Annotated in this window: 49 protein-coding genes and 1 tRNA gene (2 of these 50 running past the window's edge); 21 read left to right on the top strand and 29 right to left on the bottom strand. The window is 66.6% G+C overall.

The features are described from left to right. Both GGR43_RS03170 and GGR43_RS03165 read right to left on the bottom strand, forming a co-directional pair. Positions 1 to 647, bottom strand: the 5' portion of a protein-coding gene (locus tag GGR43_RS03170) for a copper resistance protein B (RefSeq protein WP_188070502.1). The gene continues 238 nt to the left of window position 1, outside the view; the window shows 647 of its 885 coding nt (coding positions 1-647); it begins with the start codon at positions 645 to 647; the stop codon falls past the left edge of the window. Further along, positions 644 to 2,410: a copper resistance system multicopper oxidase gene (locus GGR43_RS03165; protein ID WP_188070501.1), complete on the bottom strand. Its 1,767-nt coding sequence runs from the start codon at positions 2,408 to 2,410 to the stop codon at positions 644 to 646. The genes GGR43_RS03170 and GGR43_RS03165 overlap by 4 nt, the downstream gene beginning before the upstream one ends. 239 nt (positions 2,411 to 2,649) lie before the next feature. Here GGR43_RS03165 and GGR43_RS03160 point away from each other — a divergent pair, with 239 nt between their 5' ends. Next, positions 2,650 to 4,119, top strand: coding sequence for a sulfatase-like hydrolase/transferase (locus GGR43_RS03160; protein ID WP_188070500.1), 1,470 nt, complete (start codon positions 2,650 to 2,652; stop codon positions 4,117 to 4,119). 119 nt (positions 4,120 to 4,238) lie between these two features. Here the strand turns inward: GGR43_RS03160 and GGR43_RS03155 are convergent. Then, positions 4,239 to 4,312: transfer RNA gene (locus GGR43_RS03155), tRNA-Gly, on the bottom strand. A gap of 137 nt (positions 4,313 to 4,449) precedes the next feature. Between GGR43_RS03155 and GGR43_RS03150 the strand changes: the two genes are divergently transcribed. The 3 genes from GGR43_RS03150 to GGR43_RS03140 all read left to right on the top strand — a co-directional run bounded on the left by GGR43_RS03150 (position 4,450) and on the right by GGR43_RS03140 (position 8,092). Further along, positions 4,450 to 5,592, top strand: coding sequence for a LysR family transcriptional regulator (locus tag GGR43_RS03150; protein WP_188070499.1), 1,143 nt, complete (start codon positions 4,450 to 4,452; stop codon positions 5,590 to 5,592). An 88-nt stretch (positions 5,593 to 5,680) separates the two neighbouring features. Continuing rightward, entirely contained in the window at positions 5,681 to 7,801 is a 2,121-nt protein-coding gene (locus tag GGR43_RS03145; RefSeq protein WP_188070498.1) for a TonB-dependent receptor, read from the top strand. A 105-nt stretch (positions 7,802 to 7,906) separates the two neighbouring features. After that, positions 7,907 to 8,092: a hypothetical protein gene (locus GGR43_RS03140; RefSeq protein WP_188070497.1), complete on the top strand. Its 186-nt coding sequence runs from the start codon at positions 7,907 to 7,909 to the stop codon at positions 8,090 to 8,092. Positions 8,093 to 8,585: 493 nt separating this feature from the next. On the opposite strand, the gene nadB is transcribed toward GGR43_RS03140, so the two are convergent. Next, the gene (gene nadB, locus GGR43_RS03135; RefSeq protein WP_188070496.1) at positions 8,586 to 10,190 is read right to left on the bottom strand and encodes an L-aspartate oxidase; all 1,605 of its coding nucleotides are present in this window, start codon (positions 10,188 to 10,190) and stop codon (positions 8,586 to 8,588) included. A gap of 32 nt (positions 10,191 to 10,222) precedes the next feature. Next, on the bottom strand, positions 10,223 to 11,155 hold the full coding sequence (locus GGR43_RS03130; RefSeq protein ID WP_188070495.1) for an ABC transporter ATP-binding protein: 933 nt from the start codon (positions 11,153 to 11,155) through the stop codon (positions 10,223 to 10,225). A gap of 123 nt (positions 11,156 to 11,278) precedes the next feature. Here GGR43_RS03130 and GGR43_RS03125 point away from each other — a divergent pair, with 123 nt between their 5' ends. The 5 genes from GGR43_RS03125 to GGR43_RS03105 all read left to right on the top strand — a co-directional run bounded on the left by GGR43_RS03125 (position 11,279) and on the right by GGR43_RS03105 (position 16,113). Next, a complete protein-coding gene (locus GGR43_RS03125) occupies positions 11,279 to 11,503 on the top strand; it encodes a zinc-finger domain-containing protein (protein ID WP_188070494.1) in 225 nt (74 codons plus the stop codon). A gap of 19 nt (positions 11,504 to 11,522) precedes the next feature. Then, positions 11,523 to 12,974, top strand: coding sequence for a metalloprotease TldD (gene tldD, locus GGR43_RS03120; protein WP_188070493.1), 1,452 nt, complete (start codon positions 11,523 to 11,525; stop codon positions 12,972 to 12,974). 39 nt (positions 12,975 to 13,013) lie between these two features. Next, positions 13,014 to 14,228 carry an FAD-dependent monooxygenase gene (locus GGR43_RS03115; RefSeq protein ID WP_188070492.1) on the top strand — a complete coding sequence of 405 codons (1,215 nt, stop codon included), beginning with the start codon at positions 13,014 to 13,016 and terminating at the stop codon, positions 14,226 to 14,228. A 113-nt stretch (positions 14,229 to 14,341) separates the two neighbouring features. Continuing rightward, complete coding sequence (locus GGR43_RS23485) at positions 14,342 to 15,505, top strand: DUF2279 domain-containing protein (protein WP_246343305.1); 1,164 nt, start codon at positions 14,342 to 14,344, stop codon at positions 15,503 to 15,505. Positions 15,506 to 15,642: 137 nt separating this feature from the next. Next, positions 15,643 to 16,113 (top strand): Hsp20 family protein, encoded by a 471-nt coding sequence (locus tag GGR43_RS03105; protein ID WP_188070491.1) that lies wholly within the window; start codon positions 15,643 to 15,645, stop codon positions 16,111 to 16,113. A 724-nt stretch (positions 16,114 to 16,837) separates the two neighbouring features. On the opposite strand, the gene pyrG is transcribed toward GGR43_RS03105, so the two are convergent. From pyrG to tpiA, 3 genes are all read right to left on the bottom strand, one after another. Beyond that, positions 16,838 to 18,472 carry a CTP synthase gene (gene pyrG, locus GGR43_RS03100; protein WP_188070490.1) on the bottom strand — a complete coding sequence of 545 codons (1,635 nt, stop codon included), beginning with the start codon at positions 18,470 to 18,472 and terminating at the stop codon, positions 16,838 to 16,840. Positions 18,473 to 18,562: 90 nt separating this feature from the next. Continuing rightward, positions 18,563 to 18,946, bottom strand: a complete 384-nt coding sequence (gene secG, locus GGR43_RS03095; protein ID WP_188070489.1) for a preprotein translocase subunit SecG — start codon at positions 18,944 to 18,946, stop codon at positions 18,563 to 18,565. Positions 18,947 to 19,080: 134 nt separating this feature from the next. Further along, the gene (tpiA, locus tag GGR43_RS03090; RefSeq protein WP_188070488.1) at positions 19,081 to 19,824 is read right to left on the bottom strand and encodes a triose-phosphate isomerase; all 744 of its coding nucleotides are present in this window, start codon (positions 19,822 to 19,824) and stop codon (positions 19,081 to 19,083) included. 167 nt (positions 19,825 to 19,991) lie between these two features. Between tpiA and GGR43_RS03085 the strand changes: the two genes are divergently transcribed. The 8 genes from GGR43_RS03085 (at position 19,992) to lexA (ending at position 28,282) form a co-directional block, all read left to right on the top strand. Further along, entirely contained in the window at positions 19,992 to 21,932 is a 1,941-nt protein-coding gene (locus GGR43_RS03085) for a SurA N-terminal domain-containing protein (RefSeq protein ID WP_188070487.1), read from the top strand. 6 nt (positions 21,933 to 21,938) lie between these two features. Further along, the gene (gene trpE, locus GGR43_RS03080; protein WP_188070486.1) at positions 21,939 to 23,456 is read left to right on the top strand and encodes an anthranilate synthase component I; all 1,518 of its coding nucleotides are present in this window, start codon (positions 21,939 to 21,941) and stop codon (positions 23,454 to 23,456) included. Position 23,457: 1 nt separating this feature from the next. Beyond that, entirely contained in the window at positions 23,458 to 24,057 is a 600-nt protein-coding gene (locus GGR43_RS03075; protein WP_188070485.1) for an anthranilate synthase component II, read from the top strand. Beyond that, the gene (gene trpD, locus GGR43_RS03070; RefSeq protein ID WP_188070484.1) at positions 24,054 to 25,043 is read left to right on the top strand and encodes an anthranilate phosphoribosyltransferase; all 990 of its coding nucleotides are present in this window, start codon (positions 24,054 to 24,056) and stop codon (positions 25,041 to 25,043) included. The genes GGR43_RS03075 and trpD overlap by 4 nt, the downstream gene beginning before the upstream one ends. Beyond that, positions 25,040 to 25,831 (top strand): indole-3-glycerol phosphate synthase TrpC, encoded by a 792-nt coding sequence (trpC, locus tag GGR43_RS03065; RefSeq protein ID WP_188070483.1) that lies wholly within the window; start codon positions 25,040 to 25,042, stop codon positions 25,829 to 25,831. Before trpD ends, trpC begins: the two co-directional genes overlap by 4 nt. 10 nt (positions 25,832 to 25,841) lie before the next feature. Beyond that, positions 25,842 to 26,321: a cyclic pyranopterin monophosphate synthase MoaC gene (gene moaC / locus GGR43_RS03060; protein ID WP_188070482.1), complete on the top strand. Its 480-nt coding sequence runs from the start codon at positions 25,842 to 25,844 to the stop codon at positions 26,319 to 26,321. A 7-nt stretch (positions 26,322 to 26,328) separates the two neighbouring features. Continuing rightward, on the top strand, positions 26,329 to 27,513 hold the full coding sequence (locus tag GGR43_RS03055) for a molybdopterin molybdotransferase MoeA (RefSeq protein ID WP_188070481.1): 1,185 nt from the start codon (positions 26,329 to 26,331) through the stop codon (positions 27,511 to 27,513). 79 nt (positions 27,514 to 27,592) lie between these two features. After that, positions 27,593 to 28,282, top strand: a complete 690-nt coding sequence (gene lexA, locus GGR43_RS03050; protein WP_188070480.1) for a transcriptional repressor LexA — start codon at positions 27,593 to 27,595, stop codon at positions 28,280 to 28,282. A gap of 561 nt (positions 28,283 to 28,843) precedes the next feature. Here the strand turns inward: lexA and GGR43_RS03045 are convergent. Then, entirely contained in the window at positions 28,844 to 30,949 is a 2,106-nt protein-coding gene (locus GGR43_RS03045) for a ComEC/Rec2 family competence protein (RefSeq protein ID WP_188070479.1), read from the bottom strand. A 97-nt stretch (positions 30,950 to 31,046) separates the two neighbouring features. On the opposite strand from GGR43_RS03045, the gene gltX reads away from it, so the two are divergent. From gltX to GGR43_RS03030, 3 genes are all read left to right on the top strand, one after another. Continuing rightward, positions 31,047 to 32,483: a glutamate--tRNA ligase gene (gltX, locus tag GGR43_RS03040; protein ID WP_188070478.1), complete on the top strand. Its 1,437-nt coding sequence runs from the start codon at positions 31,047 to 31,049 to the stop codon at positions 32,481 to 32,483. A 40-nt stretch (positions 32,484 to 32,523) separates the two neighbouring features. Continuing rightward, positions 32,524 to 33,810 carry a citrate synthase gene (locus tag GGR43_RS03035; protein ID WP_188070477.1) on the top strand — a complete coding sequence of 429 codons (1,287 nt, stop codon included), beginning with the start codon at positions 32,524 to 32,526 and terminating at the stop codon, positions 33,808 to 33,810. Positions 33,811 to 34,199: 389 nt separating this feature from the next. Next, positions 34,200 to 34,739 carry a TIGR00645 family protein gene (locus tag GGR43_RS03030; protein WP_188070476.1) on the top strand — a complete coding sequence of 180 codons (540 nt, stop codon included), beginning with the start codon at positions 34,200 to 34,202 and terminating at the stop codon, positions 34,737 to 34,739. 19 nt (positions 34,740 to 34,758) lie between these two features. Here GGR43_RS03030 and GGR43_RS03025 read toward each other — a convergent pair whose 3' ends face one another. From GGR43_RS03025 to GGR43_RS03010, 4 genes are all read right to left on the bottom strand, one after another. Then, entirely contained in the window at positions 34,759 to 36,174 is a 1,416-nt protein-coding gene (locus tag GGR43_RS03025) for a sensor histidine kinase (RefSeq protein WP_188070475.1), read from the bottom strand. Beyond that, positions 36,164 to 37,258, bottom strand: coding sequence for a hypothetical protein (locus GGR43_RS03020; RefSeq protein WP_188070474.1), 1,095 nt, complete (start codon positions 37,256 to 37,258; stop codon positions 36,164 to 36,166). The genes GGR43_RS03025 and GGR43_RS03020 overlap by 11 nt, the downstream gene beginning before the upstream one ends. Positions 37,259 to 37,547: 289 nt before the next feature. Beyond that, positions 37,548 to 38,699 (bottom strand): hypothetical protein, encoded by a 1,152-nt coding sequence (locus GGR43_RS03015; RefSeq protein WP_188070473.1) that lies wholly within the window; start codon positions 38,697 to 38,699, stop codon positions 37,548 to 37,550. 146 nt (positions 38,700 to 38,845) lie between these two features. Further along, the gene (locus tag GGR43_RS03010) at positions 38,846 to 39,148 is read right to left on the bottom strand and encodes an Hpt domain-containing protein (protein WP_188070472.1); all 303 of its coding nucleotides are present in this window, start codon (positions 39,146 to 39,148) and stop codon (positions 38,846 to 38,848) included. 83 nt (positions 39,149 to 39,231) lie between these two features. Here GGR43_RS03010 and GGR43_RS03005 point away from each other — a divergent pair, with 83 nt between their 5' ends. After that, a complete protein-coding gene (locus GGR43_RS03005) occupies positions 39,232 to 41,571 on the top strand; it encodes a coiled-coil domain-containing protein (protein WP_188070471.1) in 2,340 nt (779 codons plus the stop codon). A 123-nt stretch (positions 41,572 to 41,694) separates the two neighbouring features. Here GGR43_RS03005 and GGR43_RS03000 read toward each other — a convergent pair whose 3' ends face one another. The 16 genes in view from GGR43_RS03000 to GGR43_RS02925 are tightly spaced (at most 40 nt apart) and all read right to left on the bottom strand, a layout consistent with a single transcriptional unit that may run on beyond the window. After that, entirely contained in the window at positions 41,695 to 41,967 is a 273-nt protein-coding gene (locus GGR43_RS03000) for a DUF1467 family protein (RefSeq protein WP_188070470.1), read from the bottom strand. 25 nt (positions 41,968 to 41,992) lie between these two features. Continuing rightward, the gene (locus tag GGR43_RS02995) at positions 41,993 to 43,630 is read right to left on the bottom strand and encodes a ribonuclease J (RefSeq protein WP_188070469.1); all 1,638 of its coding nucleotides are present in this window, start codon (positions 43,628 to 43,630) and stop codon (positions 41,993 to 41,995) included. After that, entirely contained in the window at positions 43,630 to 44,427 is a 798-nt protein-coding gene (locus GGR43_RS02990) for a type III pantothenate kinase (protein WP_188070468.1), read from the bottom strand. Before GGR43_RS02990 ends, GGR43_RS02995 begins: the two co-directional genes overlap by 1 nt. A 23-nt stretch (positions 44,428 to 44,450) precedes the next feature. Then, a complete protein-coding gene (locus tag GGR43_RS02985) occupies positions 44,451 to 45,158 on the bottom strand; it encodes a biotin--[acetyl-CoA-carboxylase] ligase (protein WP_188070813.1) in 708 nt (235 codons plus the stop codon). Between the two features lie 40 nt (positions 45,159 to 45,198). Further along, entirely contained in the window at positions 45,199 to 46,635 is a 1,437-nt protein-coding gene (gene nuoN / locus GGR43_RS02980) for an NADH-quinone oxidoreductase subunit NuoN (RefSeq protein WP_188070467.1), read from the bottom strand. Then, positions 46,635 to 48,242, bottom strand: a complete 1,608-nt coding sequence (locus tag GGR43_RS02975; RefSeq protein ID WP_188070466.1) for an NADH-quinone oxidoreductase subunit M — start codon at positions 48,240 to 48,242, stop codon at positions 46,635 to 46,637. The genes nuoN and GGR43_RS02975 overlap by 1 nt, the downstream gene beginning before the upstream one ends. Next, positions 48,242 to 50,326 carry an NADH-quinone oxidoreductase subunit L gene (gene nuoL / locus GGR43_RS02970; RefSeq protein WP_188070465.1) on the bottom strand — a complete coding sequence of 695 codons (2,085 nt, stop codon included), beginning with the start codon at positions 50,324 to 50,326 and terminating at the stop codon, positions 48,242 to 48,244. The genes GGR43_RS02975 and nuoL overlap by 1 nt, the downstream gene beginning before the upstream one ends. An 8-nt stretch (positions 50,327 to 50,334) precedes the next feature. Beyond that, positions 50,335 to 50,640 (bottom strand): NADH-quinone oxidoreductase subunit NuoK, encoded by a 306-nt coding sequence (gene nuoK, locus GGR43_RS02965; protein WP_188070464.1) that lies wholly within the window; start codon positions 50,638 to 50,640, stop codon positions 50,335 to 50,337. Then, on the bottom strand, positions 50,637 to 51,248 hold the full coding sequence (locus tag GGR43_RS02960) for an NADH-quinone oxidoreductase subunit J (protein WP_188070463.1): 612 nt from the start codon (positions 51,246 to 51,248) through the stop codon (positions 50,637 to 50,639). Before GGR43_RS02960 ends, nuoK begins: the two co-directional genes overlap by 4 nt. A 29-nt stretch (positions 51,249 to 51,277) precedes the next feature. Then, entirely contained in the window at positions 51,278 to 51,760 is a 483-nt protein-coding gene (gene nuoI / locus GGR43_RS02955) for an NADH-quinone oxidoreductase subunit NuoI (protein ID WP_188070462.1), read from the bottom strand. Further along, a complete protein-coding gene (gene nuoH, locus GGR43_RS02950) occupies positions 51,757 to 52,806 on the bottom strand; it encodes an NADH-quinone oxidoreductase subunit NuoH (protein ID WP_188070461.1) in 1,050 nt (349 codons plus the stop codon). Before nuoH ends, nuoI begins: the two co-directional genes overlap by 4 nt. Then, a complete protein-coding gene (gene nuoG, locus GGR43_RS02945; protein WP_188070460.1) occupies positions 52,803 to 54,815 on the bottom strand; it encodes an NADH-quinone oxidoreductase subunit NuoG in 2,013 nt (670 codons plus the stop codon). The genes nuoH and nuoG overlap by 4 nt, the downstream gene beginning before the upstream one ends. A gap of 1 nt (position 54,816) precedes the next feature. Next, positions 54,817 to 56,157 carry an NADH-quinone oxidoreductase subunit NuoF gene (gene nuoF, locus GGR43_RS02940; RefSeq protein WP_188070459.1) on the bottom strand — a complete coding sequence of 447 codons (1,341 nt, stop codon included), beginning with the start codon at positions 56,155 to 56,157 and terminating at the stop codon, positions 54,817 to 54,819. Beyond that, the gene (nuoE, locus tag GGR43_RS02935; RefSeq protein WP_188070458.1) at positions 56,157 to 56,822 is read right to left on the bottom strand and encodes an NADH-quinone oxidoreductase subunit NuoE; all 666 of its coding nucleotides are present in this window, start codon (positions 56,820 to 56,822) and stop codon (positions 56,157 to 56,159) included. The genes nuoF and nuoE overlap by 1 nt, the downstream gene beginning before the upstream one ends. After that, positions 56,822 to 57,181, bottom strand: a complete 360-nt coding sequence (locus GGR43_RS02930; protein WP_246343304.1) for a nuclear transport factor 2 family protein — start codon at positions 57,179 to 57,181, stop codon at positions 56,822 to 56,824. Before GGR43_RS02930 ends, nuoE begins: the two co-directional genes overlap by 1 nt. Further along, on the bottom strand, positions 57,178 to 57,671 hold the 3' end of the coding sequence (locus GGR43_RS02925; RefSeq protein WP_246343303.1) for an NADH-quinone oxidoreductase subunit D. Its footprint extends 769 nt past the window's final position; only the last 494 of its 1,263 coding nucleotides appear in the window; the start codon falls outside the window, past its right edge — the gene reads right to left on this strand; its stop codon occupies positions 57,178 to 57,180. The genes GGR43_RS02930 and GGR43_RS02925 overlap by 4 nt, the downstream gene beginning before the upstream one ends.

The following is a 57,671-nucleotide window of genomic DNA, read 5'->3' as shown; positions in this document are numbered from 1 at the left end:
AGGATGAGGCTCTGCGTGATGCGCTGGTCGTAGCTCGCCTCGGCGCGCGCCGTCACCTCGCCCTTGTGCGAGACGAAGGCTTCCCCCTCGACCTCGAACCAATAGGGCGCCAGCCCCTCCACCGCCAGCACCGCCTGCGTGCGCATCGGCCGGGGACGCAGATCCTGCCGCACGCCCAGCCGCAGGTTGAACCACGGGTCGAGCGCATGGCTCCATCCCGCCTGCACTTCCGCCTGTTCCGGGCGGGCGCCGGACACGCCCTCGCCCTTCGACTTGAAGGCGAGGCGGTCGATATCGCCGCCCGCCCAGCCTTCCACTTCCCACGCATAGCCGTTCGCGCCCCTGGCCGGGCGCCATTCCAGCCGGTCGATCATCAGCATCGACGCGCCCATGCCGCCGCTTTCCTTGCGTAGCACCGCACGGGCGGCCGCCATCGCCGCCGGGTCGAACCAGGCGTCCGCCGCATGATCTGCGGGCGGCGACGGGGCGGGCGATGGCGCGGAGCCGAAGGGCTGCGCGGGGGCGCCGTGCCCGGCATGGCCATCATGGCTTTCATGCCCGCCATGGACGGAATGATCCTCCTGCGCCAATGCCGGGGGAGCGGCCGCCAGCAGCGGCGGCAGCGCGAGCATCCACGCCCTGCTCATGCCGGTGCCTCCCCATGTCCATGCCCATCATGCCTGACCGTCACGACACGGAACATGCCCGCATGCATGTGCAGCAGCATATGGCAATGAAACGCCCAGTCGCCCGGCGCATCGGCGGTGAAATCGAAGCTCAGCCTGCCGCCGGGCAGCACGTTGACGCTGTGCTTGCGCGGCTGCCTCTCGCCTGCGCCGTTCACCAGTTCGAAGAAATGGCCGTGCAGGTGAATCGGGTGCGGCATCATCGTGTCGTTGATCAGGGTGACACGCGCCCTTTCGCCATGGCGAAACGCCAGCGGCTCCGGATTCTCGCTCAGCTTCACGCCGTCGAAGGACCACATATAGCGCTCCATATTGGCGGTGAGGTGCACCTCCAGCTCCCGCTCCGGCGCACGCCTGCCGGGCACGGGCACCAGCGCGCGCAGATCGGCATAGGTCAGCACGCGATGCCCGGCCTGCTCCAGCCCGGTCGGCCGGTCGCCCACGCGGTCGGCGGGCGCGGGCGAGAGGGTCGCCACCCCCGGCCCCATCTTCACGCCCGGCGGGGCGAGCGCCTTGTCGCGCATCTTCATGCCGCCGTGACTGGCATCGGCGGAGGGAGCATGCCCCCCATGCGCGGCTCCATGGCCCTGCGCCACATGCGCGCCCATCCCCATGTCCCTCATGCCGAGCAGCGGCCGCTCCCGCAGCGGCACCATCGGCCCGGCCATGCCGAGGCGCGGCGCCAGCGTGGCGCGGCACAGGCCCGACCGGTCGATCGCCTCGGCGATGAAGGAATAGGCCCGCGCCTCCTCCGGCCGGACGATCACGTCATAGGTTTCCGCGACCGCGATCTGGAACTCGTCGGTCTCGACCGGCTCGACATCCTGCCCGTCGGCCTGCACCACCGTCATCGCGAGGCCGGGCAGGCGCACATTGAAATTGGTCATCGCCGACCCGTTGATGATGCGCAGCCGCACCCGCTCCCCCGGCTCGAACAGGCCGGTCCAGTTGCCTGCGCTGTCATGCCCGTTCACCAGATAGCGATAGGTCGCGCCGGTGACGTCGGAAATGTCGGTGGGGTCCATCCGCATGCCGCCCCACTGGATCCGCTCGCCAAGCGTCTGGTCCCGGCCCGCGAGCAGCCCCGCCAAGGTCTGCTTCTGCCGGTTGAAATAACCGCCCTGCTGCTTCAGCCGCCGCAGCAGCGCATGCGGGTGCAGGCTGCTCCAGTCGGACAGCAGGATCACATGCTCGCGGTCGAATGCGACGGGATCGGGCCCGGCCGGGTCGATGATGATCGGCCCGTAAAGGCCCATCCCCTCCTGCATGCCGCTATGGCTGTGATACCAGTAGGTGCCCGCCTGCCGCACCGGGAAATGATAATCGAACGCCTGCCCCGGCGCGATCCCCGGAAAGCTGATGCCCGGCACGCCGTCATATTGGAACGGGACGAGGAGGCCGTGCCAGTGGATCGACGTGTCCTCGTCCAGCGCGTTGGCGACGGTCAGGCGGACATGCTGCCCTTCCTTCAGGCGCAACAGCGGCCCCGGCACCGTGCCGTTGGCGGTGATCGCGTGGACCTGTCTGCCGCCCAAGCCGAAATGCCCATGGCCGATGTCGAGGCGGATATGGTCACCCGACAGCACCCCCGCCCCGGTCGCGGCCCCGGCGCTGCCGATCGCGGCCCAACCGGGGAACAGCGCGTCGAGCGCAACCAGCCCCGCGAGGCCGCCCGCGGCCTTCATCATCGACCGCCGGTCATGAAGCGCCGAAAGCCTGAACATTATGTCTCCTCCGCTATCCCGCTCCGGGGATGGCCCATCATCGCGACCATCGCCTATAGGGCAATGGAAGGGAGGACGCATCCCCGGCGAAGCGGGAAAAATGGGATGAAAAAACGGCGCTGCAAAAAGCCGTTCGACAAATCCGGCCGCGGCAATAGAGTACCGCCGGGCACGATTCCGCGTCATGTCCCCAAAAAATCATCCTCCCCATGGGATCAATAATTGGAGCCAGGAAGATCATGACCACCCTTTCCCGCCGTTCGCTCATCAAGACCTCGGCCCTGCTGACCGCCGCGACCCTGCTCGTTCCCGACAGGGTCACCGCACAAGTGACTGGGCGCGTGACGCGCGGTGGCAAGGGCAAGCGGCCCAATATCCTGTTCATCCTCGTCGACGACATGGGCTATGCGGACCTTTCCTGCTACGGGCGGACCGATTACCAGACGCCCGCGATCGACGGGCTGGCGCGGCAGGGGCTGCGCTTCACGCAGGCCTATGCCAATTCGGCGGTCTGCTCGGCGACGCGCACCGCGCTCATCACCGGCCGCTATCAGACCCGCCTGCCCGTCGGGCTGGAAGAGCCGCTGGGCGCGCGCGATCTCGGCCTGCCACCGGAGCACCCGACCCTGCCCTCGCTGCTGCGCAAGCAGGGGTACAGCACCACGCTGGTCGGCAAATGGCATCTGGGTTCGCTGCCCAAATATGGGCCGCAGCAAAGCGGCTATGATCATTTCTGGGGCATTCGCGGCGGCGGCGTCGATTATTTCACGCACAAGATAAGGGGACAGCTTGACCTGTGGGACGACGGCAACAAGGTCGAGCAGGAAGGCCATCTGACCGACCTCTTGGCCGACCGCGCGCTGCGGGTGATCGACGAACAGGCGAAGAGCAACCGCCCCTTCTTCCTCTCGCTGCATTTCAATGCGCCCCATTGGCCGTGGGAAGGCCCGAACGACCAGGCGGAGGCGCAGCGCCTGGACGCCAGGAAGGACCCATTCGCCATCGCGCATTTCGACGGCGGGTCGATGAAGACCTATGCGGAAATGGTGACGCATCTCGACCGGCGGATCGGCTCGATCCTGGCGCGGCTGGACGAACTGGGCCTGACCGACGACACCATCGTCGTGTTCACCAGCGACAATGGCGGCGAGCGCTTTTCCAACACCTGGCCGCTGACCGGGCGCAAGACCGAGTTGCTGGAAGGCGGCCTGCGCGTGCCGGCGATCGTCCGCTGGCCCGGCCATGCCCCGGCCGGTTCCACCAGCGACCAGCCGATCATGTCGATGGACTGGCTGCCGACCTTGCTCGCGGCGGCGGGCGGCGCGCCTGATCCGGCCTATCCTTCCGACGGCATCGACCTGACGCCGTTCGTCGCCAACCCGGCGTTGCAGCAGGAGCGCACGCTGTGCTGGCGGTACAAGAATCTGGATCAGCAGGCATGCCGCAAGGGGCAATGGAAATATCTGAAGATCCTGGAGAACAGCTTCCTGTTCAACCTGGCCGAGGATCCGACCGAGCGCGGCAACCTGAAGGATCGCTTCCCGGAGAAATTCGCCGAGCTGAAGGCCGCCTATGATGCATGGAACGCGACCATGCTGCCGCTCGACCCCGCATCCTTCAGCCATGGTTTCACCGGCGCGGAACTGGCCGATCATTATGGCGCGAAACTGCAAAGCAGCGTCGGCAACGCACCGGCCCGCACCCATTGAGGGGACGGCTCGCGGAAGGGGCGGCAGGCGTCGTCCCTTCCGGCGGCGGAAACCACCTGTCGGCGAACGGGGCGCGGCTCGGCCGTTACAGGCAATCCATTGGAAAATAAGGAAATTTCTGGAGCGGGTAGCGGGAATCGAACCCGCCTAACTAGCTTGGAAGGCTAGGGCTTTACCACTAAGCTATACCCGCTTGTGGAGCGGGGCTTTGCCATGGTCCGGGGGTTTTCGTCAACGGCAAATTCCCGCCGCCCGCATTTTGCCCGGCCCCGCCGCGATTTCCGCGCATGGCCTCTTACGCTCTTCTGCGCCTTGCCCTATCGTGCGCCCATGGTCGCGTCCGTCATCCAGCAATTCGACATATTCGCCCAGCTCGTCGCCTCGGGCAGCATCACCGCCAGCGCCAGGGCGCTGAACCTGCCCGCCGCCGATGTGGTGGAGGCGATGGACCAACTGGAGGAAAGATTGGGCTGCCGTCTGTTCGCGATGGAAGGCAGCGCGGTCGAGCTGACCGCGACCGGGCAGAAGCTGGTGCAGGCACTGGGCGCGCTGTCGCTGGACGCGCAGGAGCGATGGATCACCGGCCTGCTGGCTGGCGAGGCGCCGGGCGGCGACGGGGAAACGGGGGAAGAACAGGAGACGGAAGAAGCGCCGGACGAGGCGGAAGAGGCCGCCCCTCCCCCCGGCCTGCGGCAGGAGGACGCCGAAGAGCAGGCCCGGCCGCCGGAGAATGGAATCGAGGAAGAGGAACCGGAAGAGGCCAGCCCTCCGGCGCCTCCGCCCGCCGGCCGGTCCGAAGCCGAAACCGCGCCGGCGGAGAAGGACACGCACCCACCCCGGCCCTCCCGGCCGGAGCCGCTTCGCCATATCATGCTCGCTTCCCATCCCGCGATCTTCAGCCATTTTCAGGAAGCGCTCGTCGCCTTCGAGGAAGCCAGCCCGGATATCGGCATCACGCTGCACCTCGATGCGATGGATGAAGACCGCGTGCAGGATCTCTTCACCCGGAAAAAGGCCGACATCGCCTATTTCTATGCGCTGGAGGAGCCGGAAGGGTTGGCCAGCCGCTATGCGTGGAGCGAGCGCATCTCGCTCTTCGTCGGCAAGGACCATCCGCTTGCCCAGCAGGACGCCGCGCTGGCGGAGGATCTGACCACCGTCCCCTATATCGCGCTGGCTGGCGGCAACATGGCCCGCCTGCTCGCCGAAGAAGCGCTGGCCCGCTGCGGCCTCCGCGTCGGCCCGGCGGTGCTGGAAACCGACAATCTCTACGAGATCATGAAATATATGCAGAACCATCCCTGCTATTTCGCGACCTTCGGGTCGATGGCGCGGGATTTCGGCAAGATGCCGGGCATCACCCGCCTCGGCTTCGCACAGGGCCTGCCACAAGTGCAGGTGCGGCAGGCGGTCCGCCCGGACCTGCGCAACGATTCCGCGCTGCTGGCGCTGGCGGAGTTCCTCTTCCGCTGATGCCCCACCTGTCCGGTTGCATATTTTGCATTTGATATGTTGTATCATCTCCGCTAGGCGCCGGGCGATAATAAAGGGATCGCGCCTCATGAACTTCTCCCCCCGCCGGAAGCTTGTCCTCCTTTCCCTGCTTGCAGGCAGCGCCCTCGCCCCGGCCATCCCCGCGCACGCGCAGGACGGCGCAGACACCGGCGGCCATCATGATCATCTTTCCGACCAGATCGTCGTCACCGCCCTCATCCCGCGCACGCAGGACGATGTGCTGGCGGGCATTTCCGTCCTGTCGGGCGGCCGGTTGGAAAGGGAGCTGCGCGGCACGATCGGCGAGACGCTGGCGCGCCAGCCGGGCGTCTCCTCCACCTCCTTCGGCCCCAACGCCTCGCGCCCGATATTGCGCGGCCTTCAGGGCGAGCGGGTGCGCGTGCTGACCGACGGCATCGGCAGCTTCGACGTTTCCAACACCTCGGTCGATCATGCGGTCGCGATCAACCCGCTGACCGCCGAGCGGGTCGAGGTGCTGCGCGGTCCTGCCGCGTTGCTGTACGGATCGAGCGCGATCGGCGGCGTCGTCAACGTCATCGATTCCCGCATACCGCACCATGTCCCCGACGAGGCCGTGCATCTGGACGCGCTCGCGACCTATGGATCGGCTGCCGACGAGCGCACCGTTTCCGGCAAGGTGGAAGCCCCGCTGGGCGGCGGCTTCGTCGCCCATGCCGACGGCAGCTGGTCGAAGAGCGGCGACCTGCGCACCGGCGGGCACATCCTCGCCCCCGCGCTGCGCGCGGAAGCGGCGGCGAGCGGTGATGCGGATATCGCCGCGCTCGCGGACCTCAGGGGCAAATTGCCCAACAGCGCGGCGGAAAGCTGGGAAATCGCAGGCGCGCTCGCCTATGTGGGCGACGGCGGCGACATCGGCGTTTCGGTCAACCATATCGACAATCTCTACGGCGTGCCCGTCCGCTATGCGCTGGAACCGGGCGAGGAAGCCGAGCAGGTCCGCCTGCACATGAAGCAGACCCGCGCCGACCTGCGCGCCGAACTGCACCCCGATGGCGCCTTCGTGGACCGGGTCCGCTTCCGCGCCGGTTTCGCCGACTATCGGCATCAGGAAATCGAGGAAACCGGCGAGGTCGGGACGACCTTCTACAACAAGGGGATCGAGGCGCGCGCTGAACTGGTGCAGGCGAAGCGCGGCGGCTGGGACGGGGTGATCGGCGCGCAGTTCCTCGCCCGCGATTTCCATGTGATCGGCGAGGAGAAATTCCTGCCCGCCAACAGCACGACGCAATTCGGCCTGTTCACGCTTCAGGCGCTCGATCTGGGCGCGCTGCGGATGGAGGCGGGCGGCCGTTACGAGCATAGCCGGGTCGCCGCGAAGGCGGACGAGGATCTGGGCCTCGACGACCCGACGACGCGCAGCTTCGACGCCTTCTCCTTCTCCGCCGGGATGAGCTATGCGCTCGCGCCGCAATGGCGCATCGGCTTCAATGTCGCCCGCAGCGAACGCGCGCCTTCCGCCGAGGAGCTGTTCGCGCGCGGCCCCCATGCGGGCACGCAGGCCTATGAGCTGGGCGATCCCGCTTTCGGCAAGGAGAAGAACTGGGGCGTGGAGGCCAGCCTGCGCGGGTCGGGCGCGGATTACAATCTGTCGCTGAGCGCCTATCACAACTGGTTCAGCGGCTATATCTACAACGCGCCGGTGCCCGACGACGCCTGCCTCGCGGCGAGCGGCGAGAGCGAGCTGGAATTCCCCTGCTATCAATATGCGCAGGCGGATGCGCGCACCTACGGCTTCGAGGCGCAGGCGAGTGCCACCGTGGCGCGCCGGGGCGATGCCCGCCTGACGCTGGACGCCGCCGCCGATTATGTGCGCGCGCGCATCGTCGGCGCGGGGCCCGCCCCGTTCATCCCGCCGCTGCGCCTTCAGGGCGGGGCGGAGATCGCCGACAGCCGCTGGACCGGCCGCGCCGAGATCGAGCACGGCTTCGCGCAGAAGCGGGTGGCGGCGCTGGAAACGGAAACGCCGGCCTATACGCTGGTCAACGCCTCGCTCAGCTTCCGCCCGTTCGAGGACCGGGAGACGAGCCTGACCCTGTCGGCGAACAACATCTTCGACACCATGGTCCGCCGCGCGGCCAGCGTGATGAAAGATTATGCACCGCTCGCCGGACGCGACATTCGCCTGACGCTGCGGGTGGGGATCTAGGGGGGATCGTCATGCCGGCGCAAGCCGGCATCGCGGGCGGCGGCGCACGGCTCGGAACCTTTGCTCCGGGCATGCGCTTCTTCCGGTAACGAAGGAGCCTTGCCCATGGCCAGCCAACCCGAAATCCCGCCGCCCGACACGATCAATCCCCAGTCCCCGCCGGAAACGCCGCCGGTCGATCCGCCGGACGAAACCCCTTACCGGGAGCCGCCGGAGATCGTCCCTGATGCGCCGAACGTGGACGAACCGGGACGCGGGCCCGATGAATTGCCGCCCCGGCCGGAGGAGTGATCCCTACCCCACCGCCTGTAGTGACGGGTTGCGGCGATAAACGGACATAAAGAACCCGTTCGGGCTGAGCTTGTCGAAGCCCTGTCCTTCTTCTCTTTCTCCAACGCAGAAAGGAAGTACAGCCGTTGGGTTCCGCCCGCCCTACGGGTCGACAAGCCCAGGGCGAACGGATGCGAGGGCATTTTTCCCGTCATGCCAGCGCAGGCTGGCATCTCAAGGTACGGCGCGCAACCTGGCCTGCGACCCCAGCCTGCGCTGGGGTGACGGTAAGGGTCGAAGGTCAGCCCCCCCGCAACCGATATTCCACAAGCTCCATCACAGCCCGATCCTAGGGCCGATCGACATTCAGTTCAGGTGGAGCCGAAGCCGAAGGCGACCGTAGGTCAAAATCGTGGTTTTCGAGCATCGGAGCGCAGCGGACTTAAGGTCCATGAGCACCGAAGCGCAGAAAAGCGCGATTTGCAGGCCCGCATGGGCTGAATGTCGATCGACCCTAAGGCGCCAGCACCGTATCCTCCGCATTGGGCAGCATGTCGGGATAGTCCAGCGTATAGTGCAGCCCCCGGCTCTCCTTGCGCTTCAGTGCGGAGCGAATGATGAGGCGGGCCACGTCGACCAGGTTGCGTAGCTCGATCAGGTCAGGCGTCACGCGGAAATTGCCGTAATAATCGTCGACCTCCTGCGCCAGCAGGTCGATGCGATGCTGGGCGCGCTCCAGCCGCTTGGTGGTGCGGACGATGCCGACATAATCCCACATGAAGCGGCGGATTTCTTTCCAGTTGTGCTGGACGATCACCTCCTCGTCGCTGTCGGTGACGCGGCTTTCGTCCCAGGCGCGGATCGCGGGCGGGACGGGCAGATCCTGCCAATGCTCGCAAATGTGCCGCGCCGCCGCCTCACCGAAGACGAGGCATTCGAGCAGGCTGTTCGACGCCAGCCGATTGGCCCCGTGCAGGCCGCTTTCCGTCACCTCGCCCGCCGCATAGAGGCCCGGCAGGTCGGTGCGCCCGTCAAGGTCGATGATCACTCCGCCGCAGGTATAATGCTGCGCGGGCACGACCGGGATCGGCTCCTGCGTTATGTCGATGCCGAGGTCGAGCAGCCGCGCATGGATGGTCGGGAAATGCTCCCGCACGAAGGCCGGCCCCTTGTGGCTGATGTCGAGATGCACATAATCGAGGCCGAGGCGCTTGATCTCATGGTCGATCGCGCGGGCGACGATATCGCGCGGGGCCAGTTCGCCGCGCGCGTCGAAATGATCCATGAAGCGCTCGCCCCCGCCCGGCACGCCCGGCGGCAGCTTCAATAGGCCGCCCTCGCCGCGCACCGCCTCGGTGATGAGGAAGTTCTTCACCTCCAGATTGTAGAGGCAGGTCGGGTGGAACTGGTTCATCTCCATGTTGGAGACGCGGCAGCCCGCGCGCCACGCCATCGCGATGCCGTCGCCGGTCGCCCCGCGCGGCGCGGTGGAGAAGAGATAGGCGCGCCCCGCCCCGCCGGTCGCGAGGATGGTCGCCCGGCCGATATAGGCGTCCACATGCTTCGTCTGGCGGTTGAACGCATAGACGCCCCAGACATGGCCGTCGCCGGAATAGCGCTCCCCATGGCGGCTGGTGATGAGGTCGATCGCGACCATGTCGGGCAGCAGCGTGATATTGGGGTTGGCCTGCGCCGCCGCGACCAGCGCCTTCTGCACCGCCGCGCCGGTGGCGTCGTCCACATGCACGATGCGGCGGTGCGAATGGCCGCCCTCGCGCGTCAGGTGCCAGCGTTCGCCGAATTGCTCGCCCTCGTTGAACGGCACGCCGAGCCGAGCCAGTTCCTCTATCGCGGCGGGCGCGTTGGAGACGACGAATTCCACCGTCGCGCGGTCGTTCAATCCCGCGCCCGCGACCATCGTGTCCTCGACATGCTGCTCGAAGCTGTCGCCCGCGTCCAGCACCGCCGCGATGCCGCCCTGCGCCCAGGCGGTGGAGCCGCCGTCCAGCGCGCCCTTGGCGATGACCAGCACCTTCTTGTCCTGCGCCAGATGGATCGCCGCGGTCAGCCCGGCCGCGCCGGAGCCGATGATGACGACATCATATTCCTTGATGGGCATGGATAACGCCACTCCGTTTCAGCGGGCCGCCGTCATTCCGCAGGCGCCGTCAGATGGAGGAACACGTCCTCCAGATCCGGCTCCTGCGTGGCGACGTCGATGATGTGAAAGCCCAGGTCGTTGACCGCCTTCAGGACCTCGCCCGCATTGGTCCGGTCCTTGTGATAGGTGATCGACAGCATCTGGTCGCCTGTCCTTTCCACCCGGTCGAAGCAGGGATGGTCCGGCAGATCCTCGACCACCTGATCGATCGGGCGGTCGACGGTCACACGCACGATCTTCTCCTGCGCCATGTTCACCAGTTCGCGCGTCGGTTTGTTGGCGATCAGGCGGCCATGGTTGATGATGGCGATGCGGTCGCACAGCTCCTCGGCCTCTTCGAGATAATGGGTGGTGAGGACGATCGTCACCCCCTGTTCGTTGAGGCCGCGCACATAGTCCCACAATTGCTGGCGCAGCAGGATGTCGACGCCCGCCGTCGGCTCGTCGAGCACGAGAATGGGCGGCGAATGGACCATCGCCTTGGCGACCATCAGCCGCCGCTTCATGCCGCCCGACAGGGTGCGGGCATAGGCGTCGGCCTTGTCCTCCAGATGCACGGCGCGCAGCAGCTCCATCGTCCGCCGCTGCGCCTTGGGCACGCCGTAATAGCCCGCCTGATTCTCCAGCGTTTCGAACGGGGTGAAGAAGGGGTCGAACAATATTTCCTGATTGACGATGCCGATGCTGTTCTTCGCGTTGCGCGGATGCTCGTCTATGTCGAAGCCCCAGATCCGCGCAGAACCGGCGGTTTTCGTCACCAGTCCGGCGAGGATGTTGATCATCGTCGACTTGCCCGCGCCATTGGGGCCGAGCAGCCCGAAAATCTGCCCGCGCGGGATGGAAAGGCTCACAGTGTCGAGCGCCCGCTTGCCGCCTTCGTAAACCTTGGTCAGCCCTTCGATCTCTATGGCGGCGTCTGTCATGCTGTTCCCTGTCATCGGCGGCTTCATAGCGCCTAAAAAACAGCGCGCAAAGGAAGAAGCGGGGCCCTTCACCCCCATCTGCGATATTGCCCCGCCCGGTGGACGGTGATAGAGGCGCTGCCCATGATCCAGCCGCCTGAAATCATCCGCACGAGCAAGACCCGCGTTTCCTGTGACGGTTCGGGGGATATTCCCGCCGCGCTCGGCCATCCGCGCGTCTATCTGGAAATCGATGAAAAGGGCTATGTCGATTGCGGCTATTGCGACCGCCGTTTCGTGCTGATCGGCGGCCCGGCCGATGTCGCCCCGCCGCAGGGCGACGCAATCGGGGGTGGCGCGACGGCCTGAACCCACTATATCGGTGGGCATGACCGATCCGCTTTCCGCCTCCGCCTTCACCGACGCCCGTGGCCTGCTCTATCGCGACGGGCAGCTCGACCCGGACGGCGCGCGCCGCCTGACCGCCGCCGCCCTTTCCAATTGCGACGATGGCGAGCTGTTCCTGCAATATCGTGCGTCGGAAAGCTTCGGCTTCGATGACGGACGGCTGAAAACCGCCGATTATTCGACCGACAAGGGCTTTGGGCTGCGCGGCGTTTCGGGCGAGACGACCGGCTTTGCCCATGCGAACGAAATCAGCCAGGCCGCCATCGCCCGCGCGGCGCAGACGCTGGCGCTGCTCGATCCCGCGAAGCAGCCCCCCGCCCCGCCGCCGCAGCGCACCAACCGCCATCTCTATACCGACGCCAACCCGCTGGAACTGGTGCCCTTCGCCGAGAAGGTGAATCTGTGCGCGACCATCGACGCCGCCGCCCGCGCCCGCGACCCGCGTGTCGCGCAGGTGTCGGTCGGCCTGTCAGGCAGTTGGTCGGTGGTGGAGATCGTCCGCGCCGACGGCTTCATCGCCACCGACATCCGCCCGCTGGTGCGCCTCAACGTCTCGGTCATTCTGGAAGAGAATGGCCGCCGCGAAACCGGCAGCTTCGGCATTGGCGGGCGCTATCTCTACGAGCGGGTGATGGACGAGGCGGTGTGGAACCGCGCGACCGACGAGGCGCTGGCGCAGGCGCGCACCAATTTGCGCTCGGTCGCGGCGCCCGCAGGCGAGATGACCGTGCTGCTCGGCCCCGGCTGGCCCGGCGTGCTGCTGCACGAGGCGGTCGGCCACGGCCTCGAGGGCGATTTCAACCGCAAGGGCACCTCCGCCTTTTCCGGCCGCATCGGCCAGCAGGTCGCGGCCAGGGGCGTCACCGTAGTCGACGACGGGTCGATGGATCAGCGGCGCGGCTCCCTCTCCATCGACGACGAGGGCACGCCGACACGCGAGAATGTGCTGATCGAGGACGGCATCCTCCGCTCCTACATGCAGGACCGGATGAACGCGCGGCTGATGGGCGTCGAGCCGACCGGCAACGGCCGCCGCGAAAGCTACGCCCATGCGCCGATGCCGCGTATGACCAACACCTTCATGCGCGGCGGCGAGGACGATCCGGCGGAACTGCTTTCCCGCGTGAAGAACGGCATCTTCGCCAGGAGCTTCGGCGGCGGACAGGTCGATATCGTGTCCGGCAAGTTCGTCTTTTCCTGCACCGAGGCCTATCGGGTGAAGGACGGCAGGATCGGCGACCCGATCAAGGGCGCGACGCTGATCGGCGACGGCCCCACCGCGATGGGCAAGATCATCGGCATCGGCAACGACATGGCGCTCGACGAAGGCATCGGCATGTGCGGCAAGGCCGGGCAGAGCGTGCCCGCCGGCGTCGGCCAGCCCACGCTGCTGATCGACGGGCTGACCGTGGGCGGCACGGCGGCGGCATAGATCAGGCAAGCAGGCAAGGCGAACAGGGGCAGGCGAAGCATGGCACAGCATTTCGATGTCATCATCATGGGCGGCGGGCTGGTCGGGCTGACGCTCGGCATCGGGCTGTCGCGCCATGGCGTCGCCTGCGCGGTGGTCGACCCCGCCGACCCGGCCAGGACCCTCGCGCCGCAGTTCGACGGCCGCGTGTCCGCCATCGCCAGCGCCAGCTGGAAGCTGTTCCAGGCGATCGGCATCGCCGAGCGGCTGGAGGGCAAGGGCTGCCCGATCGACCGCATCTGGGTGTCGGACGGGCTGCAACCGGGCGCGCTCGATTTCGCCCCGCCGGAGGAGGAAGGCGGGCCGATGGGCATCATGTTCGAGAATCGCGAGACGCGCCTCGCGCTGCGCGACGCCTCGCTCGCCGCCGAAAATCTGACGCTGTTCCAGCCCGACAAGGCCGCGCGGGTGGAGCGCACGCTCGACGGCGTCAACGTGGTGCTGGAAAGCGGCGCGGAGCTGCGCGGCTCGCTGCTGGTCGGGGCGGAAGGCCGCGCCAGCCCGACGCGCGAAGCAGCCGGGATCACCGTCGCCAAGTGGAATTACAATCATGTCGCGATGGTCGGCGCGATCACCCATGAGGTGCCGCACGCCAACACCGCCTATGAGATTTTCTACCCCGGCGGCCCCTTCGCGCTGCTGCCGATGCTGCCGGGCAACCGCAGCGCCGTCGTCTGGACCGTGCCCAGGGATCAGGCCGAGGGCCTGCTGGCGCTGGGCGAGCGCGGCTGGGCGCATGAGGCGCAGAAGCGGATCGGCGGCTTTCTGGGCGAGATCGAGGTTGCCGCCGCGCGCTCCTCCTATCCGCTGGGCTATCATCGCGCGGCGCGGATCACCGACACCCGCCTCGCGCTGGTGGGCGATGCCGCCCATGCGATCCACCCGATCGCCGGACAAGGCGTCAACCTCGGCTTCCGCGATGTCGCAGCGCTGATCGAGGTGATCGTCGACGGCATGCGGCTGGGGCTGGAGCCGGGCGACGCCCAGCTTCTCACCCGCTATCAGCGCTGGCGCAGCCTCGACACGCTGTCCGTCACCATCGCGATGGACGGCCTCGTCCGCCTGTTCGACGTGCCGGGCAAGGCGGCCTCCGCCGTGCGGCGCTTCGGGCTGGCGGCGGTGCAGAGAATGGGGCCGCTCAAGGGCCGCTTCATGGCCGAGGCGCGGGGAGAGGCCGGGCCCCTGCCGCGCCTGCTCACCGGTGAACCGGTATAGGGAACCGTCCGCCGCGCCGGAAAATGGCGGGGCGACGGCCCGGATTGTGCCGTCCGCCGCGTTTCCCTATCCTTGCCGGCCGGTCTCGGCCTCTTGGCCTTTCGGGGAGGACAATGAAGAACAGATCCTGTAGCGCTGCCCCGCCGCGCCCTTTTCCCTTTCCCGGCCATCGGCTTCCCGTGATCGGCCTGCTGGCGCTCTGCATCGGGTTTTCCGGGAATTTGAAGGCGGAAGAAGCGCCCCTTCGGCTGCTGCCGGGGGTGGAAGACTATAGCCTCGCCGAGCCACAGGACGCGGCCTTCCACCTGCCTGTCTCCGCCGGGACTCAGCACCATGGCGACGCGCAGCACCAGCCGCTGTCTTCCATGCCTTCGGGCACGGCCTGCGCGCTGACCTCATCCTGCTTCGCCCCTCTCTCCTTCGCGCAAGAGGCCGGGCGCCACGATCCGCCGCCCGGCCATTCCGGCCCGCCGGACAGCGCCGCCCTCCCCGCCCCCGCCGAAAGCCGGTATCGATCCTTCGGCAGCCAGGCGGGCGCGGTCAAATGGGAAATGGCGGGTATCCTCGCCTATTATACCGCGATCAACGGGACGAAGCTGTTCAAGGATCCGCAATGGCCGCATTTCCATTCGGAAGGCTGGTTCGGCAAATCGACCAACAATGTCGGCATCGACAAGCTGGCGCACAGCTACAGCGCCTATGTGGTTTCGGAAATTCTCTATGCGCGGTTGAAGCGCAAGACGAACGACGCCCCCGGCATCCAGTTCACCGCCGCCGCGCTCGCCTCCGCGACGATGCTCTATACCGAATTGTGGGACAGCATCGAGCCGACCGCCGGATGGTCGTGGGAGGATGTGGCGTTCAACTCGCTGGGGGCAGGCTTTTCGGTGCTGCGCAACTCGGTGCCGAAGCTGGATGAAAAGCTCGATTTCCGGTTGATGATCGTCCCGCATTCCGGCTTCATCTCGACGGAAGGAAAGCGCCATTTCGAGCAGCAGCGCTATTTTTTCGCGCTCAAATTTTCGGGGTTCGAGGGGCTGAACAAGGGGCCGCTGCGGTTTCTGGAACTGCATGCGGGCTATTATGCGAAGGATTTCACGCTGCGCGACCGCGAGATGGGGATAGAGCCCAAGCGGCGGATCTTCGTGGGCGTTGGCATCAACCTGCGCGAACTGTTCTTCCGCGACAGCCGTAGCCGGGTCGGCCGCGCGATCGGCGAAGGGCTGGATTATCTGCAACCGCCCTATACCGCCATCCATCGCCACATCAGCAATTGAGGAAGAGCGCCTCCCCCTTGAAATAGAAAAACCCGCGCATACATCAATGCTGTCCGGTCCCGTTGGGACGGATGTAAAGACCGGATGCCGATATGGGTCCGGGGAGTATTCACTTCGCTCAAGATGAGGATTTGAAAATGCGTGGTTTTGATCTTACCCCTTATCGCCGCTCGACTGTCGGTTTCGATCGTCTGTTCGATCTTATCGAAAACAATGCCCGGCTCGCGCAGAGCGACAACTATCCCCCCTTCAATATCGAACGCCTTTCCGAGGACCGCTATCGCGTGACGCTGGCCGTCGCCGGTTTCCGTGAGGATGAGCTGGACATCGTCGCCCAGCAGAATCTCCTCCAGGTTTCCGGCCGCAAGGCGGAGATCAGCAACGACGATCGCGCCAAGTTCCTGCATGTCGGCATCGCCAGCCGCAGCTTCGAGCGCCGCTTCGAACTGGCGGATTTCGTCCGCGTGGACAATGCGAGCCTTGCCGACGGGCTGCTCGTGATCGAACTGGTCCGCGAAGTGCCCGAAGCGATGAAGCCGAAGAAGATCGCCATCAACGGCGGCACTCTCGTCGATATCAATGCGAGGGAAAACCGCGACGCCGCCTGAGCGCGGGATTGAGGACCGGCTGATCGAATAAGAAGGAGCGCGCCGCCTGGCATGGTGGCGCGCTTTTCCGTTTGCAGGCGGATGGCTGGCCAGGATGAAAGCGAACCTTGCCTTTACCGTCACCCCAACGCAGGCTGGGGTCGCAGACAAGGTTGCGCGTCACCTCCTGAGATGCCAGCCTTCGCTGGCATGACGTGAGAGGGAAAGCAAAAAATACCCCAAAATTGAGACGGGGGTGCGATCCATTGCTGGATCGCCCCCCGTTCTCCTCTCCTACCCCTTCACCTGGCCAGACACCCCGCCGTCGCAGCCCATGGGGCGCTGATACGGGACGTCACCCAGTCTCATCCGGCGAACGAAGGCGATGCCTGCGCCTGCCGGATGCAAAGACCTGAAATGGAAATGGATAATCGCACGTCAGCATGTGGTCATATGCGAACAACGCACAAAGCCGGCAGGTTCCCATCCGCCGGTCGACCATGAACTACTGCGTATGCTGCACCATTCCGCAGGCCTTCAAACCCTGGCTTTCAGGGGGTATAACTATTTTATCAGCGCCACGCAATCCATTCATGCAACATTAATTGCGTCGGATGCAATCGCCTGATCCGGGCAGGAAAGACCTGGTTTTCCAATCAGTTACCAACCGCGCGCACGCCCGCCGCCGCTGGCGGCGACAGGGAAAGCACCGCCAGACGACCGGCTTTTCGGATGAGGCGACTTGTCAGACGAGGCGGCTTTGGCGGACCGCGGCCTGTATGAAGCTGGCGAACAGCGGGTGCGGATCGAACGGCTTGGATTTCAGTTCCGGGTGGAACTGCACGCCGATGAACCACGGATGGTCCGGCCGCTCGACGATCTCCGGCAGGCGCCCGTCCGGCGACAGGCCGGAGAAGAGGAGCCCGCCCTTTTCCAGCGCGTCGCGATAGCCGATGTTCACCTCATAGCGGTGCCGGTGGCGTTCGCTGATGTCCTGCGCGCCGTAAATGCCCGCCACCTTGCTGCCCGGCGCGAGCTTTGCCGGATAGGCGCCCAGCCGCATCGTCCCGCCAAGATCGCCGTCGGCGCTGCGCTGCTGCAAGCCTTCCCTCGCCATCCATTCGGTGATGAGGCCGACGACCGGCTCGCTGGTTTCGCCGAATTCGGTGGTGGAGGCGTTGGCGATGCCCGCCGTGTTGCGCGCGCCCTCGATGCAGGCCATCTGCATGCCGAGGCAGATGCCGAAGAACGGCACATTGCGTTCCCGCGCGAAGCGCACCGCCGCGATCTTGCCTTCCGACCCGCGCACGCCGAAGCCTCCGGGCACAAGAATGCCATGCATCGATTCCAGCCGGGCGGCGATGTCGTTGTCGTCCTGTTCGAACAGTTCGGCGTCGATCCATTTGACATGGACCTTCACCCGATTCGCGAGGCCGCCATGGACCAGCGCCTCGTGCAGCGACTTATAGGCATCGGGCAGGCCGACATATTTGCCGACGACGCCGATCGTCACCTCCCCTTCGGGATTGGCGTAGCGGTCCATGATGTCGACCCAGCGGTCCATTTCCGGCTGCGGCGCGTCGGTGATGCCGAAGGCGTGCAGCACCTCGTCGTCCAGCCCCTCGGCGTGATATTGCTCCGGCACCGCATAGATGCTGGGCGCGTCGAGCGCGGGGATCACCGCCTCGGGCCGGACGTTGCAGAACAGCGCGATCTTCGCCCGCTCGCTGTCGGGCAGGCGCTGCTCGCAGCGGCAGAGCAATATGTCGGGCTGGATGCCGAGCGAGGTCAGCTCGCGCACGCTGTGCTGGGTCGGCTTGGTCTTCAACTCGCCCGCCGCCGCGATATAGGGCACCAAGGTCACATGGACGAAGATCGACTGGCCCCGCCCCAGATCGTTGTGGAGCTGGCGGATCGCCTCCATGAAGGGCAGGCTCTCGATATCGCCGACCGTGCCGCCGATCTCGCACAGCACGAAATCGAGGTCCTCGGTATCGGCCCTGGCGAACGCCTTGATCTCGTCGGTGACGTGCGGGATCACCTGCACCGTCGCGCCGAGATAGTCGCCGCGCCGTTCCTTGGTGATGATCGTCTGGTAGATGCGCCCCTGCGTCACATTGTCCGACTGGCGCGCCGAAACGCCGGTGAAGCGCTCATAATGCCCAAGGTCGAGGTCGGTTTCGGCCCCGTCGTCGGTCACATAGACCTCGCCATGCTGATAGGGCGACATCGTGCCGGGATCGACGTTGAGATAGGGATCGAACTTGCGAATGCGCACACGATATCCCCGCGCCTGCAACAGTGCTGCAAGCGAAGCGGCCATGAGGCCCTTTCCAAGCGAGGAGACCACGCCGCCGGTGATGAAAATATACCGCGCCATGGGAGAGGAGGCTTACCCTTATTTCATGAGGAAGGGCAAGCGCGCGTTGCGGCGCGCCTGCAAAAAATTATCGGAAGATGTCCGGTGCCCTTATTGGGCGAGCGGAACCGCGCCGTTGGCCGCGCCTTCCGCGCCGCCGCCGACCTGCTGCGCCGCGCCGGACAGCGGATCGCCAGAGGCCGGGGCCTGCGGCACGGGCGAGGTCGCCGGGGCCTGCTTCACCAGCGAGGTGTCGATATCGGTCGGCGCATGCTTCACCGAGGCGATGATCGCCAGCACGATGCTGAGGCCCACGAACAGCGTGGCCAGCACGGTGGTGGAGCGGGTGAGGAAATCCGCCGCCCCACGCGCCGACATGAAGCCCGAGGGGCTGCCGCCGACACCCAGCCCACCCCCTTCGGACCGCTGCATCAGAATGACGGTAACAAGGCAGGCGGCGATGATCGCCTGCACGACAAGAAGAAAGGTGAACATGGTTATGCTGTCCGCAAACTCGAAAATCCGTTGCCAAGGCCCTTAGCCGGGAAGGCGGCGCTATTCAACCATGGGCTCAACCATGGGCCGGGAATTTCCCTTGCCCCTCCATGTCCCGCGCCGCCGTCCGGGGTTCAGGCGGCCGCGGCGATGATGGGCGCGAAGCTTTCCGCCTTCAGGCTCGCCCCGCCGACAAGGCCGCCGTCTACATCGGGCAGCGCGAAGATATCCGCCGCATTGCCCGCGTTGACCGACCCGCCGTAGAGGATGCGCACGCCGTCCGCCGCGTCCGCGCCCAGCGCCTCGCGCAGCGCGCCGCGAATCGCGCCGTGCATTTCCTCGATCTGCTCCATGGTCGGGATACGGCCGGTGCCGATCGCCCAGATCGGCTCATAGGCGATGGAGAGCCAGTCCGCGCCCGCCCCTTCGGGCAGCGACCGCGCCAGTTGCTCCAGCACGAAGTCGAGCGCCTTGCCGCCGTCCCGCGTGTCGAGGCTTTCGCCAAGGCACAATATGACCTTGAGGCCCGCTTCCCGCGCCGCCAGCGCCTTGGCGGCGACGTCGGCGCTGCTTTCATGCTGGTCGGTGCGCCGCTCGCTATGGCCGACGATCACCCAGCCGGCGCCCGCTTCCCTCACCATCTCCGCCGACAGGCAGCCGGTATGCGCACCGCTGCGCGCGCCGTGGCAATCCTGCGCGCCGATGAAGGCCGCGCCCGCCACCGCGCGGGCTGGCTCGATCAGCGTCGCGGGCACGCACAGCCCGACCTCGACCGCCGGATGCTCGCCCGCCGCGCGGCCGATCGCCTCCACCTCGCCGAGCTGCGCGCGCAGCCCGTTCATCTTCCAATTGCCCACGACGAGCTTGCGCCGGCCCATATGCCTTACTCCTGCACCAAGGATGATCCGAATGCCGCCGGGCGATAGCGTCCCTGTTCCCAAAGTCCAGTCCCCGCTTGAAGGCAAGGCCGACTGCCCCTAAAGCAGCACATGATTTTTCGGCTGCCTTCCGGCCAGCTGCCATCCGGGATGTTCAGGACGCTTCCATGATCAGTTTCTTTCGCCGCCTCATCGGATCCAAAGTGGGCGCGGGCATCGGCATCGCCTTTCTGGCGCTGGTCGCCTTCGCCTTCGCGGCGGGCGACATCACGTCCAGCGGCAATTTCTCGTTCGGCGGCCTTGGCGGCGGCAACGCGACGAAGATCGGCGGCCGCAAGCTGACCGATTCGGAGGTGCAGGCCCGCGTCCAGCGCGTGTTCGAACAGCAGCGCCGGGACAATCCGGGCATGCAGATCGCCCAGTTCATAGAGCTTGGCGCAGTGCCGCAGATCTACGACCAGCTCGTCGCGGGCATCGCGCTCAATGAATTCGCCCACCGGCAGGGCATTCACGTCTCGAAACGGATGGTCGACGCGCAGATCGCGCAGATTCCCGCCTTTCATGACGCGACCGGCAAGTTCGACCAGAATATCTTCCGCCAGCTGCTGACCTCCCAACGGTTGAGCGAGAAGGAATTGCGCGCCGATATCGAGCAGGAAATGACCGGACGGCTGGTCGTCACCCCGGCGACGCTGGGCGCGCGGCTGACCGACAGCCTCGTGCTGCCTTATGCCTCGCTGCTGCTGGAAGCGCGCGAGGGGCGCATCGCCGCCATTCCCGCCGCCGCCTTCCCCAGCGCGGACAAGCCAACCGACGCGCAGCTCGCCGATTTCTACAAGAAGAACGCGGACCGTTACACCGTGCCGGAACAGCGCCGCCTGCGCTATGCGATCGTCGATGCGGAGCGTTTCGCGGCGGCGGCGGCCCCGACCGACAGCGACATCGCCAAATATTACGCCGCCAACAAGGACAGATATGGCGCGCGCGAAACCCGCACCATCGAACAGCTGATCCTGCCGAGCGAAAGCGCGGCGAAGGCCGCGCTGGGCGCGGGATCGCTGGCGGCGGCCGCGAAGAAGGACGGGCTTTCCGTCTCCACCGCCGCGCAGGTAAGCAAGGCGGATTTCGCGAAGCAGGCGTCGCCGGAGGCCGCCAACGCCGCCTTCGCCGCGCCGCAGGGCAAGATCGCCGGACCGGTGAAGGTCGCGCTCGGCTGGGCGGTGTTCCAGGTCACCGCCGTCCAGAAGATCGCCGAACGGCCGCTCGATGCGGTGAAGGGCGAGATCACCGCCGCGCTCAAGGCGGACAAGAGCAAGGCGCTGCTGTCCGACTTCACGTCGAAGGTGGAGGACGAGATCGCCAATGGCGCGACCTTCGACGAGGCGGTCAAGGACAACGGCCTGAAGGTCGAAACCACGCCGCTGCTGCTCGCCACCGGACAGAGCGTCGAAAAGGCCGATTATGCGGTCGCCGACGATGTGAAGCCGCTGCTCCAGCCCGCCTTCGGCATGGATGCGGACGACGACGCCCAGTTCGTGCCGATCGTCCAGGAGCAGCGCTATGCGCTGGTCGACGTGACGGATATCGTCGCGGCCGCTCCTCCCCCGCTGGAGAAGGTGAAGCCGGTGATCGTCCAGCACTATCTGCTGCATCAGGGCGCGCAGAAGGCGAAGGCGCTGGCCGACAAGCTGAAGGCGCAGATCGACAAGGGCACGCCGTTCGACAAGGCGCTGGCCGGTGCGGGCGTCGCCCTGCCGCCCGCGCAGAAGGTCTCCGGACGCCGGGCCGAGCTGCTGCGCGGCGACCGCCGCCCGCCCGCCGAAATCTCGATCCTGTTCGCGATGGCCAGCGGCACCGCGAAGATCCTGCCCATCCCGGAGGATCGCGGCTATTTCCTCGTCATGCTCGACAAGATCCAGCAGGGCGACGCCGCCAAGGTGCCGGGGCTGGTCGATCAGGTGCGCGCCGACCTCACCAATGTGGTCGCCAATGAATATGGCGACCAGTTCGAGCGCGCGATCGAGCGTTCGCTGGGCGTCAAGCGCAACCCGGCGACCCTTTCCCGCGTCACGCAGGAACTGCGCAAGATCAACGGCGCAGCCCAGTAAGCGATCATGACCAAGGCCAGAGCATCGGACATCGCCGCCATCAGGGCATCGCTGGACGCGGGGCGCTCCGCCCTGCTGTGGCGCAAGCAGATCGCGGACACCGAAACGCCCATTTCCGCCGCGCTCAAGCTGATGCAGCCGGAACGGGGCGATTTCCTGCTCGAATCGGTCGAGGGCGGATCGGTGCGCGGGCGGTTCAGCCTGCTCGGCATCGCGCCCGATCTCGTGTTCCGCGCCGAGGGCGACAAGGCGCAGCTCAACCGGCACTGGCAGACCGACCGCGCCGCCTTCACCGACGCGCCGGGCGACACGCTGGCCGCGCTGCGGGCGCTGGTGGAGGAATGCAAGGCCGATACCGATGTCGCGCTGCCCCCGGCCCTCGCCTGCCTCGTCGGCCATTTCGGCTATGAGACGATCGGCCTCGTCGAAAAGCTGCCCCGCCCGGCGCCCAATCCGCTGGACATGCCGGACATGCTGTTCGTGCGCCCGACGGTCATCCTCGTCTTCGACCGGCTGGAGGACGCGCTCTATCTCGTCGCGCCACTCTGGAAGGAAAAGAGCGCGGACATCGACCGCGCGCTGGACGAGGCGCGGGACAGGCTCGATGCCGCCGCCGCCCGCCTTGCCGGGCCGCTGCCCGAACAGCCCGTGCCCGACAGTCTTGAGGACGCGCAGTTCACGCCGGTCCTGCCCGCCGGCCGCTATGAGGAGATGGTCAATCGCGCGAAGGACTATATCTTCGCGGGCGACATCTTCCAGGTGGTGCTGGCGCAGCGCTTCACCGCGCCCTTCCCGCTGCCGCCGCTGGCGCTCTATCGCGCGCTGCGGCGGATCAACCCGTCGCCCTTCCTCTATTGCCTCGACATGCCGGGCTTCTCGCTGATCGGTTCCAGCCCGGAAATCCTCGTGCGCGTGCGCGACGGAGAGGTGACGATCCGCCCGATCGCGGGCACCCGGCCGCGCGGCAAGACCGCCGCCGAGGACGCCGCCAACCGCGATTCGCTGCTCGCCGATCCCAAGGAACGGGCCGAGCATCTGATGCTGCTCGACCTCGGCCGCAACGATGTGGGCCGGGTGGCGAGCGCGGGGACGGTCACCGTCACCGACAGCTATACGATCGAATATTACAGCCATGTGATGCACATCGTGTCCAATGTCGTCGGGCGGCTCGATGAAAAGAAGGACGCGCTCGACGCGCTGTTCGCGGGCTTTCCGGCGGGCACCGTCTCCGGCGCGCCCAAGGTCCGCGCCTGCGAGATCATCGCCGAGCTGGAGCCGGAGACGCGCGGCGCCTATGCCGGCGGGGTCGGCTATTTCTCGCCCGACGGGAATATGGACAGCTGCATCGTGCTGCGCACCGCCGTGCTCAAGGACGGGGTGATGCACGCGCAAGCGGGCGCGGGCATCGTCGCGGACAGCGACCCCGCCTATGAGCAGCGCGAATGCGAGGCGAAATCCGGCGCGCTGATGGCCGCCGCCAAGGAAGCGGTGGAACTCGCCCGCGAAGGGCGCTACGGGCAATAGCATGATCCTCGTCATCGACAATTATGACAGCTTCACCTGGAACCTCGTCCATTATCTGATGGAGCTGGGCGCGCAGGTGGAGGTCGTGCGCAACGACGCGCTCACCGCCGATCAGGCGATCGCCACCGGCGCGGAGGCGTTCCTCCTCTCCCCCGGCCCCTGCACCCCCAATGAGGCGGGCATCAGCCTCGACCTCGTCGCCGCCTGCGCGCGCGAAGGCAAGCCGTTGCTGGGCGTGTGCCTGGGCCATCAGTCGATCGGCCAGCATTTCGGCGGCAAGGTGGTGCGCGGCGGGCTGATGCACGGCAAGACCTCCCCGGTCAGCCATGACGGCACCGGCCTGTTCCAGGGCCTGCCCTCGCCCTTCATCGCGACCCGCTATCACTCGCTGATCGTCGAGGACATTCCCGACTGCCTGATCGTCAACGCGACCAGCGACGACGGCTCGGTCATGGGTTTCCGCCACCGGGAGCTGCCGATCCACAGCGTGCAGTTCCACCCGGAAAGCATCGCCACCGAGCATGGCCATGCGATGCTCGCCAATTTCATGACGCTGGCGGGCATGACGCCGCAGCCGATCGCGCAGCGGACAAGCGCATGACCGGCCTGCCCGATCCGGGCGCCCCGCTTTCCGAAACGGAGGCCGCCGGTGCCTTTGCCGCAATCCTCGACGGCGGCCCCTCGGATGACACCATTCGCGATTTCCTGACGCGGCTGAGCGAACGGGGCGAGACCGCGACGGAAATCGCCGCCGCCGCCGCCGCGATGCGGGAGCGGATGATCCGCGTGCAGGCGCCCGAAGGCGCGATCGACGTGTGCGGCACCGGGGGCGACGGCCTCCATACGCTCAACGTCTCCACCGCCGTCGCCATCGTCGTCGCGGCCTGCGGCGTGCCGGTCGCCAAGCATGGCAATCGCGCGGCCTCGTCCAAGGCGGGCGGCGCGGATACGCTGGAGGCGCTGGGCGTCCGGCTCGATATCTCGCAGGAAGAGGCCGAGCGGCAACTGGCCGACCTCGGCATCTGCTTCCTCTTCGCGCAGCGCCATCATCCGGCGCTCGGCCGCCTCGCGCCCATCCGCAAGGCGATCGGGCGGCGCACCATCTTCAACCTCACCGGCCCGCTCGCCAATCCGGCGCAGGTCCGCCGCCAGATCGTCGGCATCGCGCGGCCCGATTATGTGACCATCTGCGCCGAGGCGATGCAGAAGCTGGGCATGACCCATGCAATGCTGGTCGCGGGTGAGGACAATATGGACGAGTTGTCGCTGAGCACGCCCAATCGCGTGGCGGAACTGAAGGACGGCGCGATCCGCACCTATGCGCTCGACGCGCCCGATATCGGCCTGCCCCGCCATCCGCATGAGGCGATCAAGGGCGGCGATGCGGCCTATAATGCCGACGCGCTGCGCCGTCTGCTGCTGGGCGAGCAGGGCGCCTATCGCGACGCGGTGCTGTTCAACGCGGCGGGCGCGCTGATCGTCGCCGACCATGCCGCCGATTGGGGCGAGGCGATCGAGGAAGCGGCCGAAGCCATCGACAAGGGGCTGGCCAACGCCCTACTGGACTGCTGGATTGCGTGGAAATGACGAACAAGCTCATCGAAATTTGCGACACCAAGCGGAAGGAAGTCGCCGCGCGCAAGGCGGGCACCAGCATCGCCACGCTCCAGGACCGCGCCGCCGCGCAGACGCCGCCGCGCGGGTTCCGTCGCGCGCTCGACAAGGCGGCGGAAACGGGCTTCGGCCTGATCGCGGAAGTGAAGAAAGCAAGCCCATCCAAGGGATTGATAAGAGAGGATTTCGACCCCGCCGCCCATGCCGCCGCCTATCAGGCCGGGGGCGCAGCCTGCCTCTCGGTGCTGACCGACGCGCCTTATTTCCAGGGGCATGAGGATTATCTGATCGCCGCCCGCGCCGCCTGCCGTCTGCCGGTGCTGCGCAAGGATTTCATGGTCGATCCGTGGCAGGTGCTGGAGGCCCGCTCGATCGGCGCGGACGCGATCCTCATCATCGTCGCCGCGCTGGAGGACGGGCAGATGCAGGAGATCGAGCAGACCGCGCTCGACCTCGGCATGGACGTGCTGGTCGAGGTGCATGACGCGGCGGAGATGGAGCGGGCGAGCCGTCTCAAATCCCGGCTGATCGGCGTCAACAATCGCGACCTGCGCGACTTCACCGTCGATTTCGCGCGCACCTACGAACTGATCGGCCATGCGCCCGAAGGCTGCACCTTCGTCGCCGAAAGCGGCCTCTCCTCGCATGCCGACTTACAGGCGATGGCCGGGCATGGCGTGCGCTGCTTCCTCGTCGGCGAGGCGCTGATGCGCCATGCCGATGTCGAGGCGGCGACCCGCAGGCTGCTGACCGGCGCGTAAGGAGAAGCCGATGCCCCGCCTCACCCATATCGACGACAAGGGCGCGGCGCATATGGTCGATGTGTCGGGCAAGGCCGAAACCGTGCGGCAGGCGGTCGCCACCGGCCGCATCGTGATGAACGGCGAGGCCCTGCGCGCCATTGCCGGGGGCAGCGCGGCCAAGGGCGACGTGCTGGCCGTCGCGCGGATCGCCGGGATCATGGCGGCGAAGAAGACGTCGGAGTTGATCCCGCTCTGCCATCCCTTGCCGATCAACAAGATATCGCTCGATCTTGAGGTCGATGATGAAGGCCTCGTCGCCACAGCCACCGTCCGCACGCAGGGCCGGACAGGAGTGGAGATGGAGGCGATGACGGCGGTTTCGGTGGCGCTGCTGACCGTCTACGATATGGCAAAATCGCTCGACAAGGCGATGATCATTAAAGATATCCGTCTGCTGGAAAAGAGCGGCGGCAAGTCCGGCGACTGGCGCGCGGACGAACAGGAATGAGGCGCTGATGGCCCTCCTCCCCGTCGCGGAAGCGCAGGCCCGGCTGCTGGCCATGGCTGCCCCCCTGCCGCCGGAGGAAACGGCGCTGGCCGAAACGGCCGGGCGCTGGGTGACGCGAGAGGTCGGCGCGCTGCGCTCCCAGCCCGCGGCCGATCTTTCCGCGATGGACGGCTATGCGATCCGCCATGCCGACCTGCCCGGCCCCTGGACCGTGATCGGGGAAAGCGCGGCGGGCGCGGGCTTTGGCGGAGCGGTCGCGCCCGGCGAGGCGGTGCGCATCTATACCGGCGCGCCGATGCCCCCCGGCGCGGACTGCGTCGTCATTCAGGAAGAGGTGACGCGCGAGGGGCAGCGCCTCACCCTTTCCGGCGAGGAGCCAGGCTATCCCGGCCGCAATGTCCGCAAGGCCGGTTCGGATTTTTCCGAGGGATTTCCGATCCTTCCCACCGGAACCTTCCTCACCGCTCGCCATGTCGCGCTGACCGCGCTGGCGGGCCATGGCGCATTGAGGCTGCCCCGCCGTCCCCGCATCGCGCTGGTGTCCACCGGCTCAGAGTTGGTCCCGCCCGGCGCGCCGCTGCGGCCCGGCCAATTGCCCGCCTCCAACGCCGTGATGTTGCAGGCGATGCTCTCGGGCCTGCCCTGCGAAACCAGCGATTGCGGCATCATCGCCGACGATTTGGCAACACTGACCGGCTGTTTCCGCGATCTGGACGACCACGATATCATCGTGTCAACCGGCGGGGCCTCGGTCGGCGATCATGATCTGGTGAAACCGGCGCTGGAGGCGGCCGGGGGCAGCATCGACTTCTGGAAAATCCGCATGCGCCCCGGCAAGCCGTTGATATGCGGGATGAACGGCAAGGCGCTTTTCCTCGGCCTGCCGGGCAATCCGGTTTCGGCCTTCGTCACCGCGCATCTCTTCCTGCTGCCGCTGGTCCGCCACATGGCGGGATGCCCGGCCCCGCTGCCCGACCGGCGCGAGGCGGTGCTGGGCGCGGACATGCCCGCCGTCGGCGGCCGCGACGATTATGTCCGCGCCGCATGGGACGCGGAGGGCCGCATCCGCCCCCTGACGCAGCAGGACAGCGCCGCCACGCTCGGCCTTTCCATGGCCGAGGCGCTGATCCTGCGCCCGGCGGCCAGCCCCGCCGCCCGCGCCGGGGAAAGCGTCGCCGTACTTCCCATTTGAGGCGCGCGTCGGCGCGCTTGACTTGTTCCCAAACGTTTCCTATACGTTCCGCATTCGTTCCTTACAGACGGGATGGGCGATGCTGACGGCCAAACAACAGGAATTGCTGCTCTTCATTCACAAGCGGCTGGAGGAAGGCGGCGTATCCCCTTCCTTCGACGAAATGAAGGACGCGCTCGACCTCAAGTCGAAATCGGGCATCCACCGCCTTATCAGCGCGTTGGAAGAACGCGGCTTCATCCGCCGGTTGCCGAACCGGGCGCGGGCGCTGGAAATCGTCAAGCTGCCCGAAGGGCTCGGCAAAGCGTCGCCGTCTATCTCCGCCGTCACGCCGCTCCAGCCGCCGCGCGCCGCGCCGATCCGGGAAATTCCGGTCGCGGCCAACGACGTGATCGAAATCCCGCTGCACGGCCGCATCGCGGCGGGCGTGCCGATCGAGGCGATGGAGGGGCAGACCATGCTCTCCGTCCCCGCCGCATTGCTGGGTTCGGGCGATCATTATGCACTGGAGGTGTCCGGCGATTCGATGATCGAGGCGGGCATATTGGATGGCGACTATGCGCTGATCCAGCGCACCGAAAATGCGCGCGAAGGCCAGATCGTCGTCGCCCTGATCGACGAGGCCGAAGCGACGCTCAAATATTTCCGCCGCGAGGGCCCGCGCATCCGCCTCGACCCGGCCAACGCCGCCTATGAGCCGCAAATCTACGATCCGCGACAGGTGCGTATCCAGGGCAAGCTGGCCGGGCTGTTGCGACGCTATAATTGATCGGGAGAGGCGCGGCTGCGGTCGTGCCTCTCCTCCCCGGCGAGCATCGCTTGCAGCGGATCACCTATAGGCGGCTTTCGGCCTATGGGCTGACATGGGAGAATCGTTCGGGCTGAGCTTGTCGAAGCCCTGCCCTTCTTTGCAGTTCAGGAAAATGGCGCTTCGATCGATAGGGCGCGGGAACCGTTCAGGCCGATCGCATTGAGTTTCGCGTGGAGGCGCGGAGTGAAGGGATGAGCTGTAGGCTCGCCCATAGCGTTGCACGGACCTGAAAGAGGAAAGCAGCAAAGTTACTCCGCGTGGGAACTCAGCGCGTTCGCGCCCAGTGTTTCTCTGGCTCAGCGATCTTCGCTTCAGTGCCTTTCCGCTTCGCGCTTCTCATCTCTGCGTCTCCGCGCCTCCGCGTGAACTTTCAATCATTGATGGGGCACGAATGATGCTGCTCACCAACCGTCCCAATATCGAGCCAGCCCCCAACCCCGTGAAAACAATGCCTTGGGACCGGCATTTCAATCAACCCGGTAACCGCACAGGCCAACCGCCATCCCAACCCGCGCCTCCTCACGGCGCTACCCAAGGATGGCGATCCCCCGGCCGCCTGACCCCGCTCCAGCTTTCCTGCTCCAGATAAAGGGCGACGCCACCCGTCTGCCGCAGCCTCGCCCGGTCGAGTTTCAGCCAGCGCGGGGAGCAGGCCGGGGGCAGGCGGCGGTCGCTCACCACGATGTCGGCGCGGGCGCAGGCGTCGACCAGCGCCTGCCATGGCACGGTCATGTCGCTATGAGTCGCCAGGATCATCCAGTCGCGCCGGCTCCCCGCGATCCGCACGGCGCACATGTCTCGGCTGCACCGCGCCTCAGGCGCCCGCGACAGCGCGCCCATCGCCGCGCCCGCCTCCTTGCCACCACCTTCCCCCGCCGCTGCGCCGATGATGCCGCGCACATAATCCCCGGCCCCGTCGCGCAACAGCGCGATGCGGCCGTCGGCGAAGCGCACCGCCATATGCCGCCCGTCGCCCGTCACCACCACATCGGGCGCGGGCATCGTCAGCAGCACGGCGGCCCCCGCGCACAGCGGGACCAGCCCCACAAGGCGCACACGGGTCCGCCAGATCAGCAGCCACAGCCCGCCCAGCATCATCAGCGCGAACGGCACGCCGGAGGCGACGGGCAGCGCCCATGTCGCCAGCGGATGGTCGGCCACGCGGTGCGCCACCAGCAACAGCAGCGCCAGCGCCTTGCCGGTGATCCACCAGAACGGCGCGCCCAGACCCACGACATCAGCCAGCAATGCCAGCGCCTCGGCGGGCATGACCACGAAGGTCGTCAGCGGAATGGCGATCAGATTGGCGAGCGATCCCAATATCCCCGCCTGATGAAAATGATGCAGGGCGATCGGCATCAGCGCCAGTTCGATCGCCACGCCGGTCAGGAACAGGGCGAGCAGCGCCCGCCCCGCCTTCATCCCCCAGCCCTCGTCGCGCGCGCCCGTCAGGCGGCGGAACCAGGGCGCCTCGGCCAGCGCGATCAGCACCGCGACCGCCGCGAAGCTCATCTGGAAACTCGGCCCCATCAGCGCATCCGGCCAGAAGATCAGCACGACCAGCGCGCCCGCCGCCACCAGCCGCAGGCTGATCGGTTCCCGCCCCAGCGCCAGCCCGCCCAGCACCAGCAGCGCGGCGATGCAGGAACGGATCGTCGGCACCTCGGCCCCGGTCAGCAGCGTATAGCCGATGCCCGCCACCGCGCCCGCCGACGCCGCGATCAGCATCAGCGGCAGCCCCAGCGCGAGTCGCGGGCTGAGCGCGAGCAGGCGATAGACCAGCATCACCACCGCGCCGATCAGCGCCGACACGTGCAGCCCGCTGATCGACAGCAGATGCGCAAGGCCGCTGCGGCGCATCGCATCGGCATCCTCCTCGCTGATCGCGCCCCGGTCACCGGTCGCGAGCGCGGCGGCGATCGCCCCCTCCCCGCCCTCCAGCCGGGAGCGGACATGATCGGCCAGCCGCAGCCGCATCGTCCCTTCCCGCTGCGACGCGGGGCGCAACACCTCGATCGGCGCCAGCGCCCGGCCGGTCGCGCCGAGGCCGAGGAAATAGGCGCGCTCGGCAAAATCATAGGCACCCGGAACGGCGGGCGGCGCGGGCGGCATCAGGCGCGCGCGGAACGAGAGCAGCGCGCCCCGGCCCATCTCCGCGCGCCAGTCCTTTTCCGGCACGTTGACGCGGATGCGGGCGGGCAGCCCCAGCGCCGGGTCGGGCGCGACGGTGATGCGCGTCCGCTCCATCGCGGGCTGCGGCTCGACCGAAAGGACCTCGCCCCGCACCTCGATGAACACCGGCCGCGCGAGGGGCTTTTCACCCCAGACCAGCGCCTTGCCCCAGATCAGGACGCAGCCCGCCGCCGCCAGCAGCGCGCCCGTGACCAGCATCATTCGCAGCCGTCCACCGCGCGGCAGCGCCAGAAAGGCCAGCGCGAGGATGGCGCAACCGCCCGCCCAGGCCGCCCAGCGTGCCGGATCGGGCAGGGAATACCACGCGATTATGCCGATTCCCAACGCCACGGGCACCCACAGGGCGATCCGCTCCCGCTCCGCCTCCAGCCAGCGTTCCACCCGGTCCAGCGCTATGGCAAAAGGCCGGTCCCGGTGCGGTGCAACATACATTTGTGATAGTTGGAAAGCCATGCTAGGGGGCGTGCGGCAACACCATGTTCCGGTTCGCCCGGTGCGAACCGATAGAAAATAGTCGGAGAATTTCTGGGTGAACGCAACCGGTGAAAAAAGAGCAGTCGTAACGCGTTTTGCTCCCTCCCCCACCGGATTTCTGCATATTGGCGGCGCGCGGACGGCTTTGTTCAACTGGCTCTTCGCCAAGCATCATGGCGGCCGCTACCTGCTCCGAATCGAGGATACGGACAGGACGCGCTCGACTCAACAGGCAATCGACGCGATTCTGGACGGGCTGGACTGGCTCGGCCTGGGGAGCGACGAGGAGCCGGTCTACCAGTTCGCCCGCGCCGCGCGCCATGCCGAGGTCGCGCACCAGTTGCTCGCTGGCGGCCACGCCTATAAATGCTTCGCCACGCCTGAGGAGCTGGCCGAGCTGCGCGAGGCGCAGCGCGCCGCGAAGCAGCCGATGCGCTATGACGGCCGCTGGCGCGATCGCGCGCCCGACGAGGCGCCCGAAGGCGCGCCCTATGTGATTCGCCTCAAGGCCCCGCGCGAAGGCGAGACGGTGATCGAGGATGCGGTGCAGGGCCGCGTCGTCGTCCGCAATGCGGAACTGGACGACATGATCCTGCTGCGCTCCGACGGCACGCCCACCTATATGCTGGCGGTGGTGGTCGACGATCAGGACATGGGCGTCACCCATGTGATCCGGGGCGACGACCATCTGAACAACGCCTTCCGCCAGCTCGGCATCATCCGCGCGATGGCCGAAATCGAGGGAGGCTGGGAAGAGCCGGTCTATGCGCATATCCCGCTGATCCACGGCGCGGACGGGGCGAAGCTTTCCAAGCGCCACGGCGCGCTGGGCGTCGATGCCTATCGCGACGAGATGGGATTGCTGCCCGAAGCGGTGGTCAATTATCTGCTGCGCCTCGGCTGGGGCCATGGCGACGAGGAGATCATCAGCCGCGAGCGCGCGGTCGAGCTGTTCGATCTGGCCGGCGTCGGCCGCTCCCCTGCCCGCTTCGACCTCAAGAAGCTGGAAAATCTCAACGGCCATTATATCCGCGAGGCCGACGATGCGCGCCTTGCCGCGCTGGTCGCGCCCCGCGTCGCGAAGCTGATCGGACGGGAGCTGGCGGAAGCCGACACGGCGTTGCTGCAACAGGCCATGCCCGCGCTGAAGCCGCGCGCCAGGACGCTGGACGAGATCGCCGACGGCGCGCTGTTCCTGTTCGCGCAGCGCCCGCTCGTTCCGGACGAAAAGGCGGGCGCGCTGCTGGACGAGGCGGGCCGGGCGCTGATCGCGTCCTGCGTGCAGGCGCTCGGCGCCGTCGGGCAATGGACGCCCGAGGCGATAGAGGATCCCATTCGCGGCGTTGCGGAAAGGGCCGGTCTCGGTTTGGGGAAAGTGGCGCAGCCCCTGCGTGCCGCCCTGACCGGCCGCACCACATCGCCGGGGATATTCGACGTTCTCTTCCTTTTGGGCAGGGAAGAGACATTGGCAAGATTATCGGACGCCGCATAGTCGCTGCGTGGCGTCCAGCGATCAACTTAGGGAGAAAACTATGGCAGACAGTTCGGCCAGGCTCGATATCGGTGGCACAGGCCACGACTATGCGGTGAAGGACGGTTCTGTCGGACCTCAGGTCATCGACATCCGCAAGCTCTATGCCGATACCGGCATGTTCACCTACGACCCCGGCTTCACCTCGACGGCAAGCTGCGAATCCGGCCTGACCTATATCGACGGGGACGAAGGCATATTGCTGCATCGCGGCTACCCCATCGACCAGCTGGCCGAGCAGTCCAGCTTCATGGAGGTGTCCTATCTGCTGCTGCGCGGCGAGCTGCCGTCCAAGGCGGAGCTGGAGGAGTTCACCCGCACGATCACGCGCCACACCATGGTGCATGAGCAGCTGACCACCTTCTATCGCGGCTTCCGTCGCGACGCGCACCCGATGGCGATCATGTGCGGCGTGGTGGGGGCGCTGTCGGCCTTCTATCACGATTCGACCGACATCAACGACCCGATGCAGCGGCGCATCGCCAGCCACCGCCTGATCGCGAAGATGCCGACGATCGCGGCGATGGCCTATAAATATTCGGTGGGCCAGCCCTTCGTCTATCCGCGCAACGACCTCAGCTACACCGGCAATTTCCTCAACATGACCTTCTCGGTCCCGGCGGAGGAATATGTGGTCGATCCGGTGATCGAGGATGCGATGGACAAGATCTTCATCCTCCACGCCGATCATGAGCAGAACGCGTCGACCTCGACCGTGCGCCTCGCAGGGTCCTCCGGCGCCAATCCGTTCGCGTGCATCGCGGCGGGCATCGCCTGCCTCTGGGGCCCGGCCCATGGCGGCGCGAACGAGGCCGCGCTCAACATGCTGCGCGAGATCGGCACGGTGGATCGCATCCCCGAATATATCGCCCGCGCGAAGAACAAGGACGATCCGTTCCGCCTGATGGGCTTCGGCCACCGCGTGTACAAGAATTACGATCCGCGCGCGAAGGTGATGCAGAAGACCGCGAACGAAGTGCTCACCAAGCTGGGCGTGACCGACCCGATCTTCGACGTCGCGCGCGAGCTGGAGCAGATCGCCCTCAACGATCCCTATTTCGTCGAGAAGAAGCTCTACCCGAACGTCGACTTCTATTCGGGCATCATCCTGTCGGCGATCGGATTCCCGACGGAGATGTTCACCGTGCTCTTCGCCCTGGCCCGCACCGTGGGCTGGGTCGCGCAGTGGAACGAGATGATCTCCGACCCCGCGCAGAAGATCGGCCGCCCGCGCCAGCTCTACACCGGCCCGACGCAGCGCGACTATGTGCCGGTCGACAAGCGCTGAGCTTTCCGGTCAAGATAACAAGGGAAAGGCGGGCCGCAGGGTCCGCCTTTTTCTTTTCGGCGGATGCCGGTTGAGACCATCAGGGAAAGTCGGCTTTGGGTGGGGAGCGGACGTCAGGCGTTGAAACGATGTTTCACGCGGAGGCGCGGAGACGCGGAGAAAAATATCGCGAAGCGTTCCTGTTCATACCGGCAGAGGTGGCATGGGGACAAAGAGCCTGCGGCTCAACCCCGCTCCGCGCCTCCGCGTCTCCGCGCCTCCGCGTGCTCAACATCTACTTGGCTGACCGTGTCAGCTATTGACCGAATCCCCTCCCGGCAGGGCAAGCCCACAACGCAGGCCATCCAATGGGGTGACAGCGGCCGCCTCGCCGCTTAAAGAACCGCCCCATGCAAGACGATCCGTTCAACCGACCCCTTCGCCCCCTGCCGCTGCTGATCTTCAGCTCGCGCTGGCTTCAGTTGCCGCTCTATCTCGGCCTCATCGCCGCGCAGTGCGTCTATGTGTTCCTGTTCCTCAAGGAACTTTCGCACCTCATCCTGCATGCCTTTGAATTCACCGAACAACAGATCATGCTGATGGTCCTCGGCCTGATCGACGTGGTGATGATCTCCAACCTGCTCATCATGGTGATCGTCGGCGGCTATGAGACTTTCGTCTCCCGCCTCGGCCTCGAAGGGCATCGGGACCAGCCCGAATGGCTGAGCCATGTCAATGCGGGGATTTTGAAGGTCAAGCTGGCGATGGCGATCATCGGCATCTCGTCCATCCACCTGCTGCGCACCTTCATCGAGGCGACCGCGCTCGGCACCGCCAACGCCCGCGTCACCGAACAGGGGGTGATGTGGCAGGCGATCATCCACGGCCTGTTCATCCTTTCGGCCATCGGCATCGCCTATGTCGACAGGATGACGCAGACCAAGCATTGAGCGGGCGCTACGCCTTCCCTCAACGCGTCGGCAATTGCAGTACGAAACGGGCGCCCTTCCCGGCCGGGCCGCCCTCGATGAGGATATCGCCCTGCATCGCGCGGGCGAGGCGGCGGGAGATATAAAGGCCGAGGCCGCTGCCCGCGACGTCGCTGCGGCCCAACCGCTCGAACTTGTCGAACACCCGCTCGCGGTCCTCCGGCGCGATGCCCGGCCCCTGGTCGGTGATCGACAGCATCGCCCGATCGCCCAGGCTTTCCGTGGCGATGCGGATGTCCGACCCTTCCGGCGAATAGCGGACGGCATTGGTCAGCAGGTTGACGATGATCTGCAACGCCCGGCGGAATTCTCCGACAGCGGGCGCCTGCTCCCCGGCTTTGGGCGTGCTGATGGTGATGCGGCGGTCCGCCGCCTTCACCCCGAGCAGGCCCGCCGCCCGGCGCGCCAGATCGGCGAGGTCGATATCCTCCCGCGCGACGGTGAAATTGACGCGATCGATCGCCTGCAGATCGGCCAGATCGTCGACCAGTTCCATCAGATGCCGTCCGGCCTCGGCGATATCGGCGGCATAGGCGGTATAGTCGCTGCGCAGCGGCCCCTCGATCTGGCCCCGGATGGTTTCGGCATTGGCGATGATGCGCCCCAGCGGCTGGCGCAGCGCAAGGTCGAGGCGGCGCCCGAAATCCGGCAGCGTGATGGCCTCGTCCGCCTCCTCGCCATCCCCCGCGCGCGCATCCTCATGCAGAGGGACGACTTGCGCGGGCACCCGCTCCTCCTTGCAGAAGGACAGCTTGCCGCGATAGCCGAGGAAGGAGCCGTCGGCATCGAACAGCGGATGACCGGAAAGATCGACCATCCGGCCTCCATCCCCGCACAGTCCTTTGCTCAGGCCGACCCTCAGCCCGAAAAAGGCCCGGCGCGCGGCGACTTCCATCGCCAGGCGCTTCATCCCGTCGCTCCCGCCGGTGAAGGCGGCGAAGAATTCGTCACCGGGCGCGGCGATCCCGGCCTCCGCCCCCAGATGGAGGAAGCGCATCTGCGCGTCGGTGCGCCATTCCGCCCCGTCGGGTGCCAGCGAAATCTGCGCCGCCCGCAACGCCGCGATCGAATCCGCGTCGGCATGGGGCGCTTCCTGCCATTCGGAAAATTCCAGCTCCACCCCGTCCTCGACCGGCTTCGCCCGGACCCAGAGGCGGATGTCATAGTCCTGCCCGCCGATCAGCAGCGGCCGCGCGATCAGCAGGCCCAGCCGCCGCGCCAGCCGCGCCACCGCCGCGACCTGCGGAATGGCGATGCGCCCATCCGGCTCGCCCCCGGCGGCGGCCTGCAACCGCAGCACCAGATCATCGGCGGCGAGGATATGATCCTGCGCGTCCAGCCGCGCCGTCACGACCGGCGCGTCCTTCCGCTCGAACGGGCCGCGCTCAGCAGTCATCGCCCGGTGGCCGGTTCCGCAGCGCGGACAGTTTTTCCCGGAAACGGAGGGACAGCCCTAGCGGAGCCACGGCCAGCGCCGCCTGCTCCCGCGACATGCGATCATATCCTTCCGCATATTCGATCAGCACCGAATCCTCTACTCCGCGCGCGATGCCCCTTCGCCCTAGCATGAGGCGGACGGCAACTTCACGCGGGAAATCGGCGGCGCGGCATATTTGGAACAGCAGATGCTCCGGCCCCTCGACGATCCGGCCGACCAGCGCGGCGTTCTCCATGCCGGTGCGGTCGGCGAGGATCGCCAGCAGCGCCAGCACCTGCCGGTGCCGCCCCAGCCAGAGCAGATGCTCCTCCCCCGCCCCCGTGCCACGCAGCCTGTGCGCGACGAGGGACGCCATGACGAAGGGCGCGGTCTGCTCGTCATGCCGGGCAAGCACCGCGCACCCGGCGCGATCGGCCAGCCGCACCATGTCGCCGAGCGGAAAGGCGCGGACCGGCGCCGCCGCATCGGCGAGCAGCGCCATGACCGTCCAGACCAGTTGCTCCATATCCTCGGCGGGCAGGTCGGCGACCATCGGCGCTTCGTCGGGCCGGTCGTCGCACCAGCGCCGCTCGGCCAGCGCCAGCGAGGCGAGGTCGCGGGCCAGGGCGGACGGAAACAGGCTTTCCGGCGGCTCGGCATTGCCGGGTGCGCCATCGGCAAGCTCTTCCTGCGTCATCAGACTGACCGCCGCGCGATCGCGGAAATGGGCGATAAGGCGGCCGCCCAGCAGATCCGGCCGCCGTTGCAGCGCCGCCCAGCCGACCGCTTCGGGCAGGGCCGCGACCAGCGCGCGCCCTTCCTCACCCGATAACACGAGTTGATCCCGCAATGCGACCTCGACCGCCGTCACGCAACCGCCGATATGCCGCCGCATGCGCGTCACCAGCGCGTCGCTCCAGCGCGCATCGTCGCCGCCGAAGCACCGCTCCAGCAGCAGCGAGGCCGGACGCGCGCCATTCTCCCGCACGCCCAGCAGCACAGGCGACAACGGCCAGCGCCCTTCGTCGGGGCGCCGGTGCGGGTGAGGCGGCATCTCGCTCATGCCATCCGGCTTATCCCGCCAGGGTAAATTATCGTTAAACCCGAAGATCTTTTTTGTGGTGGGCTTTTTCGGGGGCGGTCATGTCCCCCGCGAACACGGGCCTTGAAGGCCGGTTGGGGTGGTTAGTTGCCAATCCTCCCCCTGGGGGAGGGGGACCATGCGAAGCATGGTGGAGGGTACAGGCCGCCGAACGTTACGCTTGGGGATGATGCCCCTCCACCACCCCGCGGGCGGTCCCCTTCCCCGTACCGGGGAGGATCAGGTCCGTCACTGGCCGAATGCCGCCGGATCAGGCCGTCGCGGCGAGCCTGTCGGGCAGCAGCAGCAGCGCCGCCAGCGACGCGATGCCCAGCACTGCCGCAAGGGACAGGGCGGCGGGCAGCAGGCCGACGAGCAGCGCGGCGAGCAGCAGCAGCAGCACGCTGCCGGGCGTCACATAGGCCCATGCGGGCAGCGCCAGCCGGTCGCCCCGGTACAGCACCACCGCCGTGATCGCGGACAGCAGCGCGAGGTGCAGGCCGTCGGCATGCATGTCCGCCTCCACGCCGATCCACGCCACCCCGGCGAGCACCAGCGCATCGGGCAGCAGCCGGATCAGCGTCTTGCGCCCGGCCATGCGTCCCATGGTCGCAATATGTCCGGCGACGAGGTTCGCGGTCAGCGCGATCAGGAACAGGATGACCGCCGGAACCGTCCAGCCCGGCACCAGCAACGCCAGCCCCAGCCCGGCAATGCCCGCAGCGCCCAGCAGCAGGTGGCGCGGCGGTATCTGCAAGCGCAGCAGGCGCGGCGCGATCAGTTGCGCCACAGGCCCCAATATATAACGCTCCGCCCCTGCCTCGACGCCGCCCTTCGCCAGCGGCGCGACCAGCGCGCGGGCGACCAGATCGGCGGTTTCCTGCCGGTCGATCAGCGCGATCCGGCCCTCGGCGACCTCCGACTGAGGGATGACGACGCGGCGCGGCTGCCCCTGCACCGCCGCCCGCAGCAGGGTCAGCACCAGATCCCAGTCCCCGATCAGGTCGAGCGTGTTGAACAGCGTCTGCGGCGACAGGCGGGCGACGCCGGCCCAGCGATAATGGCTGTCGACCCGCTCCAGATGACCGGTCGCCGGGCCGTCATCGACCAGCAACAGCCCGTTCCCCTCCATCGAGGCGAGGTCCCGCACATGATCCTGATCGACCACCATCCCGTCGGCGAACAGCAATATGTCGCTGTTGCGCGGCAGTTGGCGCATCAGCGCGGGCATGTCGCGGATCAGGTGCACCTGTATGCCGTCGGCGATCAGCCGGTCCACCAGCCGCGACAGCTGGGGCGTGACCGCCTCCACCATGATGAACAATTCCCGCGCCCCGGCCCCGGTCGCCTGCCGCGCCTGATATTCGATCAGCGTCTGCGCGGCGAAGATGATCTGGCCGCGCAATATCTCGGGCCGATCCACGGAAGGAGCGCTTGCACAAAGAATCGCCGCCAAAGGCATGAAGGAACCCATGTTGATGGAACAGACCCTTCTCTTCGCAACATGAGGCGCGATATGCAAGTCGTTCGCAAGGTGCCGCCGCCGCGAGCCGCCCGCGCGGGGCTTTTTCAGCCCGCCGCCAGTTCGTCCAGCACGGCGCGCAGCCGCTTCAGCATCTTCGCATCGCCCGGACGCGCCTGCTCGGCCTCCTCGGCCAGCGCGATCATCGGCAGGATGCCGAAGCTGCCGCTCAGTCCCCGCAGCCGCCAGAGCGCCTGCTTCCAGGCCGCTTCGTCGCGGGCGCGCGACGCCATGTCGATCTGCCGGTCCGCGCTTTCGAGAAAGGCCCGGCGCAGATCGTGAATCAGCAACGGGTCGTCCCCCACCACGGCGGTCAGAGCCATATCCAGATTGCCAGCTTCGTAGGACATGGGCCCATCATAACCCGCAGAAGGTTAAGAGGCGGTTGCAAAATCGCATTTGCGGTTTCGGAAAAGCTGCTACACAATGGGCCATGAACAGGGAAAAGAATGTGGTCAGCCTGAAGCGCGAGGAAGAAATGGCGCAGCGTACCGCTCTGGAAGGCCATGAATTATTGCTGGATTCCAAAGTGGAAGCACCGCTGGACGCGGACGCCGAAGAATTGCTCGGCTATCAGGAAATCGACGTGGCCGACATGCCCCCGCCCGCGACCCAGCCGCTGCTGAAGGCGGGCCGGATCGCGCTGATCGCCGGAGCCGCGGGCTGGATCGGCTTTGCCCTATGGCTGCTCGCGCGGCGCGACTTCCGCCTGCCCGCCGTCGAGCAGATTCCCTATGCGGTGACACTGGTCGCGATCCCGCTGATCCTGCTCGCCGTCCTTTATCAATTGCTACTCCGCACCAGCATGGGCGAGGCGGACCGCTTCGCCCGGATCACGTCCCAGCTGCGCCGGGAAAGCGAGGCGCTGGACCTGCGGCTCGCCATCGTCAACCAGCAACTCGACACCGCGCGCGAAACCATGCGCGAACAGGCTAGCCTGCTCGAACAGTATGGCGCATCGGCCAGCCTCAACCTCGAAACGGCGGCGCGGACGATGACCCAGCATGCCCATAATTCCGCCAAGCAGGCGGAAATGGTGGAGCGGGCGGGCCTTTCCCTCGCCCATCAGTTCGGCCAGCTGGTCGAGGCGATGCCCCTGCTGGAAGAACGCGCGGATCGCGTCGCCTCCTCGCTCGATCAGGGCGGCAGCGCGCTGGCCGACAAGGTCGACCGGCTGGAGGCGAAGCTCGATTCCCTCTCCCGCCTGCTGGAGGACACCCGCTCCCGCACGATGAACGCGACGCAGAGCCTCGTCGCCCAGCTGATGCAGATCCAGGATGCGTCCCGCTCCGCCAGCGACGAGGTGACCGGCATGGCCGAGCTGAGCGCCAGCCGGATCGGCACGACGATCGAGCAGGCCCGCCGGGCGCTCGACGAGACCGGCACCGCGCTGGACACGCAGATGGCCGATCTCAGCCATCTGGTCGAGCGCTCCCGCACCGCGCTGGACGATATAGGCGGCGGAGCGGTCGCCGCCTATGGCGAGAGCATCGACCGCATCGAGGCGCGGCTGGGCGAGCTGGACCGGATGATCGGCGCGCAGAACGAGCTGCTGGCGAATATCGGCGACGAGCTGACCGGCCGGATCGACCGCGCGGGCGAGCGGTTCAGCCAGTTCGAGGCCGAAGGCGCGTCGGGCGCCGAGCGGCTGGCGACGACATTCGACCGGCTGACCCACCGCACCGCCCAGCTCGATGAGGCGCTGCAATCGGGCAACCGCACCGCCGAGGCGATGATCGCGCGGTCCGAGGCCTTGCTGGTGGCGCTCGACGCCAGCGTGCGGGAACTGGACGAAGGCCATCCCGCCGCCCTCGCCCGGCTCGACGAGCGCGTCGACCAGAGCCGCCGCCTGCTGATGGCCGTGGCGCCGGAGATAGAGCGGCTGGAGGCGATTTCCGCCGCGATATTGGGGCAGGCGAAGGACTCCGAACAGCTGCTCAGCGGCCAGAGCCAGAAGCTCGCCGCGTGGCTGGAAAGCGGCGAGCGCGCGCTGGTCGCCAACAAGGAACAGGTATCGGCGCTGCGCCTCGCGCTGGAGGCGGCGGATGCCGACGCGCGGCGGCTGGCCGACAGCTCCGGCCCGCAACTGGTCGCGACGCTGCTGCGCATTCGGGAAGCGGCGGATCAGGCGGGCGAGCGGGCGCGGCAGGCGCTCTCACGCGCCATCGCGCAGGCGACCGACGAGCTGGGCGAGGCCAGCGAGCAGGCGCTGTCGCAGCGGCTGGGCGACCAGTTCCAGGCCCGCATGGAGGAGATCAGCGCGGTCGCCGATCGCGCGGTGCAGGCCGCCCATGTCGCCTCCGACCGGCTCATGCGCCAGCTTCTCACCATCGCCGACACCACCGCCAGCATCGAGCAGCGCATCGCCGAGGCGGACGAAGCCGCCGAGAAACGGGACCGCGACAATTTCTCCAACCGCTCGGCGATCCTGATCGAATCGCTCAACAGCATCGCCATCGACGTGACGAAGCTGCTCGCACAGGAGGTTGGCGATGCGAGCTGGGCGGCCTATCTGAAGGGCGATCGCGGCGTGTTCACCCGGCGCGCGGTGTCGCTGCTCAACGCGGGCGAGGCGCGGTCGATCGGCCAGCTCTACGACGAGGACAGCCTGTTCCGCGACAATGTGAACCGCTACATCCACGATTTCGAGGCGATGCTGCGCACGGTGCTGGCCGCCCGCGAAGGCAGCTCGCTGGGCGTGACGCTGCTGTCCTCGGACATCGGCAAGCTCTATGTCGCGCTGGCGCAGGCGATCGACCGACTGCGGAACTGACCTGTCGTCCGCCGACCGTCAGCCCCACGACCGTCATGCCAGCGCGGGCTGGCATCGTTCCCGGCGGCGGAGGAACAAACCTCCCGAAATGCCAGCCTGCGCTGGCATGACGTCACAGGAAGGTCAGCGCCCCTTCCACGAGATGAAGTCGATATCCTCGGCCGTGATCCAGCCCTGCACATAATTGGCGTAGAACAGGCCGAACAGCACGAACGACAGCAGCGTCGCCCGCAGGAGGATGCGCCCCGGCCGGAAATTGCTCGGCGCGCTGGTCGCCTGCCCCGGCACCAGCGCCTCCCCCGTCTCGTCCGGCGTGCGCACGCCGATGGGCAGCAGCAGGAAGGCGCTCATGACCCAGAACAGGGCGTAGATGGCGATGATCGACGTGATTTTCATGGCGCCACCTTCCGCCGCCTGGCCATCAGATGTCAATGATGAGAACGTCGACCACCGGCTTTTTGCCGGTCCAGCGCGTCGCGGTCCGCCGCACGGCGAGGCGGACGCGCTCGCGCAGCGCCTCGACATCGCCATTGCCCGTCGCCACCGCCGCCGCGGCCTCGTCCTGCGCCTCGCTGAGGAACGCCTCGCGGTCCTCCTCCAGCGGCACGCCCTGCAGGCGCAGCACCGGCTTGCCCTTCAGCCGCCCGGCCCCGTCGCGCGCCACCGCGACGCTGATCTGGCCGTGCAGCGACAGCTTGCGCCGCTCGTTGATGGTCGCGCCGTCGGCGGGCAGGATCACGTCGCCGTCCAGCACCAGCCGCCCGGTCTGTTCATGCCCGATGATCTCAGGCGCGCCGGGGGCCAGGCGCACCACGTCGCCGTTGCGCTGCACCACCGCCCGCGCGATGCCGTGGGCGAGGCCGAGCCGCGCCTGCTCCATCATATGGCGGATCTCGCCATGGACGGGCAGCAGGATGTCGGGCCGGATCCAGTCGTACATCGCCTGAAGCTCCGGCCTGCCGGGGTGGCCGGAGACATGGACATGCGCCTGCCGCTCCGTCACCATGCGCACGCGGCGCGCGGCAAACGCGTTCTGCACGCGGCCGATCGCGATCTCGTTGCCGGGGATTTCCTTGGACGAGAACACGACCAGATCGCCCTCGTCCAGCTTGATCGGGTGCATGTCCTGCGCGATGCGGGCCAGCGCCGCGCGGTTTTCCCCCTGCCCGCCGGTCGCGACGATCAGCACCTCGCGCGGCGGCAGGTCCATCGCCAGATCCCAGTCGATCATCGGCGGCAGGTCACCCAGATAGCCGTTCGCCTTCGCCACCTGCACGATCCGGTCGAGCGAGCGCCCGGCGAGGCACAGGCGTCGCCCGGTCGCCTTCGCCACGTCGCCCAGCGTCTTGATGCGCGCCACGTTGGAGGCGAAGGTGGTGACGACCACCCGCCCCTTCGCGCCCTTCACCGTCTCCATCAGGCCGTCGCGCACATCCCCTTCCGATCCGCTGGCTTGCGGATTGAAGACATTGGTGCTGTCGCACACCAGCGCGAGCACGCCCTCGTCGCCGATCGCCCGCAGATCCGCCTCGCTGGCGGGGGCGCCGATCTGCGGCTGGGCGTCCAGCTTCCAGTCGCCGGTGTGGAAGATGCGGCCGAACGGCGTGTCGATCAGCACCGCATTGCCCTCGGCGATGGAATGGGCGAGCGGCACATAGCGAAAGCCGAATTCGCCCAGGCGGAACTCGCCGCCATTGTCGATGACGTTCAGCTCGACCTGATCGAGCAGCCCTTCCTCCTCCAGCTTGCCCGCGATGAGGCCCGCGGTGAACGGCGTCGCATAGAGCGGCACGCCGAGATCGGCGGCCAGATAGGGCACCGCGCCGATATGGTCCTCATGCCCGTGGGTCAGCACGATGCCCAGCAGATCCTCGCGCCGTTCCTCGATGAAGGCGAGGTCCGGCAACACCAGCTCGATGCCGGGATATTGCGGATCGGCGAAGGTCACGCCGAGGTCGACCATCACCCATTTGCCGCGACAGCCATAAAGATTCACATTCATGCCAATCTCTCCCGACCCGCCAAGGGCCAGGAAGAGAAGCTCGTCACCTGCCGTCATCAGTTCCGCAAACTCCGTGCATAGATCATCGCCAGTCCCTCGATCGTCAGATCGGGGGCGATGATGTCGAAAAGATCCGTATGTTCGTCGAACAATACGGCGAGGCCGCCGGTGGCGATAATCTTCACCGGGCGGCCGATCTGGCTGCGCAGCTTCTGCGCCAGCCCTTCCATCATCGCCACATAGCCCCAGAACACGCCGATGCGCATCTGTTCCTCCGTAGTGCGGCCGATGACCGAGGTGCTTTCCGGCGCCTCGATGGCGATGCGCGGCAGCTTCGCCGCCGCCGACACCAGCGCTTCGAGCGACAGGTTCAGGCCCGGCGCGATGATGCCGCCCTTATAGGCGCCCGCATAATCGACCACGTCGAAGGTGGTGGCGGTGCCGAAATCGACGACGAGAAGATCGCCCTCCGCCTTGCTGTGGGCGGCGATGGCGTTGACGACGCGGTCGGCGCCGACCGACTGCGGCTCCACCACGTCGAGCGCGATGCCCCAGCCGGCCTTGCCTTCGCCCGCGACCAGCGCGTCGACCTTGAAATATTTCGACGCCAGCACCTTCAGATTGTGCAGCGCGCGCGGGACGACGGTGGCGATGATGACCGCGTCCACATCGGTCATCCCATAGCCTTCCAGCATCAGCAGCTGATGGAGCCAGACCGCATATTCGTCCGCCGTGCGCCGCGCGTCCGTGGCGATGCGCCAGCGCGTCAATATGGTCGCGCCCTGCCCGTCCACCCCCGGATCGACCAGCGCGAAAACGATGTTGGTATTCCCGGCATCTATCGCCAGAAGCATCGACCCTCTCCCTGATGCATGCTTCAGATCAGAAACACGTCACCTGCGTGAATGACATCGCTGGACCCGTCCGCCAGGCGCAGGATCAGCGCCCCGTCCCGGTCCAGCGTCTCGAACGTCCCTTCGATCCGTTCCCCGTCGGGCAGCAGCACGGCGAGCGGCGTGCCCGGCGCATGGGCGCGGTCCTGCCAGGCGCGGGCAATGGGTTCGACCCCGAAACTGCGCCATTGTTCCACCTGCCGCGCGAAATGCCGGGCGATCGCCTCCAGCACGCGCTGCGCATCGGCCGTTTCCGCGCCCAGATCGCGCAGACTGGCCGCCTGCCGGTCGGGCAATGCGGGCGCGCCGGCCACATTGACGCCGATGCCGATGATGACGGCATCGCCCGCCCGTTCCAGCAGCATTCCGCACAGCTTGGCGCCGCCCGCCATGATATCGTTGGGCCATTTGATGGCGATGGCCTCCGCGCCGACGAAATCCGCCAGCGCCTCATGCACCGCCACCGCCACCGCCAGCGCCAGCGTCGGCGCGGGAGGATCGGCGGGGCGCAGGCGGATCAGGGTCGAGGCGTAGAGATTGCCTTCCTCGCCTTCCCATGGCCGCCCCATCCGGCCGCGCCCGGCGCTCTGGCGTCCGGCGCGAAGCCACAGGCCCTCCGCCGCACCCCCGGCCGCCAGCGCGCGCAGATCCGCGTTGGTCGATCCTGTTTCGGGCAGGAAACGGATCTCGATGGCCGGGCCGGCGGATTGGGACAGCGGCGGCACCTGCCGGTCAGAGCAACGCCGCGGCGGCGGCGGCGCTGACCTTGCCGAGGAACGGGTTGAGCAGATAGCCGAGCACAATCACCGCCGCGCCGACCGCCACCAAGCCATTTTCCAACGGGCTGCCGACCGGGGCATAGCCTTCCGCCGGTTCGTCGAAATAGATCGTCTTGATGATCTTCAGATAATAGAAGGCACCGATGACCGACCCGGCGATACCGAAGGCCGCGAGGCCCGCAAGGCCCGCGCCCACCGCCGCGTCGAACACCAGGAACTTCGCCCAGAAGCCGAAGAGCGGCGGAATGCCCGCGAGGCTGAACATGAAGATGGCGAAGGCGGCGGCCAGCCCCTTGCGGCTCTGCGACAGGCCCGCGAGGCTGGCGATATCCTCGACCGGATTGCCGTCGGCATCGCGCATCTGAAGGATGCAGTAGAAGCTGCCCATCGTCATCACCACATAGATGGCGAGATAGCTCAGCACCGCCGCGACGCCTTCGGGCGTGCCCGCCGCAAGGCCGACCAGCGCGAAACCGACATTGTTGATCGACGAATAGGCCATCAGGCGCTTGATGTTGGTCTGGCCGATCGCCGCGACCGCGCCGAAGAAGATCGACGCCAGCGCCAGGAAGATGATGATCTGCTGCCACGCGGTGAACGCGCTACCCATCGCCTCGATCGTGACGCGCACGAACAGCGCGACGGCGGCGACCTTCGGCGCGGTGGCGAAGAAAGCGGTCACCGGGGTCGGCGCGCCTTCATAGACATCCGGCGTCCACATGTGGAACGGCACCGCGCTGATCTTGAACGCCAGCCCCGCCAGCACGAACACCAGCCCGAACAGCTCCCCGTTCGACAGGCCGTCGGTCATCGCCGTGGCGATCCCGGCATAGCTGGTCGATCCGGTGAAACCGTAGAGCAGCGAAATGCCATAGAGCAGGATGCCGCTCGCCAGCGAGCCGAGCACGAAATATTTGAGGCCCGCCTCGGCCGAGCGCCCGTCCTGCCGCATGAAGCTGGCGAGCACATAGGAGGCAAGGCTGTTGAGTTCGAGGCCGATATAGAGCGTCAGCATGTCGCTCGCCGACACCATCAGGCCCATGCCCGCGACCGCGAACAGGATCAGCACCGGATATTCGGCGCGCACCGCCCGTCCGGTCGCGAAGAAGCGCGGCGCGACCACGATCGACAGCGCCGCCGTCGCGTAGATCAGCACCTTGGAGAAAGAGGAGAAGGCATCGGCGCGATAGAGGCCGTCGAAGGCGTCGCCGCCATGGCCCGCAATGCCGCACAGCGTGAGGCCCGCCGACACCAGCGCCGCGACCGCCAGCCAGCCGACGATGCGCGCGCTGGCATCTCCGCCGAACGCCGCGACCATCAGCAGCACCAGCCCCGAAGCGGTCAGGACCAGCTCCGGCGCCGTCATCAACAGGGAAGCCATATCCAACATCAGTGCGCCTCCCCGGCGTGTTCGGTTGTTGCGGAAGGTTCATGGGTGGCCGCGCCCTGCTCGCCATGCCCGGCCCCGTGGGCGCCATGGGTGGCGGGCGCGGCAGGCTTGCCGGCGGTCAGATGCGCGTCGCCCGGATGTTTCGCCGGCTCCATGCGCGCGACCACGGCGCGCACATCCGCCCGCATCGGCGCGAGGAAGCTTTCGGGATAGACGCCCATCCACAACACCGCCGCGGCGATCGGCGCGAGGATCGCGATCTCGCGGGCGTTGAGGTCCGGCATCGCGCGGACATCGTCCTTGGTCAGGTCGCCATAGCAGATGCGGCGATAGAGATAGAGCATATAGGCCGCGCCCAGGATGATGCCGGTGGTCGACACCAGCGCGACCCAGCTCGACGCCTGATAGACGCCCATCAGCGACAGGAACTCGCCGACGAAGTTGGACGTGCCCGGCAGGCCGACCGACGCCATGGTGAACAGCAGGAACAGCACCGCATATTTCGGCATGTTGATCGACAGGCCGCCATAACGGTCGATCTCGCGGGTGTGCAGGCGATCGTAGATCACGCCGACGCACAGGAACAGCGCGCCCGACACGAGGCCGTGGCCCAGCATCACCATCATCGCGCCCTCGATGCCCGCCTGGTTGAACGCGAACAGGCCGACGGTGACGATCGCCATGTGCGCGACCGAGGAATAGGCGATCAGCTTCTTCATGTCGTTCTGCACCAGCGCGACGAGGCTGGTATAGACCACCGCGACCATCGACAGGCCGTAGACCAGCCAGGCGAACTGCGCCGAGGCGTCCGGGAACATCGGCAGCGAGAAGCGGATGAAGCCGTAGCCGCCCATCTTCAGCAGCACGCCCGCCAGAATGACCGACCCGGCGGTCGGCGCCTGAACGTGCGCGTCGGGCAGCCAGGTGTGCACCGGCCACATCGGCATCTTCACCGCGAAGCTGGCGAAGAAGGCCAGCCACAGCCAGCTCTGCACCTTCGGGTCGAAATTATAGGCCATCAGCGTCGGAATGTCCGTGGTGCCCGCCTCGCGCGCCATCCACAGCATCGCGATCAGCATCAGCACCGACCCCAACAGCGTGTAGAGGAAGAATTTGTAGCTCGCGTAAATGCGGTTCACGCCGCCCCAGATGCCGATGATCAGATACATCGGAATGAGGCCCGCCTCGAAGAAGATGTAGAAGAGGAACAGGTCCTGCGCGGTGAACACGCCGATCATCAGCGTTTCCATGAACAGGAACGCCGCCATATATTCGCTGACCCGCTTCTGCACCGACTCCCAGCTCGCGAGGATGCAGATCGGCATCAGGAACACGGTGAGCGCGATCAGCATCAGCGCGATGCCGTCTATGCCCATCGCCCAGGCGAAGCGGCCGAAGATCGGCGCATATTCGGTGAACTGCCATTGCGGCGCGCTCGCGCCCTGATCGAAGCTGAGCCACAGCACGATGCCGAGCGCGAGATCGGCCAGCGTGATCGCCAGCGCGATGAGGCGCGCGGTCGCGGCGCTGCTCCACAGGCACGCGAGCGCCCCTGCCAGCGGCAGCGCCATCATCAGCGAAAGAATGGGAAAGCCGAGCTGATTCATTATCGTGTGATCGCCCATGTTATCGCCGCGGCGAGGCCGAGCAGCATCACCAGCGCGTAGGAATAGACATAACCGGACTGAAGCCTGCGGGTCACCTTGCCGCCCGCGACGACCAGAGCGGCGAGGCCGTTCGGGCCGAAGCGGTCGATGGTGCCCTCATCGCCCGCCTTCCAGAAGAAGCGGCCGATGGCGAAGGCCGGCTTGACGAAGACCGCGTTGTACAGTTCGTCGAAATACCATTTGTTGAGCAGGAACTGGTACAACACATAGAATTGCGCGGTGAACTTCGCCGGCCAGTCGGTATTCTTGATATAGGCGAGCCAGGCCACCAGCAGCCCCGTCGCCATCACCGCGAAGGGCGACCATTTCACCCACAGCGGCACTTCGTGGCTCGCATGCATCAGATGCTCGTCGAAGAACAGCGTGCTGGCATGCCAGAAATGCTCGCCGCCCTCGGCATCGATGAAGAAATGGTGGAAGGCGAAGCCAGCGAACACCGCGCCGACGGTCAGCACCACCAGCGGCAGCAGCATCACCCACGGGCTTTCATGCGGATGATAGCCCGCCGTGCCGGTGACCGGCGCATGATGGCCGCGCGCGTCATGCGCGTGGTCGTCATGAGTCGGCCCTTCGTCGGCAGGCGCGTCATGGGCATGATCGTCGTGACCATGGCCGTGCGTGTCATGCACCGCATGCTGGATATGCTCCGACCCCGCCCAGCGCGGCTGGCCGTAGAAGGTGAGGAACACGAGGCGCCAGCTGTAGAAGCTGGTCAGCAGCGCGGCCGTCACGCCGAGGAAGAAGGCGAAAGTGCCCGGCCCGCCTGCGGCAAAGGCCGATTCCAGGATTGAATCCTTCGAGAAGAAGCCCGCGAAGCCGAAAAGCGTGCCGGGAATGCCGACGCCGGTGATCGCCAGCGTGCCCGCCATCATCGTCCAGAAGGTGATCGGGATATGCCTGCGCAGCCCGCCATAATAGCGCATGTCCTGCTCATGATGCATCGCGTGGATGACAGAACCGGCGCCGAGGAACAGCAGCGCCTTGAAGAAGGCGTGCGTGAACAGGTGGAACATCGCCGCGCCATAGGCGCCGACGCCCGCCGCGAAGAACATGTAGCCGAGCTGCGAACAGGTCGAATAGGCAATGACCTTCTTGATGTCCTGCTGCGTCGTGCCCACCGTCGCCGCGAAGAAGCAGGTCGCCGCGCCGACATAGGTGACGACGTGCAGCGCCGTCTCGCTCACCTCGAACATCGGCGACAGGCGGCAGACCATGAACACGCCCGCGGTCACCATTGTCGCCGCGTGGATCAGCGCCGACACCGGGGTCGGGCCTTCCATCGCATCCGGCAACCAGGTGTGGAGGCCGAGCTGCGCCGACTTGCCCATCGCGCCGATGAACAGCAGCAGGCAGATCACCGTCATCGTCTCGAAGCGATAGCCGAGGAAGCCGATGGTCGATCCCGCCATGTTCGGCGCGGCCGCGAGGATTTCGGGAATCGAGATGGTGTCGAACACCAGATAGGTCGCGAAAATGCCCATCATGAAGCCGAGGTCGCCGACGCGGTTGACGACGAACGCCTTGATCGCCGCCGCATTGGCGCTGGGCTTGCGGAACCAGAAGCCGATGAGGAGATAGGAGGCGAGCCCCACCCCTTCCCAGCCGAAGAACATCTGGAGCAGGTTGTTCGCCGTCACCAGCATCAGCATCGCGAAGGTGAAGAGCGAAAGATAGGCGAAGAAGCGCGGCTGATCCGGGTCCTCGTCCATATAGCCCCAGCTGTAGAGGTGGACGAGCGCCGACACGCTGGTGATGACGACCAGCATCACCGCCGTCAGCGCATCGACCCGCAATTCCCACATCGCGTTGAAGCTGTCGCTGTTCAGCCACGTCATCACCGGGACGACGAAGCCTTCCTCATGCCCCCCCATCAGGAAGGAGATGAAGATCGGCCAGCTCAGCGCGCAGGAGATGAACAGCGCGCCGGTCGTCACGATCTTGGCCGGCACATTGCCCAGCGCCTTGTTGCCCAGCCCGGCGATGATCGCGGCCAGCAACGGCAGGAAAACGATTATCTGGATCATGCCTGCGCTCAGCCCTTCATCCGGTTGGCGTCGTCGACGGCGATGGTGCCGCGCGAACGGAAATAGATAACGAGGATCGCCAGACCGATCGCGGCTTCACCGGCCGCCACGGTCAGCACGAACATGCTGAACACCTGCCCGACCAGATCGCCGAGGAACGCGCTGAACGCCACCAGATTGATGTTCACGCTGAGCAGGATCAGCTCGATCGCCATCAGGATGACGATGATGTTCTTGCGGTTGATGAAGATGCCGAGCACGCCCATCACGAAGAGGATCGTGCTCACCACCAGATAATGTTGCAGGCCGATCACAGCTCTACCCCCTTGCCCACGGGCTGGGCGACATTGACGATGGCGTCTTGCGGGCGGCGCTGGTTCTGCCGCGCGATATTCTGGCCGCGCACGCCGCCGCGCGCCCGGTGGGTCAGCACGATGGCGCCGATCATCGCGACCAGCAGCACGATGCCGGCCGCCTCGAACAGGAAGATGTAGCGCGTATAGAGCAGCGCGCCGATCGCCTGCACATTGGGCATGTCGACAGGCGCCGGGGCCGCGCGCTGCGCCAGCTCGATCGGCCCGGCCGACCAGATGCCGACGCCCAGCAGGATCTCCGCCGCGAGGATGATCGCGACGAGGATGCCGAACGGCAGATAGCTGACGAAACCGGCGCGCAGCTCCGCATAATCGATGTTCAGCATCATCACGACGAAGAGGAACAGCACCGCGACCGCGCCGACATAGACGATGACGAGCAGCATCGCGATGAATTCGGCGCCGACGAGGATCATCAGCCCCGCCGCATTGAAGAAGGCGAGGATCAGCCACAGCACGCTGTGCACCGGGTTGCGCGCGAAGATCGTCAGCGCGCCCGACGCGATCATGATGCAGGCGAAAAGATAAAAGGCGAAGATATGGATCACTGGAGGTTCATCCCTTCTTGCGCGCCGCCTTAACGATAGGGCGCATCGGCGGCAAGATTAGCCGCGATCGCCCTCTCCCATTTATCGCCATTCTCAAGAAGCTTGGCCTTGTCATAGATCAGCTCCTCGCGCGTTTCGGTGGCAAATTCGAAATTCGGCCCTTCGACGACCGCGTCCACCGGGCAGGCTTCCTGGCAGAAGCCGCAATAGATGCACTTGGTCATGTCGATATCATAGCGTGTGGTGCGGCGGCTGCCGTCCTCGCGTGGCTGCGCCTCGATGGTGATCGCCTGCGCCGGGCAAATCGCCTCGCACAGCTTGCACGCGATGCAGCGCTCTTCCCCATTGGGATAGCGGCGCAGCGCATGCTCCCCCCGGAACCGCGGTGAAATCGGGTTCTTTTCGTAAGGGTAGTTGATCGTCGCCTTGGGCTTGAAGAAATATTTCAGCGTCAGGGCGTGCGCCTTCACGAACTCCCAAAGGGTGAAGGACTTGAGATAATAGGCGATCATGCGGCGCCTCCATAGCGCGTCAGCATCAGGAAGCCGGAAACGAGGAACACGAAGAACAGCGACACGGGAAGGAACACCTTCCAGCCCAGCCGCATCAGCTGGTCGTAGCGATAGCGCGGGACGGTGGCCTTCACCCAGCTGAAGACGAAGAAGAAAAAGAAAATCTTCGCGAACAGCCAGATGATGCCCGGCACCATGTAGAGCGGCGCCCAGTCGAACGGCGGCAGGTAACCGCCCCAGAACAGGATCGCATTGAGCGCGCACATCAGGATGACGTTCGCATATTCGCCCAGCCAGAACAGCGCGAAGGCCATGGACGAATATTCGGTCTGATAGCCCGCGACCAGTTCCGATTCCGCCTCGGTCAGGTCGAACGGCGCGCGCGCGGTTTCCGCCAGCGCCGAGATCAGGAACATGATCGCCATCGGGAAGAGCAGCGGGTTGAAGCCGTTGCCGTTCAAAAAGCCGTAATAGCCCTTCTGGCTCTCGACGATGGTGCCGAGGTTGAAGCTGCCCGCCCACAGCACGACCGAGATCAGGATGAAGCCGATCGAGACTTCATAGGAGATCATCTGCGCGCTGGCGCGCATCGCGGAGAAGAACGGATATTTGGAGTTGGACGCCCAGCCCGCCAGCACCACGCCATAGACGCCCAGCGAGCTGATCGCGAGGATGTAGAGCAGGCCGACATTGATGTCCGCCAGCACCACCCCCGCCTGGAACGGCAGCACCGCCCAGGACAGCAGCGCCACGGAGAAGGTGATGATCGGCGCCAGCAGGAACAGGCCCTTGTTGGCGGCGGCGGGGATGATGGTTTCCTGCAAAAAGACCTTCGCGCCGTCGGCGAAGCTTTGCAGCAGGCCGAAGGGGCCGACCACGTTCGGACCGCGCCGCAGCGCCATCGCCGCCCAGATCTTGCGGTCGACATAGATGATCATCGCGACGGCCAGCATCAGCGGCAGCGCGATCAGCAGGATGCCGATGATGGTCGACAGCAGCCATGCGCCTTCGAACGGAAGGCCGAGGGACTGGAAGAAGGCGGTCATTCCGCGGCCTCCGCAAACTCTTCACCATGGAGCAGTTCGGCCGAGCAGCGCTGCATCGTCGGGCTGGCGCGGCAAATGCTGTTGGTGAGGTAGAAATCCTTGATCGGATAGGAAAATTCGCCCGAAGCGCCGGTCGGCAGGCTCGGCGGCGCCCAGTCACAGGCGACCAGCCCCTCGCTCGCCAGCGCCGGGACATCGGCGAACATCCGCGCGCGCAGCTGCTCGAAGCTGTCGAACGGCAGCGTCTTGCCGAGCACCTGGGAAAGGGCGCGGAAGATCGACCAGTCCTCGCGCGCGTCACCGGGCGCGAACACCGCCTTCTCGCCCCGCTGCACCCGGCCTTCGAGGTTCACATAGGTTCCCGCCTTCTCGGCATAGCTCGCGCCGGGCAGGATCACGTCCGCCGCATGCGCGCCCTTGTCGCCATGATGGCCGACATAGACCTTGAAGCTGCCCGCGAAGGCCGAATAATCGACCTCGTCCGCGCCCAGCGAGAAGAGCAGCTTCGGCGCAGCAGCCGCCATCGCCCTGATGCCGCCGTCGGTCGCGAAGCCGAGCATCAGCCCGCCCATGCGCGCCGCCGCGAAATGCAGCACATTATAGCCGTTCCAGCCGTCCTTGATGAGGCCGAGCGTCTCGACCAGCGCGAGCGTGTCGCCATGCGCGCCATCCTTGGCCAGCACGCCGCCGCCGACGATCACCAGCGGACGCTGTGCGCCCTTGAACGCCTCGACCACCGCGTCCGGCAGCTTGCCGAGCAGCGACGCGTCATTGCCCAGCCATTCCGCCTTGTACGTAAGGTCGGTTTCCGGGCCGACGGCATAGACCTTCGCGCCCTTCTTGATCGCCTTGCGCACGCGGGTGTTCACCAGCGGCGCTTCCCAGCGCAGGTTGGTGCCGACCAGCAGGATGACGTCCGCCGTCTCGACGCCCGCGATGGTGCTGTTGAAATTCACCGCGGCGAGGTTCGACACGTCATAGGCAAGGCCGGTCTGCCGCCCTTCGAGCATCGTCCCGCCGAGCGCGCGCACCAGTTCGCGCGCCGCATACATTGTCTCGCAATCGAGCAGGTCGCCCGCGACCGCCGCGACCGAACTGCCCGCCTTCCCGGCCGCCTCGGCGACGGCGGCGAACGCCTCGTCCCAGCTGACCGGAACCAGCTTGCCGTCGCGCCGCACATAGGGCTTGTCCAGCCGCTTGCGCACCAGCGCGTCGACATGATGGCGGGTCTTGTCGCTCGCCCATTCCTCGTTCACGTCGTCGTTGACGCGCGGCAGCACGCGCAGCACCTGGCGGCCCCGGCTGTCGAGCCGGATATTGGTGCCGAGCGCATCCATCACGTCGATGGCGAAGGTCTTTTTCAGCTCCCACGGCCGCGCCTCGAACGCATAGGGGCGCGAGGTCAGCGCGCCGACCGGGCAGAGGTCGACCACATTGCCGGAAAGCTCGCTCTGCGCGGCATGTTCCAGATAGGTGGTGATCTGCATGTTCTCGCCGCGATAGATCGCGCCGATTTCCGGCACGCCCGCGACTTCCTCGGCGAAGCGCACGCAGCGGGTGCACTGGATGCAGCGGGTCATCACCGTCTTGACGATGGGCCCCATATATTTCTCGGTGACGGCGCGCTTGTTCTCGTGGAAGCGGCTGCCGCCCCGGCCATAGGCGACCGACTGGTCCTGAAGATCGCATTCGCCGCCCTGATCGCAGATCGGGCAGTCGAGCGGATGGTTGATGAGAAGAAATTCCATCACGCCTTCGCGCGCCTTCTTCACCATCTCGCTGTCGGTGCGGATTTCCTGCCCGTCGGCGGCCGGAAGCGCGCAGCTCGCCTGCGGCTTGGGCGGCCCCGGCTTCACCTCGACCAGGCACATGCGGCAATTGCCGGCGATGGAGAGCCGCTCATGATAGCAGAAGCGCGGAATCTCCTTGCCCGCCAGCTCGCACGCCTGAAGAACGGTGGCGCCCGCCGGGACCTCGATTTCCACGCCGTCGACTGTAACCTTAGGCATATTATTCCGCAGCCTCCATTATCGGTGCGCCGCCCCTGTTTTCCGCGATCCGCCGCTCGATTTCCGGACGGAAATGGCGGATCAGGCCCTGGATCGGCCAGGCCGCCGCGTCGCCCAGCGCGCAGATGGTGTGCCCCTCGACCTGCTTCGTCACCTCGAACAGCATGTCGATTTCCGAAGGATCGGCGTCGCCGGTGCGCAGCCGTTCCATCACGCGCCACATCCAGCCCGTGCCTTCGCGGCAGGGCGTGCACTGGCCGCAGCTTTCATGCTTGTAGAAATAGCTGATGCGGCTGATCGCGCGGACGATATCGGTGGACTTGTCCATCACGATGACCGCCGCCGTGCCGAGGCCGGAGCCCAGCGCGCGCAGGCCGTCAAAGTCCATCGGCGCGTCCATGATCTGCTCGGCGGGGACCAGCGGCACCGAGGAGCCGCCCGGAATGACCGCGAGCAGATTGTCCCAGCCGCCGCGAATGCCGCCGCAATGGCGATCGATCAGTTCGCGGAAGGGAATGCCCATGCTTTCCTCGACCACGGCGGGCTTGTTCACATGTCCGCTGATCTGGAACAGCTTGGTGCCCTTGTTGTTCTCCCGCCCGAAGCCGGAGAACCACGACGCGCCCCGGCGCAGGATGGTCGGCGCGACGGCGATCGATTCCACATTGTTCACCGTGGTCGGGCAGCCATAGAGGCCCGCGCCCGCCGGGAAAGGCGGCTTCAGGCGCGGCTGGCCCTTCTTGCCCTCGATGCTCTCGATCTGCGCGGTTTCCTCGCCGCAGATATAGGCGCCCGCGCCGCGATGGACGAACACGTCGAAATCATAGCCGGAGCCGCAGGCGTTCTTGCCGATGAAGCCCTTTTCATAGGCCTGCTCAACGGCGGCGAAGAGCACCTTCGCCTCATAGATGAACTCGCCGCGAATATAGATATAGGCGGCGCGCGCGCGCATCGCGAAGCCGGCGACCAGCGCGCCCTCGATCAGCTTGTGCGGATCGTGGCGGATGATCTCGCGGTCCTTGCACGAACCGGGCTCTGACTCGTCGGCGTTGATGACGAGGAAGCTGGGGCGGCCGTCCTTGCTTTCCTTGGGCATGAAGCTCCACTTCATGCCGGTCGGGAAACCCGCGCCGCCGCGCCCGCGCAGGCCGGACGCCTTCATCTCCTCGATGATCGCGTCCTGGCCCTTCTCCAGCAGCGCCTTGGTGTTGTCCCAGTCGCCGCGCTTCATCGCCGCGTCTATGCCCCAGTCCTGGAAGCCGTAGAGGTTGGTGAAGATGCGGTCCTTGTCGTCCAGCGGCCCTACGAACGGAGCCGGGGCCGGTGCGGGTGCGTCGCTCATTACCACTGCCCCCTGTAATCGTGATTTTCGCTGACCATTTCCTTGAGCGTGGTCGGCCCGCCTTCGGGGCAGCTGGTCTGCCGGTCGATTTGCGGCCCGACCCTGGGCTGCTTGCCCGACGCCAGATCCTCAAGGATCGCGGTCATGCTGTCATAGGTCAGGTCTTCGAAATTATCGTCGTTGATCTGCACCATCGGCGCGTTGGTGCAGGCGCCGAGGCACTCCACCTCGGTCAGCGTGAAGAGGCCGTCGGGCGTGGTGTGGCCCTTGACCAGCCCCTTGTTCCGGCATGCGGCCAGCACATCGTCCGACCCGCGCAGCATGCAGGGCGTGGTGCCGCAGACCTGCACATGATAGCGGCCGACCGGCGCCAGATTGTACATGGTGTAGAAGGTCGCGACCTCGTAGGCGCGCATATAGGGCATGTCGAGCTGGTCGGCGACATATTCGATCACCGGCACCGGCAGCCAGCCCTGGGTCTGCGTTTCCGCGCCGACCTGCCGCTGGGCGAGGTCGAGCAGCGGCATCACCGCCGACTGCTGGCGCCCTTCGGGATAGCGGGCGATCACCTTCTTCGCCTGCTCGGCATTTTCCGGCGTCCACTGGAACCCGCCCCAGCGGGCGCGGACCTCGGCTTCATCGGGAATTTGCGGTGCGTCAGCCATCAGCGAATGAACTCCACGCGAGAAACCTTCTCGCCCTCGAAACTATAGACGGCGATCACGTCGAAGCCCGGCGTCGGCTCGCTATCGCCCTTCTTCACGCCGCGCGTGACTCGCTCATGCAGCACGACATAATCGGGGAACGCATGGCGGCCGACGATCTCGACGCGGTTTTCGGGAAAATCGGCGAACATCGCGTTCAGCCCCGCGCGCGTGCCTTCCTTGCCCTCGCGCACCACCGCACCGCGATATCCCGCCTCGCAGGCGTCGTCCGTCATGTAGGTCACATATTTGTCGGCGTCCTGCGCGTTATAGGCGGCGATCATCGCCTCCGCCGTCGCCAGACGATCTGCTGCGCTCATCGGTCGCACTCCCCGAACACGATATCCATGGCGCCCAGCACGGCGGTGACGTCCGCCAGCATGTGGCCCTTCATCAGGAAATCCATCGCCTGAAGGTGGGAAAAGGCGGTCGGGCGGATCTTGCAGCGATAGGGCTTGTTGCTGCCGTCGCTGACCAGATAGACGCCGAACTCGCCCTTCGGGCTTTCGGTGGCGACATAGACCTCGCCCGCCGGAACGTGGAAGCCCTCGGTGTAGAGCTTGAAGTGATGAATGAGCGCTTCCATGCTACTCTTCATCTCGGCGCGCCTGGGCGGCACCACCTTGCGGTCGAGCGAGGCGATCGGCCCTTCCGGCATCTGCTGAAGGCATTGCTTCATGATGCGGGCGGACTGGCGCACCTCTTCGACGCGGACCATGAAGCGGTCGTAGCAGTCGTAATTGGTGCCGACCGGAACGTCGAATTCCATCCGGTCGTAGACGTCATAGGGCTGCGCCTTGCGGATATCCC

The sequence above is a fragment of the Sphingobium jiangsuense genome (genome assembly GCF_014196495.1).
In the GTDB taxonomy this organism is placed as follows: Bacteria; Pseudomonadota; Alphaproteobacteria; order Sphingomonadales; family Sphingomonadaceae; genus Sphingobium; species Sphingobium jiangsuense.
The sequence above is the reverse complement of the archived record's forward strand: the minus strand, read 5'-3'. Positions and strand labels throughout refer to the sequence as shown.

Coding starts and splice junctions, on each gene's coding strand:
- GGR43_RS03145 (WP_188070498.1), top strand. CDS start 5,681: ATGAACTTCTCCCCCCGCCGGAAGCTTGTCCTCCTTTCCCTGCTTGCA.
- GGR43_RS02990 (WP_188070468.1), bottom strand. CDS start 44,427: ATGCTTCTGGCGATAGATGCCGGGAATACCAACATCGTTTTCGCGCTG.
- GGR43_RS03010 (WP_188070472.1), bottom strand. CDS start 39,148: ATGTCCTACGAAGCTGGCAATCTGGATATGGCTCTGACCGCCGTGGTG.
- GGR43_RS03125 (WP_188070494.1), top strand. CDS start 11,279: ATGATCCAGCCGCCTGAAATCATCCGCACGAGCAAGACCCGCGTTTCC.
- GGR43_RS03045 (WP_188070479.1), bottom strand. CDS start 30,949: ATGTATGTTGCACCGCACCGGGACCGGCCTTTTGCCATAGCGCTGGAC.
- tpiA (WP_188070488.1), bottom strand. CDS start 19,824: ATGGGCCGGCGCAAGCTCGTCGTGGGCAATTGGAAGATGAACGGGCTG.
- trpC (WP_188070483.1), top strand. CDS start 25,040: ATGACGAACAAGCTCATCGAAATTTGCGACACCAAGCGGAAGGAAGTC.
- moaC (WP_188070482.1), top strand. CDS start 25,842: ATGCCCCGCCTCACCCATATCGACGACAAGGGCGCGGCGCATATGGTC.
- nuoG (WP_188070460.1), bottom strand. CDS start 54,815: ATGCCTAAGGTTACAGTCGACGGCGTGGAAATCGAGGTCCCGGCGGGC.
- GGR43_RS03115 (WP_188070492.1), top strand. CDS start 13,014: ATGGCACAGCATTTCGATGTCATCATCATGGGCGGCGGGCTGGTCGGG.
- nuoH (WP_188070461.1), bottom strand. CDS start 52,806: ATGACCGCCTTCTTCCAGTCCCTCGGCCTTCCGTTCGAAGGCGCATGG.
- GGR43_RS03005 (WP_188070471.1), top strand. CDS start 39,232: ATGAACAGGGAAAAGAATGTGGTCAGCCTGAAGCGCGAGGAAGAAATG.
- GGR43_RS03130 (WP_188070495.1), bottom strand. CDS start 11,155: ATGACAGACGCCGCCATAGAGATCGAAGGGCTGACCAAGGTTTACGAA.
- GGR43_RS23485 (WP_246343305.1), top strand. CDS start 14,342: ATGAAGAACAGATCCTGTAGCGCTGCCCCGCCGCGCCCTTTTCCCTTT.
- nuoN (WP_188070467.1), bottom strand. CDS start 46,635: ATGTTGGATATGGCTTCCCTGTTGATGACGGCGCCGGAGCTGGTCCTG.
- GGR43_RS03075 (WP_188070485.1), top strand. CDS start 23,458: ATGATCCTCGTCATCGACAATTATGACAGCTTCACCTGGAACCTCGTC.
- nuoE (WP_188070458.1), bottom strand. CDS start 56,822: ATGGCTGACGCACCGCAAATTCCCGATGAAGCCGAGGTCCGCGCCCGC.
- GGR43_RS03105 (WP_188070491.1), top strand. CDS start 15,643: ATGCGTGGTTTTGATCTTACCCCTTATCGCCGCTCGACTGTCGGTTTC.
- GGR43_RS03035 (WP_188070477.1), top strand. CDS start 32,524: ATGGCAGACAGTTCGGCCAGGCTCGATATCGGTGGCACAGGCCACGAC.
- GGR43_RS03055 (WP_188070481.1), top strand. CDS start 26,329: ATGGCCCTCCTCCCCGTCGCGGAAGCGCAGGCCCGGCTGCTGGCCATG.
- GGR43_RS03165 (WP_188070501.1), bottom strand. CDS start 2,410: ATGTTCAGGCTTTCGGCGCTTCATGACCGGCGGTCGATGATGAAGGCC.
- trpE (WP_188070486.1), top strand. CDS start 21,939: ATGACCAAGGCCAGAGCATCGGACATCGCCGCCATCAGGGCATCGCTG.
- GGR43_RS02930 (WP_246343304.1), bottom strand. CDS start 57,181: ATGAGCGCAGCAGATCGTCTGGCGACGGCGGAGGCGATGATCGCCGCC.
- GGR43_RS03085 (WP_188070487.1), top strand. CDS start 19,992: ATGATCAGTTTCTTTCGCCGCCTCATCGGATCCAAAGTGGGCGCGGGC.
- tldD (WP_188070493.1), top strand. CDS start 11,523: ATGACCGATCCGCTTTCCGCCTCCGCCTTCACCGACGCCCGTGGCCTG.
- GGR43_RS03025 (WP_188070475.1), bottom strand. CDS start 36,174: ATGACTGCTGAGCGCGGCCCGTTCGAGCGGAAGGACGCGCCGGTCGTG.
- pyrG (WP_188070490.1), bottom strand. CDS start 18,472: ATGGCGCGGTATATTTTCATCACCGGCGGCGTGGTCTCCTCGCTTGGA.
- GGR43_RS03140 (WP_188070497.1), top strand. CDS start 7,907: ATGGCCAGCCAACCCGAAATCCCGCCGCCCGACACGATCAATCCCCAG.
- GGR43_RS02995 (WP_188070469.1), bottom strand. CDS start 43,630: ATGACGGCAGGTGACGAGCTTCTCTTCCTGGCCCTTGGCGGGTCGGGA.
- nuoI (WP_188070462.1), bottom strand. CDS start 51,760: ATGATCGCCTATTATCTCAAGTCCTTCACCCTTTGGGAGTTCGTGAAG.
- lexA (WP_188070480.1), top strand. CDS start 27,593: ATGCTGACGGCCAAACAACAGGAATTGCTGCTCTTCATTCACAAGCGG.
- GGR43_RS03030 (WP_188070476.1), top strand. CDS start 34,200: ATGCAAGACGATCCGTTCAACCGACCCCTTCGCCCCCTGCCGCTGCTG.
- trpD (WP_188070484.1), top strand. CDS start 24,054: ATGACCGGCCTGCCCGATCCGGGCGCCCCGCTTTCCGAAACGGAGGCC.
- nuoL (WP_188070465.1), bottom strand. CDS start 50,326: ATGATCCAGATAATCGTTTTCCTGCCGTTGCTGGCCGCGATCATCGCC.
- GGR43_RS03150 (WP_188070499.1), top strand. CDS start 4,450: ATGGTCGCGTCCGTCATCCAGCAATTCGACATATTCGCCCAGCTCGTC.
- GGR43_RS03000 (WP_188070470.1), bottom strand. CDS start 41,967: ATGAAAATCACGTCGATCATCGCCATCTACGCCCTGTTCTGGGTCATG.
- GGR43_RS02975 (WP_188070466.1), bottom strand. CDS start 48,242: ATGAATCAGCTCGGCTTTCCCATTCTTTCGCTGATGATGGCGCTGCCG.
- nuoF (WP_188070459.1), bottom strand. CDS start 56,157: ATGAGCGACGCACCCGCACCGGCCCCGGCTCCGTTCGTAGGGCCGCTG.
- GGR43_RS03160 (WP_188070500.1), top strand. CDS start 2,650: ATGACCACCCTTTCCCGCCGTTCGCTCATCAAGACCTCGGCCCTGCTG.
- GGR43_RS03020 (WP_188070474.1), bottom strand. CDS start 37,258: ATGAGCGAGATGCCGCCTCACCCGCACCGGCGCCCCGACGAAGGGCGC.
- nadB (WP_188070496.1), bottom strand. CDS start 10,190: ATGCCCATCAAGGAATATGATGTCGTCATCATCGGCTCCGGCGCGGCC.
- secG (WP_188070489.1), bottom strand. CDS start 18,946: ATGTTCACCTTTCTTCTTGTCGTGCAGGCGATCATCGCCGCCTGCCTT.